This is a genomic window from Niallia sp. 03133 (genome assembly GCF_052663225.1).
Genome location: NZ_JBQTCY010000011.1, coordinates 115343 through 173013, shown reverse-complemented (window position 1 = coordinate 173013; position 57671 = coordinate 115343). Strand labels below are relative to the sequence as shown.

General features: G+C 37.1%; 54 protein-coding genes (2 of these 54 running past the window's edge). 8 read left to right on the top strand and 46 right to left on the bottom strand.

Annotated features, from left to right (window positions below; genetic code table 11):
- From ACTYBU_RS16565 to ACTYBU_RS16550, 4 genes are all read right to left on the bottom strand, one after another.
- Positions 1–530: the 5' portion of a YitT family protein gene (locus ACTYBU_RS16565; RefSeq protein WP_445491416.1), read on the bottom strand. Its footprint begins 103 nt before the window's first position; 530 of the gene's 633 nt are visible here — the first part of the coding sequence; its start codon is at positions 528–530; its stop codon lies beyond the left edge, outside the window.
- Positions 531–553: 23 nt separating this feature from the next.
- Positions 554–1648 carry a histidinol-phosphate transaminase gene (gene hisC / locus ACTYBU_RS16560; protein ID WP_445491415.1) on the bottom strand — a complete coding sequence of 365 codons (1095 nt, stop codon included), beginning with the start codon at positions 1646–1648 and terminating at the stop codon, positions 554–556.
- Positions 1649–2103: 455 nt separating this feature from the next.
- A complete protein-coding gene (locus ACTYBU_RS16555; RefSeq protein WP_445491413.1) occupies positions 2104–2544 on the bottom strand; it encodes an Lrp/AsnC family transcriptional regulator in 441 nt (146 codons plus the stop codon).
- A 45-nt stretch (positions 2545–2589) separates the two neighbouring features.
- Positions 2590–4185, bottom strand: a complete 1596-nt coding sequence (locus ACTYBU_RS16550) for an ATP-binding protein (RefSeq protein WP_445491412.1) — start codon at positions 4183–4185, stop codon at positions 2590–2592.
- Between the two features lie 219 nt (positions 4186–4404).
- Here ACTYBU_RS16550 and ACTYBU_RS16545 point away from each other — a divergent pair, with 219 nt between their 5' ends.
- A complete protein-coding gene (locus tag ACTYBU_RS16545) occupies positions 4405–4665 on the top strand; it encodes a YiaA/YiaB family inner membrane protein (protein ID WP_445491411.1) in 261 nt (86 codons plus the stop codon).
- Between the two features lie 150 nt (positions 4666–4815).
- Here ACTYBU_RS16545 and ACTYBU_RS16540 read toward each other — a convergent pair whose 3' ends face one another.
- The 6 genes from ACTYBU_RS16540 to ACTYBU_RS16515 all read right to left on the bottom strand — a co-directional run bounded on the left by ACTYBU_RS16540 (position 4816) and on the right by ACTYBU_RS16515 (position 11842).
- Positions 4816–6135: an aminotransferase family protein gene (locus ACTYBU_RS16540; protein ID WP_445491409.1), complete on the bottom strand. Its 1320-nt coding sequence runs from the start codon at positions 6133–6135 to the stop codon at positions 4816–4818.
- 14 nt (positions 6136–6149) lie between these two features.
- Entirely contained in the window at positions 6150–7751 is a 1602-nt protein-coding gene (locus ACTYBU_RS16535) for an amidohydrolase (RefSeq protein WP_445491407.1), read from the bottom strand.
- Positions 7752–8122: 371 nt separating this feature from the next.
- Positions 8123–8764 carry a HEAT repeat domain-containing protein gene (locus tag ACTYBU_RS16530; protein ID WP_445491406.1) on the bottom strand — a complete coding sequence of 214 codons (642 nt, stop codon included), beginning with the start codon at positions 8762–8764 and terminating at the stop codon, positions 8123–8125.
- A gap of 105 nt (positions 8765–8869) precedes the next feature.
- Positions 8870–10309 carry an MDR family MFS transporter gene (locus ACTYBU_RS16525; RefSeq protein WP_445491405.1) on the bottom strand — a complete coding sequence of 480 codons (1440 nt, stop codon included), beginning with the start codon at positions 10307–10309 and terminating at the stop codon, positions 8870–8872.
- A gap of 372 nt (positions 10310–10681) precedes the next feature.
- A complete protein-coding gene (locus tag ACTYBU_RS16520; protein WP_445491403.1) occupies positions 10682–11083 on the bottom strand; it encodes a winged helix-turn-helix transcriptional regulator in 402 nt (133 codons plus the stop codon).
- A gap of 96 nt (positions 11084–11179) precedes the next feature.
- Positions 11180–11842, bottom strand: a complete 663-nt coding sequence (locus ACTYBU_RS16515) for an NAD(P)H-dependent oxidoreductase (RefSeq protein WP_445491445.1) — start codon at positions 11840–11842, stop codon at positions 11180–11182.
- A gap of 686 nt (positions 11843–12528) precedes the next feature.
- On the opposite strand from ACTYBU_RS16515, the gene ACTYBU_RS16510 reads away from it, so the two are divergent.
- Complete coding sequence (locus tag ACTYBU_RS16510) at positions 12529–14514, top strand: methyl-accepting chemotaxis protein (RefSeq protein WP_445491401.1); 1986 nt, start codon at positions 12529–12531, stop codon at positions 14512–14514.
- Between the two features lie 129 nt (positions 14515–14643).
- On the opposite strand, the gene ACTYBU_RS16505 is transcribed toward ACTYBU_RS16510, so the two are convergent.
- The 6 genes from ACTYBU_RS16505 to ACTYBU_RS16480 form a co-directional block, all read right to left on the bottom strand.
- On the bottom strand, positions 14644–15933 hold the full coding sequence (locus ACTYBU_RS16505; protein WP_445491400.1) for a DUF4179 domain-containing protein: 1290 nt from the start codon (positions 15931–15933) through the stop codon (positions 14644–14646).
- Positions 15926–16471, bottom strand: a complete 546-nt coding sequence (locus ACTYBU_RS16500; protein ID WP_445491398.1) for an RNA polymerase sigma factor — start codon at positions 16469–16471, stop codon at positions 15926–15928. The genes ACTYBU_RS16505 and ACTYBU_RS16500 overlap by 8 nt, the downstream gene beginning before the upstream one ends.
- A 610-nt stretch (positions 16472–17081) precedes the next feature.
- Positions 17082–17537 carry an SRPBCC family protein gene (locus ACTYBU_RS16495; protein ID WP_445491397.1) on the bottom strand — a complete coding sequence of 152 codons (456 nt, stop codon included), beginning with the start codon at positions 17535–17537 and terminating at the stop codon, positions 17082–17084.
- 85 nt (positions 17538–17622) lie between these two features.
- Positions 17623–20823 carry a DEAD/DEAH box helicase gene (locus ACTYBU_RS16490; RefSeq protein ID WP_445491395.1) on the bottom strand — a complete coding sequence of 1067 codons (3201 nt, stop codon included), beginning with the start codon at positions 20821–20823 and terminating at the stop codon, positions 17623–17625.
- Between the two features lie 219 nt (positions 20824–21042).
- Positions 21043–21993 (bottom strand): TRM11 family SAM-dependent methyltransferase, encoded by a 951-nt coding sequence (locus ACTYBU_RS16485; RefSeq protein WP_445491393.1) that lies wholly within the window; start codon positions 21991–21993, stop codon positions 21043–21045.
- 567 nt (positions 21994–22560) lie between these two features.
- The gene (locus ACTYBU_RS16480; RefSeq protein ID WP_445491391.1) at positions 22561–23520 is read right to left on the bottom strand and encodes a S8 family peptidase; all 960 of its coding nucleotides are present in this window, start codon (positions 23518–23520) and stop codon (positions 22561–22563) included.
- A gap of 294 nt (positions 23521–23814) precedes the next feature.
- On the opposite strand from ACTYBU_RS16480, the gene ACTYBU_RS16475 reads away from it, so the two are divergent.
- Both ACTYBU_RS16475 and ACTYBU_RS16470 read left to right on the top strand, forming a co-directional pair.
- A complete protein-coding gene (locus ACTYBU_RS16475) occupies positions 23815–24357 on the top strand; it encodes a biotin transporter BioY (RefSeq protein ID WP_445491390.1) in 543 nt (180 codons plus the stop codon).
- Positions 24358–24369: 12 nt separating this feature from the next.
- The gene (locus tag ACTYBU_RS16470) at positions 24370–24789 is read left to right on the top strand and encodes a DUF1284 domain-containing protein (RefSeq protein ID WP_445491389.1); all 420 of its coding nucleotides are present in this window, start codon (positions 24370–24372) and stop codon (positions 24787–24789) included.
- A gap of 109 nt (positions 24790–24898) precedes the next feature.
- On the opposite strand, the gene ACTYBU_RS16465 is transcribed toward ACTYBU_RS16470, so the two are convergent.
- Positions 24899–25783 carry a lysostaphin resistance A-like protein gene (locus ACTYBU_RS16465; RefSeq protein WP_445491387.1) on the bottom strand — a complete coding sequence of 295 codons (885 nt, stop codon included), beginning with the start codon at positions 25781–25783 and terminating at the stop codon, positions 24899–24901.
- Positions 25784–25952: 169 nt separating this feature from the next.
- Between ACTYBU_RS16465 and ACTYBU_RS16460 the strand changes: the two genes are divergently transcribed.
- Complete coding sequence (locus ACTYBU_RS16460) at positions 25953–26399, top strand: aminoacyl-tRNA deacylase (RefSeq protein ID WP_445491386.1); 447 nt, start codon at positions 25953–25955, stop codon at positions 26397–26399.
- A gap of 187 nt (positions 26400–26586) precedes the next feature.
- Here the strand turns inward: ACTYBU_RS16460 and ACTYBU_RS16455 are convergent, their stop codons facing one another.
- On the bottom strand, positions 26587–27207 hold the full coding sequence (locus ACTYBU_RS16455; RefSeq protein WP_445491444.1) for an HAD-IA family hydrolase: 621 nt from the start codon (positions 27205–27207) through the stop codon (positions 26587–26589).
- A gap of 233 nt (positions 27208–27440) precedes the next feature.
- Between ACTYBU_RS16455 and ACTYBU_RS16450 the strand changes: the two genes are divergently transcribed.
- Positions 27441–28676: an MFS transporter gene (locus ACTYBU_RS16450; protein WP_445491385.1), complete on the top strand. Its 1236-nt coding sequence runs from the start codon at positions 27441–27443 to the stop codon at positions 28674–28676.
- 17 nt (positions 28677–28693) lie between these two features.
- On the opposite strand, the gene ACTYBU_RS16445 is transcribed toward ACTYBU_RS16450, so the two are convergent.
- The 21 genes from ACTYBU_RS16445 to ACTYBU_RS16345 all read right to left on the bottom strand — a co-directional run bounded on the left by ACTYBU_RS16445 (position 28694) and on the right by ACTYBU_RS16345 (position 50283).
- Positions 28694–29692 carry an LLM class flavin-dependent oxidoreductase gene (locus tag ACTYBU_RS16445; RefSeq protein WP_445491383.1) on the bottom strand — a complete coding sequence of 333 codons (999 nt, stop codon included), beginning with the start codon at positions 29690–29692 and terminating at the stop codon, positions 28694–28696.
- On the bottom strand, positions 29692–29994 hold the full coding sequence (locus ACTYBU_RS16440; RefSeq protein WP_445491382.1) for a DUF3219 family protein: 303 nt from the start codon (positions 29992–29994) through the stop codon (positions 29692–29694). Before ACTYBU_RS16440 ends, ACTYBU_RS16445 begins: the two co-directional genes overlap by 1 nt.
- A 384-nt stretch (positions 29995–30378) precedes the next feature.
- Positions 30379–31695: a hypothetical protein gene (locus ACTYBU_RS16435; RefSeq protein WP_445491380.1), complete on the bottom strand. Its 1317-nt coding sequence runs from the start codon at positions 31693–31695 to the stop codon at positions 30379–30381.
- 30 nt (positions 31696–31725) lie between these two features.
- Positions 31726–32733, bottom strand: coding sequence for an asparaginase (locus tag ACTYBU_RS16430; protein WP_445491379.1), 1008 nt, complete (start codon positions 32731–32733; stop codon positions 31726–31728).
- A gap of 506 nt (positions 32734–33239) precedes the next feature.
- Positions 33240–33407, bottom strand: coding sequence for a YozQ family protein (locus ACTYBU_RS16425; protein WP_445491378.1), 168 nt, complete (start codon positions 33405–33407; stop codon positions 33240–33242).
- Positions 33408–33673: 266 nt separating this feature from the next.
- Positions 33674–34453: an ABC transporter permease gene (locus ACTYBU_RS16420; protein WP_445491442.1), complete on the bottom strand. Its 780-nt coding sequence runs from the start codon at positions 34451–34453 to the stop codon at positions 33674–33676.
- A gap of 8 nt (positions 34454–34461) precedes the next feature.
- Positions 34462–35265 carry an ABC transporter permease gene (locus ACTYBU_RS16415; RefSeq protein WP_445491376.1) on the bottom strand — a complete coding sequence of 268 codons (804 nt, stop codon included), beginning with the start codon at positions 35263–35265 and terminating at the stop codon, positions 34462–34464.
- On the bottom strand, positions 35262–36239 hold the full coding sequence (locus ACTYBU_RS16410) for an ABC transporter ATP-binding protein (protein WP_445491374.1): 978 nt from the start codon (positions 36237–36239) through the stop codon (positions 35262–35264). Before ACTYBU_RS16410 ends, ACTYBU_RS16415 begins: the two co-directional genes overlap by 4 nt.
- Before the next feature lie 632 nt (positions 36240–36871).
- A complete protein-coding gene (locus ACTYBU_RS16405) occupies positions 36872–37798 on the bottom strand; it encodes an LCP family glycopolymer transferase (RefSeq protein ID WP_445491441.1) in 927 nt (308 codons plus the stop codon).
- A gap of 323 nt (positions 37799–38121) precedes the next feature.
- A complete protein-coding gene (locus ACTYBU_RS16400; RefSeq protein WP_445491372.1) occupies positions 38122–39132 on the bottom strand; it encodes a 5-oxoprolinase subunit C family protein in 1011 nt (336 codons plus the stop codon).
- Positions 39129–39884 carry a 5-oxoprolinase subunit PxpB gene (pxpB, locus tag ACTYBU_RS16395; RefSeq protein ID WP_445491370.1) on the bottom strand — a complete coding sequence of 252 codons (756 nt, stop codon included), beginning with the start codon at positions 39882–39884 and terminating at the stop codon, positions 39129–39131. The genes ACTYBU_RS16400 and pxpB overlap by 4 nt, the downstream gene beginning before the upstream one ends.
- A gap of 110 nt (positions 39885–39994) precedes the next feature.
- Entirely contained in the window at positions 39995–40753 is a 759-nt protein-coding gene (locus tag ACTYBU_RS16390) for a LamB/YcsF family protein (RefSeq protein WP_445491368.1), read from the bottom strand.
- Between the two features lie 398 nt (positions 40754–41151).
- Entirely contained in the window at positions 41152–41445 is a 294-nt protein-coding gene (locus ACTYBU_RS16385; protein WP_445491367.1) for a hypothetical protein, read from the bottom strand.
- A 247-nt stretch (positions 41446–41692) separates the two neighbouring features.
- Positions 41693–42874: an IS200/IS605 family element RNA-guided endonuclease TnpB gene (tnpB, locus tag ACTYBU_RS16380; RefSeq protein ID WP_445491366.1), complete on the bottom strand. Its 1182-nt coding sequence runs from the start codon at positions 42872–42874 to the stop codon at positions 41693–41695.
- 214 nt (positions 42875–43088) lie between these two features.
- Complete coding sequence (gene nikE, locus ACTYBU_RS16375) at positions 43089–43919, bottom strand: nickel import ATP-binding protein NikE (RefSeq protein ID WP_445491365.1); 831 nt, start codon at positions 43917–43919, stop codon at positions 43089–43091.
- A 224-nt stretch (positions 43920–44143) separates the two neighbouring features.
- Complete coding sequence (nikD, locus tag ACTYBU_RS16370; protein ID WP_445491363.1) at positions 44144–44965, bottom strand: nickel import ATP-binding protein NikD; 822 nt, start codon at positions 44963–44965, stop codon at positions 44144–44146.
- Positions 44937–45806 carry a nickel ABC transporter permease subunit NikC gene (gene nikC, locus ACTYBU_RS16365; RefSeq protein ID WP_445491361.1) on the bottom strand — a complete coding sequence of 290 codons (870 nt, stop codon included), beginning with the start codon at positions 45804–45806 and terminating at the stop codon, positions 44937–44939. The genes nikD and nikC overlap by 29 nt, the downstream gene beginning before the upstream one ends.
- Positions 45803–46747 (bottom strand): nickel ABC transporter permease subunit NikB, encoded by a 945-nt coding sequence (nikB, locus tag ACTYBU_RS16360; RefSeq protein ID WP_445491359.1) that lies wholly within the window; start codon positions 46745–46747, stop codon positions 45803–45805. The genes nikC and nikB overlap by 4 nt, the downstream gene beginning before the upstream one ends.
- Before the next feature lie 21 nt (positions 46748–46768).
- A complete protein-coding gene (nikA, locus tag ACTYBU_RS16355; protein ID WP_445491357.1) occupies positions 46769–48379 on the bottom strand; it encodes a nickel ABC transporter substrate-binding protein in 1611 nt (536 codons plus the stop codon).
- 388 nt (positions 48380–48767) lie between these two features.
- The gene (locus ACTYBU_RS16350) at positions 48768–49322 is read right to left on the bottom strand and encodes a GNAT family N-acetyltransferase (protein WP_445491439.1); all 555 of its coding nucleotides are present in this window, start codon (positions 49320–49322) and stop codon (positions 48768–48770) included.
- Positions 49323–49446: 124 nt separating this feature from the next.
- Positions 49447–50283 (bottom strand): helix-turn-helix transcriptional regulator, encoded by an 837-nt coding sequence (locus tag ACTYBU_RS16345; RefSeq protein WP_445491355.1) that lies wholly within the window; start codon positions 50281–50283, stop codon positions 49447–49449.
- Between the two features lie 106 nt (positions 50284–50389).
- On the opposite strand from ACTYBU_RS16345, the gene ACTYBU_RS16340 reads away from it, so the two are divergent.
- The gene (locus ACTYBU_RS16340) at positions 50390–51589 is read left to right on the top strand and encodes an MFS transporter (protein WP_445491354.1); all 1200 of its coding nucleotides are present in this window, start codon (positions 50390–50392) and stop codon (positions 51587–51589) included.
- Positions 51586–51987: a carboxymuconolactone decarboxylase family protein gene (locus ACTYBU_RS16335; protein ID WP_445491353.1), complete on the top strand. Its 402-nt coding sequence runs from the start codon at positions 51586–51588 to the stop codon at positions 51985–51987. The genes ACTYBU_RS16340 and ACTYBU_RS16335 overlap by 4 nt, the downstream gene beginning before the upstream one ends.
- Positions 51988–52057: 70 nt before the next feature.
- Here ACTYBU_RS16335 and ACTYBU_RS16330 read toward each other — a convergent pair whose 3' ends face one another.
- The 7 genes from ACTYBU_RS16330 to ACTYBU_RS16300 form a co-directional block, all read right to left on the bottom strand.
- Complete coding sequence (locus tag ACTYBU_RS16330; RefSeq protein ID WP_445491352.1) at positions 52058–52429, bottom strand: MerR family transcriptional regulator; 372 nt, start codon at positions 52427–52429, stop codon at positions 52058–52060.
- 175 nt (positions 52430–52604) lie between these two features.
- Entirely contained in the window at positions 52605–53348 is a 744-nt protein-coding gene (locus ACTYBU_RS16325; protein ID WP_445491351.1) for an SDR family oxidoreductase, read from the bottom strand.
- 396 nt (positions 53349–53744) lie between these two features.
- A complete protein-coding gene (locus ACTYBU_RS16320; RefSeq protein ID WP_445491350.1) occupies positions 53745–54446 on the bottom strand; it encodes an isochorismatase family protein in 702 nt (233 codons plus the stop codon).
- A 12-nt stretch (positions 54447–54458) separates the two neighbouring features.
- Entirely contained in the window at positions 54459–54830 is a 372-nt protein-coding gene (locus ACTYBU_RS16315; RefSeq protein ID WP_445491348.1) for a DsrE family protein, read from the bottom strand.
- A gap of 53 nt (positions 54831–54883) precedes the next feature.
- A complete protein-coding gene (locus tag ACTYBU_RS16310) occupies positions 54884–55639 on the bottom strand; it encodes a maleate cis-trans isomerase family protein (RefSeq protein ID WP_445491347.1) in 756 nt (251 codons plus the stop codon).
- A gap of 230 nt (positions 55640–55869) precedes the next feature.
- Positions 55870–56700 (bottom strand): DUF3891 family protein, encoded by an 831-nt coding sequence (locus ACTYBU_RS16305; RefSeq protein ID WP_445491345.1) that lies wholly within the window; start codon positions 56698–56700, stop codon positions 55870–55872.
- 86 nt (positions 56701–56786) lie between these two features.
- A protein-coding gene (locus ACTYBU_RS16300; protein ID WP_445491344.1) for an FAD-dependent monooxygenase crosses the window boundary here: on the bottom strand, positions 56787–57671 show its 3' portion. Its footprint extends 423 nt past the window's final position; 885 of the gene's 1308 nt are visible here — the last part of the coding sequence; the start codon falls outside the window, past its right edge; it ends in the stop codon at positions 56787–56789.

Below are 57671 nucleotides of genomic sequence, written 5' to 3'. Positions count from 1 at the left end.
CTTGATGTAAAAGCAATCGAAATAATAGAAATAATTCCCTTTACCAATCCCATAAAATATATTCCTGAAATAACAACGATACAATCAAAAACAAAATTTGTTTTACCAGGATTCCATTTACATTTTTTCTGTAAAAATAACGCCAGTATATTGGACCCACCAAGTGATGCTTTATTCAAAAAGAGGATGGATAATCCAAATCCATTTATGATTCCTCCAATAACAGCACCTGCTAATGGTGTAATAGAAAAAGCAGGAAGCAATTGATCTACACTTGTTATCAAGGATAAAGCGGTAACGGCAAAGATAGTTGACACGGTAAATTTCCATCCCATTTGAATAAAAGAAAAGATATAGAAAGGAATATTCACAAGAAAAAACAAATAAGTAAATGGTAAATTAACTATATAAGAAAAACTTAAAGAAAGACCTACCGTTCCTCCGGTAATTAAATGGGAATGCCTTAAAATAAGCACTCCTATACTTAAAACAAAACATCCGAGCAGAATACTTGCTATTTTTTTCATCATCTATTGCTCCTTCTTGACATTCATTAATTTAAAATTATCTTCAATGCTTGGATAAACTCCTCATTTTCTTCCTGGCTTCCAATTGAAACACGAATCGTATCGTCATATCCAAGCAAATGTCCAGAACGAATGATGATTCCTTGTTTTAATAATCCTTCAAAAATTTCTTTTCCAGGCTGATTTAATTTAATCATTAAGAAATTAGCATGTGATGGAAAATACTCTAGTCCCATTTTGCTTAGCTCTGTTTGCAAATATACTTTACCTAATTGATTTTGATTCGCACAATATTTCACAAATGCATCGTCTTCTAAGGATGCGACTGCTGCGGCTTGGGCTAATCGATTCGTATTAAAAGCATCCTTTACTTTGACTAATTCTTCAATAATAGAAGGCTGCATGATTCCATAGCCGATTCTTAAAGATGCTAATCCGTATATTTTCGAAAAAGTACGAAGTATAACTAAATTCGGGTGTGCTTCTAAATATGGAATGGTTTCTAAATATTCTTCATCATTTACATATTCGTAATAGGCTTCATCAATAATCAGTAAAATATGCTTGGGCACTTTACTCATAAATGCTTCCAGTTTGGCTTTTTCAATAATAGTCCCTGTTGGGTTATTAGGATTGCAGATCACAATCATTTTTGTTTTATCTGTTATTGCTTTATACATGGAGTCTAAATCATGAACACCATCTATTAATGGAACTAACACTGGGCTTCCGCCTTCTATTAATACATTGGTTTCATATCGGGGAAATGTAACATCTGGCATAATAACTTCATCATTTTCGGCAATATAGCTTCTTGTTAACAAGCGAATAATTTCATCTGAACCATTTCCGATAATGATATTTTCCTTTTTTGTATCCAGCTTCACAGCTAATTTTTCTGCCAAAGCTGGTGCCATCCCTTCCGGATAATAAGCAGTCTGGTCCATTTCAGCAAGCATTGCTTTCTTTGCTAATTGGGAATAGCCATATGGATTTTCGTTGGAAGCTAATTTTATTATTCTTGTTAACCCAAGCTCTCGCTGCACCTCTTCAATCGGCTTGCCGGCAACATACGCACTAATATTTTTAAGATTTTTTCTTGCTGGTATTTTTGTCGTCATTTTTATTCTCCATTCTTTGATTCAGTTTCTTTCATTAATAATAGAAGATAATTTCGAAATTTTGTATGCAATAATGTACATATTGACTCTAATTTAAATACGATTTGTATAAATAAAAAATCAATTATATACATTTTGTATCAATTGAGTTTCATATATCTCCTTTCCATCTATTTTTATTGGCAAAACGGCAAAAAAGCGGGTCAGCATATTGCTTTGACTCGCTTCAGGCTGTCGACAAACGGTCGCTTTCTTCGTTGTTCGCCTTACTCGGATGCTCATTACCCAACCACGGTAACTCCGCTCCTCCCAAGGCTTCACTCCTCAAAAGACAACCGCTTTCGATCAGCCTGAGGTTTCTGCAAAAATGAGTTTGTCTACACACAGAAGCGAGTCAGCATATTTGCTTTGACTCGCTTTTTTATCAGTTCTATTTAAAGTTACGATCTTTTAATTTATTTTTTCAAAGGTGTGATATTTCGATATTTCACAGCTGAGCGAAGCACAATGGAAGTATTGACGTTTCCATATGGAATGAGTCTGTCAACAAGCATTTGTATTCCTTCCATTCCCCCTACAGCTGCTTTTAAAAAATGAGAAACATAGCCTGTCATACGGTGGCATTCTAATATATCTTCATCGTCTTTTATAAACTGTTCGAACTCCTGCGGCGATGTTTTCAATTCACTCATTTGAATAAACAATAACGTATCTCTTCCAACCTCTTTCGGTGAAATAACAGCAGTGTATCGTTCGATTATTCCCTTTTCTTGCAGGCGAAACAGCCTCTCATAAATACTTGGACGACTTAAAGACAGGTGTTTAGATAAATCACTAATCGTCATTCGCCCATCCTCCTGAAGCAACTTTATCAGCTTCTGATCAATGGTATCCATATAATGCCCTCTTCCCAATTATTGTTGTTTGTTTTGACCATCTCTCTAATGCTCCCTCGGAATGGTAATGCTAACCGTTGTTCCTTTATTAAGTTCACTTTGAATATGGAGCTTTCCTTTATGATGCTTAATTATTTTTTTTATCACCATAAAACCTAGCCCCGTACCCGTTGTCTTGGTCGTATAAAAAGGGGAGCCTAGTTTTTTGATTTGAGTCGGAGCCATTCCCTTTCCGTCATCTTCAATTTGAATGACAGTATTTCTATCCTTATCTAAAAATGTCCGTACAGAAATAACTCCGCCAAATGGAGTAGCTTCCATGCTATTTTTAAACAAATTCATAAATACTTGCTTCAATTGATTTCCATCACAATAATTAATAATTTCCTCATGGTTAAATACTTTTTTAATCACAATATTATTCATATTAGCACTTGCTTTAAACAAAGAGATCGTCTCGTCCAAAATTTGATGTAAATCCTTATATTCATAATTCAACACATGTGGCTTCGAGAGAATGAGAAATTCTCCCACAATAAAGTTAATGCGGTCTAATTCTGACATTATTAATTGATAATGAGACTCGTCTTTAAATTCCTTTTCTAAATATTGAATAAATCCACGAATAGTCGTAAGCGGATTTCGTATTTCATGTGCAACACTTGCTGCCATTTGCCCAACAGCGGTTAATTTCTCTGAATTCAATAATAGTTGTTCTGTCCGTTTTCGCTCCGTAAAATCACGAAACTGCGCAAAGGCTCCCACCAGCATTCCATTTTCTTCAAACATAGGAAAACAATCCAATAAAAATATAAGGGTCTGACCATCTTCTTTGCGAAAGAAGGAAATTTCAATATCTGTATAAGGCTGTTTATTCGTTAAAACATCTTGCAGATATTCTCCAAAATAGTCCAAATGACGAATATTTAAACCAATTACTTCTTCTTTTTTTACCTTAGTTACAAACTCTGCATAAGGGTTAAAACCAATTAGCTTTCCATCCTGGTCCGATATCAAAATGCCGTTTCTTGTTGTATCCATTATCATTTGATTTAATCGGTCTAATTGGTGATTTTGCCTTATTAATGCAATCTCTCTTTCAATAGACTGATTGACAGTGGAGAGAAGTGTTAACAATAATGGATTCGCACTTTTTTTGTCCGTCATGATGGAAATGGTTCCAAGCACCTTTTCCTCATCCCAATCCATTATCGGAACACTATAACAGGCAATACCATGAAGATATTCATGAAAATGCTGGCTGCCGACTATTTCAATTTCTTTTTTATATTTTAAAGTCAACGATATTGCATCAATGCCACAGTTCTCTTCTGTAAAACGAACGCCTTCTACAATACCCATATTTCCAGCTGCTGCTTTACTTCTTTCGTCACCCTGCATTTTTAATAAATATCCTTCTGCATCACATACACTTGCAACAATGGAAATATCTTTTAATGATAATAAAAACTTATCCAAAAAATAAATCACAATTTCTAAAATATCAGCATATTGCTTGTGTTTTCGGTATAATTCCTCACTCGTTAATTTTTCCGAAAATACAGTATATCCGGTTGAAATCAACCCTCTTTGTTTACATTTTGTTTTCAATTCTTCAAAATTAATTACTTCGCCGTTCATATCTTTTTAAACTCCAAAATATTTTTCTTCTTTATGACTGTTTATTATAACACAGAAAGACTAAGATATTTTTAGAACATCCAATATATCCGAAAGAAGATTAATTAAACAAGTAGGATAAATTTTCAATATTTTAACTATTTTTAGATAAATCATGGTATTATTATAGTGTAATATTACATTATTTTAAATTGGTTATCATAAATTTGGAGGGAAATCATGAATAAATACAGACGAAGAAATACACCAGCTTTTACCATATTAGCCTATTTTACTTTTTTCGCTGGAGTGGCACTGTTTTGCATCGGTCTTTATAACGCAGATAGTTTAGAGCTGAATGAAAAAGGATATTACATTGCTGTAATGATATTAGTGGCGGTCGGTGCCATTCTGACACAAAAAGTAACAAGAGATAATGCAGAAGATAATGAAATTTTAGCTGAACAAGAACGAAAATATAATCAATCTAAAGCGGATTAATCAACACTAGTGTTATATCCAGACGACATGAAGGGAGCGGCTCTTTCTTATATGTTCAGAGAAGCGAATGAAAGATGCTATTATCTACATTACATATAATATAGGCGCAGCTTCTCCCCCACCCCTTTCAAAAAAAAAACAGTATTCCGCTTAAAGACCAGCGACTACCGTTTTAATGGACTCATGTAAAATATTTATCATTTTATCTACCTCTTCTTTGGTAATAATTAAAGGCGGAGCTAAGACAACCGTATCACTATCATTATAGGTCACACTACGACAAATCAGCCCATTTTTAGCTGCTTCAGCGACCACTTTAGGTGCTGTCTTTTCGGCGAAACGCTTCTTTGTTTTTACATCGATATATAGTTCAAATCCTCCTAACAAACCAATTGCCCTTATACCTCCAACTTGATTTAGATTTTCTTCCAACTTTTTAAACCCTTTTATGAGTTCTAATCCCATTAATTGGCTGTTTTCCACTAATTTTTCTTTTTCGATAATCTCTAAGTTTTTATTTGCGATATGACAGCCAACAGGATGACCGCTGTATGTAAAACCATGAAATAAAGTTCCGGATGATTTGTCCTTAAACACTTGAAAAACTTCTTCTGAAATAAGGACGCCTCCAAGTGGAAAATATCCGCTTGTAATTCCTTTAGCAAACGTTAAAATATCAGGAACAACATTCCAGTTTTCGACCCCAAACATTTTCCCTGTTCTTCCAAATCCTGTTATCACTTCATCTGCAATCCATAAAATACTATAATGATCACAAACAGCGCGGACTTCTTTTAAATAGTCATCAGGTGGAATGAACATGCCGCCTGCACCCATTACTGGTTCTGCAATAAATGCCGCAATATTTTCAGGTCCTTCTTGTTCGATTGCCTCTTTTAATGCTTCGACGGAATCTGAATCCACATGGATAAAATCTGGTGCGAGGGAATTAGTTACTTGATGAAATTCAGGGATTCCTGTTGCACTTGTAGCTCCTGTTGCAACTCCATGATACGCTTTTTTTCTTGATATAATTTTCTTCCGCTCTGGTTTTCCCTGCAAAATCCAATAATAACGAGCCAATTTAAACGCACTATCATTTGCTTCTGAGCCGCCTGAAGTAAAAAAAACGGTATTAAGACTGCCTGGCGCCATATTGGCAAGCTTTTCAGCAAGAAGGATGGCAGGTTCATGGCTGAAGGTCGAAAAAGTAGAGCTAAAACTTAATTTATTCATTTGCTCCATTGCTGCAATCCCCAATTCTTTTCTGCCGTAGCCAATTGCTACATTCCAAAGAGAGGACATTCCTTCTATATACTCCTTCCCTTCTATATCCTTTACATATATACCATGGCCTTCTTCAAAAATAATGGCAGGACCATATTGCTGCTGCTGCTGAACAGAAGATGTTGGATGAAGAAAGTGTTTTTTATCGAGTGCTTCCAGCTGCTGCTTTTTCTGGTTTGTCATTCTTTTCCCTCCTTTTATTGCTTTGCAGAGTTTCTTCTATAACAAATTTTCCCGCCAATTATCGTCATTTCAATGTTTGCATTTTTTATTTCATTAGGATTGTATGCAAAAAAACCAGCTGGTAATACTGTCATATCCCCTAATTTGCCAATTTCTATTGACCCTTTGTTCGCTTCATCAAAAGAAGCTCTAGCAGCATAAAGAGTATACATTTTTATTGCTTCCTCTAAACTAACCGAGTTTTCCTTCGATAAAATATTTCCATTTGCTGTTTCTCTACAAACTGCCGCATATATTCCAAGCAGCGGCGAACAAGGCGTAATCGGAAAATCAGAACTTCCCGTCGGCAACAGTCCCTCGTCCAGCATCTTTCTTGCGGCAAAAACATTCTCGATCATTGATGGATTCAAGTTTTTCTTATAAACATCGCCGGCTTGATAAACCAATCCAGGCTGTAAAACTGGAATAATATCTAATTCCTTCATTTTCTTGCGCAATGCTTTATTTGTCACCATTGCATGCTCAATCCGATGACGATGGTCTTTGCGCTGATTTCTATTTAATGCTTTTTCATACGTTTTTATTACTTGCTCTACAGCTCGATCACCAATTGCATGAATTGCCACCTGGTAGCCATTTTGATGTGCAGTCAACACTTTAACCTCTAATTCTTCATCCGTAAACATCAGCATGCCATTTTGGTCGGACGAATGATTATATGGCAAAGAAATAGCTGCTGTTTTCCCGCTTATCGTTCCATCCGCAAACAATTTAATTGATCCAATTTTCAAATTATTATTTCCGGATAAAGGGGTCAAACCACTATCTAATGCTTCTTCAAAAAACTTTTCTAAAATCATGGCATATATGCGGATAGGGATTTGGTTCTCTGCCATCATTTCTTTCAGTATATAATACTCTTCCAATGAATCGGAGAAAAAACCAAGACCAGCTTCATGTACACTTGTAATTCCATGTGCTAAGTTATGCTCCATAACTAGTGTTATAGCTTTCTTCATCTGGTCCTTTGTATATGGCGGCATTACTTTTTTTGCAAGATTCATTGCTTCCTCTTTTAATATACCAGTCGGTTCTCCTTTATGATTTCGAACAATCTCACCATTTTTGACTGTAGTCGATTCTGTAATTCGGGCAAGCTTTAATACCGTTTCATTTACAACTGCTGTATGGGCACAATAGCGGGTGATAAAGATTGGATTATTTATTTCTTGGAAGTCAACAGCATTTGGCTCTCTCCCTTCTTTTAAATTTGCTTCATCATAGCCCCAGCCAATGATCCATTCATTTAAATCAGATTCTTTCGCCCTTTGACTAATTACTTGTACCATCTCTTGAATGGAGGATTGGTTGCAATGGACGTATAGCAAATTAAATCCACTATTAAATAAATGCTGATGTGCATCAATGAAACCTGGAAGTACAACCTTTCCTTCTAAGTCAACCACTTCCGTTTCCGAACCTGCCAAATCTACTATTTCTTCATTTGTGCCTAATGCAACGATACGCTCCTTTTTTATCGCAATGGCTTCGTATCTATTTTTCTGCTCATCCATTGCAGCAATCTCCCCATTAAAAAAAATAATATCTGCAGCCATTTACTCGCCTTCTTCCTATTAAAATTAAAAATTACATATGGAGTGAGCGAATTCCTACCAATTCTATGACTTCCATATAAATCCAACAACAGTTCCTATTAGTATACTATATGTTTCTTTTAAAAAAATAATATTTAGTCTTAAAAAAGAAAGAAGAACATGCTATTAGCAGATAGTGTTGAATCTTTCTCTTTAATAAGGAAATAATTGTGCAACTACTATTCAAAAATGTTAAAAACCAACTTGATAGTAATAACAAGTTGGTTTTTATATTTGATAAGTTCTATATTTTCATTAACTTTAAAAGTCATTTAGGACTTTTAAGATTTATTTGCAAATCTCCAACGGCATCCTAAACAATAACGGACCTGTTATTTTCCTTTTTCGGAATCAATAGCTTTTATAAGCTCCTTCACTGCTTTTTTCACAACACCTTTGGTATCATCTTTATATTCTTCTGCTACTCCACGGATTTCTATAGTATGGATATCAGTAGACTGACATATATATAGAAAACCTTTTAATACTCTAGCACGATGTTTTCCATTCCAAACATGCAGAGATTCCTTTAAGTATAGAAAAGCTTCTTGCCCCTCCATCTCCCCTGCTTTTGCGTAATTGCATAATGTTTCAATGGCATAATCTCTTACAATCGTACTTTTATCTGTGTGGATTAAATCCTGCAGCTTTGGCAATAGAGGCGTGATTTTTGATGGGATATATCCAGCAATCAATGCGATCGCATGCATTGCTTCCCAGCGAACTTTTGTTTTTTTATGAGATAGTAATTCAATAAGGAGATCAGAAAAAGGAAGAAGCAATTTTGGCTGTTTTTCTGCTGTCATTGTTAATACTTCTGCACAGTCGCCAGCAAGTGCTGCATTTTTTGAAGCAAGTCCTTCTCCAATAATCGTTAACAAACTAGGGTTTTCCAAACATTCTTGTGCAGCTTTTCGATTGCCTTCTTCCGTTTTTTCGCCTATTTGGGATGATAATTTCATAAGAATTGTCATCTTCTTTCCCTCCTATATGCATAAAGCCGCAATTTCCAAAGAAAAAGCGGCTTCACTATTTCACTTTACCCAATTATCCGAAAGAAATTACCTTCCTTGATAGCATTAAGCTTCGTTTTCTGCTGTATTGCTATCAGGAGACACTGCTTTTTTAACAAATAACGCGATAATAAATGCAAGGACGCATATACTTAATGCAAACCAATAAGCATGATGAACACCATATGTCATCGCATCATCAAAAACCTGCTGTGTTTTCTGACCGTTGTATTCATCTAGAAAATGCTGGCTTCTTCCTGTTAAAATGCTGACAAAAATCGAAACACCCAATGCGCCTGAAATCGGCTGCAAAGTATTGGAAATAGCTGTTCCATGCGGATATAAATGCTTCGGCAACTCATTTAAAGCATTCGTTTGCGATGGCATCATAATAGCTGAAATGGAGAACATCAACAGGATATACACAAGAATAAACGCCCACATCGGTACAGAAGGATTTATTCTGCTGTAGAAAATCATAACACCGATTATAACGAAAGCACCTGGTACCATTAACTTTCTTGGTCCATACTTGTCAAAAAGCATTCCCATAACAGGGGACATTAATCCATTTAAAAGGGCGCCTGGCAAAAGAATCAATCCAGCCATCTTTGCTGTGTACCCTAAAGGACCTTGAAGATACAACGGCATAATAATTTCGGATGCAAACATTGCCATAATAACAATTACAAACATAATGACACCTAATGTGTAGTTTTTATACTTAAAAACTCGAACATCCAATAACGGCTGATCCATCTTTAATTGTCGAAGTACAAATAATAGTAAACTTATTGCTCCGATTAAAATGCAGGTTAAAACCTCAGCAGAGAGTAAACCACTTTTATGTTCTCCCGCACTGCTGAAGCCATAGACTAAGCCGCCAATTCCAATTGTGGATAGAATAATCGACAAAATATCCACCTTAGGTTTTGTAACTTCCCCAACATTTTGCAAATACTTTAATGCAAAAAGAATAGAAAACAATACAAATGGAATGACAGATAAAAATAACCAGCGCCACCCTAAAGTATCTACAATTACTCCCGATAACGTCGGACCAATTGCCGGTGCAAACATAATAACCAACCCAAAAGTACCCATAATTTTGCCGCGGACTTCAGGCGGATACAATAATAGCAATGCATTCATAATAACTGGTATTAATAGCCCTGTTCCAACTGCCTGAATCATTCGGCCCGTTAGAAGCATCGGAAAATTAACTGAACATCCTGCTATTATCGTTCCAATTAAAAATATGGTCATGACCCCAATAAACATATGTCTAGTTGTAAACGATTGAATCAATAGTGCAGACACCGGCATCAATACTCCCATTACCAGCATAAAGCCAGTTGCAAGCCATTGAACAGTAGGTGTATTCACTTGAAAAACATTTTTTAATTCCGTGAGCGCTATATTGAGCAGTGTTTCATTTAAAATCGCAAAAAAAGCACCTATCATAAACGTAATTAATATAGCTTTTGAATTTATTTTCACTTCCATCTTTTCCCTCCACCATCTTCTTCCCTATTTATCCTTCGATTATTTTACGAAGAGACAAGAATCCTTATTTCCGCTTATTTTACCAAACAAAAGTTCGCATTACAATCAACTGGAGAAAAATTTACCAATATCAATCATATATTTATTAATTCCTGTTTTTCAATACAAAAAGCTCAAGTTTATAAAAAGATCAATCTCTTTTCATAACTTTGAGCTTTTGTTCCCTATTGATTATAAAGTAAACTTCCATCAGTGGGGGTTTTCCCTCATCCCCCACTGATGGTTAGTTGCACTTATCGGACCTTTACGGGCGAGTTTCAACACCTTGCTTCCTCAATTTCTGGCTATCTGAGATGGGGGTCTTACTGCCCGTTACGTGTGGGATAAATCAGATATTTTCTGCGCTTCACTTGAATCTTTTTGCTGGTCAAAAATCCCATCTCGATATTTCTCTCCCCAATCTTTCATTTGCTGAATTATCGGGATAAGACTTTTTCCAAAATCAGTTAATGAATATTCTACTTTTGGCGGCACTTGATGATATACTTCCCGATGAACGATGCCATCTTTCTCTAACTCCCTGAGCTGCAATGTCAACATTCGCTGAGTAATATTTGGACTGATTCTTCGAAATTCATTAAAACGTTTTTTCCCATCAATCAGATGATAAAGTATTACCCCTTTCCATTTACCACCGATGATACCTAGAGTCAATTCAACCGGGCAGCCTTCACTTGATAGACAAGTTCCATGAACCTCTTTACGATCATTCAAAATGTAAAGCCTCCAATCTGTCCGTTTCTTCTTACTTTACCATAAACGATGATAATGGAAAATGGATAGACATTTCTATATTGTACAGCTCATTATTTACTCGACCCACTGAATTACTTGGTCTTTTGTTTGTCTTGTTTTATCTCTTGGTTCCTTTACCCGGAAACCAAATGCAACCATGCAAGAAATGCCGAACTGGTCCTTATCCAATAAACCTTCTTCTTCTAACTCCTTTTCTACCTTATCTTTGTCAAACCCTTCAATCGGACATGAGTCGATTCCGATTTGTGCAGCAGCAGTCATCATATTTCCTAATGCAATATATGTTTGTCTGCATCCCCATTCAAACATAGCACGCTCATTTCCAAACAAATCAAAATCTTCTTTTAAAAACTTGTCATACATACTGCCTTTTCCTTTAACAACCTCTTCTGGCAGTTGTTGAACTTTCTCCATCATACGAACAATATGTTCTGAGTCAGCTACCAATTCCTTTGGTGTTCTTGACAAAACAATCACAAAATGGCTGGATGTTGGTAATTGCTTTTGTGCTCCCCAAGAAACAGGCAGCAGTTTTTCTCTTATACGCTGATCTTGCAGGACAATAAATTTCCAAGGTTCAAATCCAAAAGAGCTTGGAGATAATCTTCCCGTTTCTAAAATAAACTCCATATCCTCTTTGCTGATTTTTTTATTTGGATCAAATTCTTTTGTAGCGTGTCTATACATGTATGCATCTAAAATCTCTTCTTTTTTCATTGCCATCAGTAGCACATCCTTTTTTTAATATATTAGCTGAAAATCAACTTAAACAAAGTATACTCCATGGACAACAATTGTATAAGTACGCACATTTTTTATAGGTAGTATCGTTTTTTATACTATCCTTTTATCTTCTTGGCTACCCTGAAAAATAGGGTTCCACAGGTTGAATACACTTCGCTTTGCTCCTGCTTTCTTCTCGTCTGTCCCGCTTTCTAAGCAGGAGTCTTCGTGTATTCAACCTGCTCTGTGCTATAAATAGTGGAAGCTACTTCTTTTCATCCCCCATGGTGCGAATTTTATTAGCATGGAGGTCTCTGTTAAATTTTATTGTTGATTTTTGAATGGTCAGGGAAGCTACTCGCTTTCCGCGGACGAACCGGCAAGCCTTCTCACTCGTACCCGTCAGAGCTGAGGTCTTGCCAGCCCGTTTTTTAAGCTGGAGTCTCGCAGATTCCCTTCCCCAAAACAACATGATCGTTTAACAGAGCCATCTTCTCAAAAAAATGCAACCGCTATCAATTATTAGGCATATGAATTCTTCCCAAAAGTTTTAAATTTATTAGAGAAAAGGACTTTAATTTTTATAAATATTGTCGAAAATAAAATGGATACTATTTTTATGGCTTATCTAAAATATAACCATTCATTCAAGATGCAATAAAACAAAAGGAGAAAAATTAATGGGGAAATTTAAAAAAAGGAAATCTACTGTTCGATTAAGCACCAAACTTTATATGGCATTTGCACTTATTCTTATCGTTCCTACCATTATTGTTGGGCTTTTATCCTATAATAGTGCAGCAAAACAATTAAATGATAGTTTATTAAATAGTGCGAAAGAAAATGTGAAACTATTAAACTCCAATATCAATAATACATTTTCACCTAAATTACACGATGTTAATTATTTTGCAGGAAAAATTACTGCTGATATGTATGGGGATGGAAGTGAATCATCTCCTACCATTACAAAATTCAACCAATATATTGATCTGCATCCTGAAGTCCAGGCAATTTACGTTGGTACCAAGAATGGGAAGACACTTAGCTATCCAAACCTCAATCTTCCTGACGATTATGATCCAAGAGATCGTCCATGGTATCAAGTAGCTGAACAAAAAAAGGGCCAGGTTGTGGTAACCAGCCCTTATAAAGATGCCAGTACAAATGAAATGGTTGTAACTATAACAAAGTTGTTGGAGGATGAATCTGGAGTCATCGCCATTGATATTAGTATTAAAAATTTGGAATCTACAGCAGAAGAAGTGAAGATCGGAACAAACGGCTATGCTTTTTTACTTGATTCTCAGCAAAACTATATTGTAAGTCCAAATGAAAAAGCTGGCTCAAAAGCGAAAGAAGATTTTTTCCAAAAGCTTTATGCAGCTAAATCAGGGAAACTTCATTATATGTTTAAAGGAAATGAAAAAGTAATGTATTTTTCCACCAATGAGCAAACAGGCTGGAAGGTCGGGGGAACGATGTACGTTTCTGAAGTAGAAGATGCTTCTAAGCCTATCATGAAAACGACGATATTGGTGATAGTGGCTTCTATTATTTTAGGAGCTATTATAGTCATTGCGATCGTACTATCCATCGTGAAAAGATTGAAAGTTCTACAAAGCAAAGCAAAAACGATTAGCGCTGGCGATTTAACCGAAACAATTGAAATCCGGGCACAGGATGAAATTGGCAGCCTGGCAGCTTCTTTTCAAGAGATGCAAGCAGGTTTAAGAAATACATTAAAAATGATTGAGCAGCACTCCCTGCAAGTAGGCTCTTCCGCTGAAGAACTGAATGCAAGCTCTTCGCAAACAAGTGAAGCAACAGAACAAGTGGCTGCAGCTATTCAAGATGTTGCAAGCAGTGCGGAAAAACAAACAATAGAATTAGAAAAAAACAATGCTTTCATTGAAAGGATCGCAAAAGGAAGTTCTGCCATCGCAGACAATACACATGAAGTGGCTGAATTAACAAAGAATACAACAAAAATGGCGGAAGATGGAGAAAAAGCTGTTTTAGAAACAGTAGATCAAATGAGTTTAATTCACAATTCTGTATTAGACTCGAATGAGATGATTCGTTCTTTATCCGATCGTTCGAAAGAAATTGGCTCCATATTAGGTGTCATTACTAATATTTCTGAACAAACGAATCTATTGGCACTTAATGCTGCAATTGAAGCAGCAAGAGCTGGTGAAGCAGGCAGGGGATTTGCTATTGTTGCAGATGAAGTAAGGAAGTTAGCGGAACAGTCTCAAGACTCCGCAAAAAAAATCGAACAATTAATTAAAGACATTCATAAAGATACGGAAAATACCGTACAAATGATGTCGACGGTAGTAGACAATGTAAAGGACGGTTTAATTGTTTCAAACGATGCAATCCTAAAATTCACACAAATTTTATCTAGCATGCAAGAAATCTCGCCTAAGATCGAAACGGTTTCTTCTACGATTCAGCAAATGGCCGGTGGCATTCAAGAGGTAGAAGCAACATCAAATACTATATCAGATATTGCCAAAAATAATGCTGCGTCATCAGAAGAAGTTGCTGCTTCGACAGAAGAACAACTGGCATCAATGGAAGAAATTTCGGCATTTGCCCAAACTCTTTCTTCTATGGCCGAGGAATTGCAATATCTAGTAAAACAGTTTAAATTTTAATATATACTTATAATAAAATGCACGGGAAGCTTACTTTCCGTGCATTTTATTATTCCTATTATTTCTATGCCCACTGATGAAAGCTTGAGGTGGGGGTCTTGCTGCCCGTTAAGAGTGGGATAAAGAATACTAATCAATAGGAATTTGTATTTTTTTATTATACTGCTTCATATAGTGAATGCCCCCTATTTCCATGGTATTCGATTCATCTACTGGATCAAACACAAGAGTCCGTTCTTTCATAACTTCCCCATTCTGCTGCTTCACATATTCTACATTCCTTGTTGTCTTTATCGGAATGCTATCATTTTTAGAATCTATTCGTACTTTATCTAGCAGAATAGATTCTTTTGTTGCAATCGTGATTTCTGTGCCATTTAATGTAGTGGATACATTTTTTATCCATAAACTTTCCCCACTTATTTTATATGGTTTCTCTTGAATCGTTTTTAATGGAAAAGTTTCATTAATCTTTTTATAGCCAACAAATTCTTTTACATTTAATTCAAGTGTTTGTAAATCCTTTGAAAGCGCATCAAATTGAATCTCAAATGTTCTGCCACCCATTGGAGACGAATGGGTGCTGCTTCCTATTATCTCTATCGTTTTTCCATTTGCTAATAATTCAATCCCCATTAGGTTTTCATTTAAACGATCAAAGTTTTTCACATTCAATGTCCCTTTTACTACAGTCAAAGTCGGAGACGCAATAATCGAATTAAAGGTAATTGTTCCTTGATCTACCTTCACCTTCTTCTTAATGGATTGTTTTAACTCTGCTTGCATCGCTTTAGCTGGATCGAAGCTAAATGAAATTTTCTCTTCTTTCCCTTGCCCATTTTCAGCATATCTCCAATAGTGAAGAGTAAGTTTTTTTGAGAAGGGGCTTACTGATTCAAAATCGGCTATTCCCTTAAATTCCGTTCTTTCCTTATTAAATATTCCCTCTCCCGAACTATAATTTGAATTCGTTAAAAACCCAGTCAGTTTTGAAAGTGAAAAACTGTCACTGTAATCTTCCTCCAAACCATTGGTATTTGCTAGTGTATAGTATAGGATAGTTCTATTTGTATCTGCCATTATCCCATTTATAGTTAATTTTGTATCATTGTCTAATTGGACCGTTTTTTCGACCCTTTGCCCCATTCCTTCATTATTTAAAGTCTTTAACGTACTAGATGCCACTTCATCAAACCCCATTATTTTCTTCCCATAATATGCAAAGGCATCAAAATTATATCCAACAAATAAAAATAATAGTATGGCAATTACTATAGATTTCCATATGCCTGACGATCGATTTGTTTTATTTTCAACTTGATCCAATGCCTTTCTTAACCGTAATTCCAATTCAGCTGGAGTTTTCAATGCATCAATATGCTTTTTCTCTTCTTTTAATAGCTCTTCCATATTATTCATATATTTTACCTCCATACTGAATTTTCAACTTCTTCAGTCCATGAAAAATTCTTGATTTTACGGTGCCTACGGAAACATTTGTCATGTCAGAGATGGATTGATAATCCAAATCATGAAAGTATTTTAATCTTATTGCCTCTGCCTGGTGTTCATTCAGCGTTGTTAATAATTGTTGAATATCCATTTTTTGATCTTTGTTATGTATGGAATTTATCGTACTAGCATATTCTTTTTCCGATTCTTTGTATTCATTCCATTCTTCTACTAATAACAACTTTTGCTGCGACTTTAATAATGATTTACAGTTATTCACCAAAATGGTTTTACTCCAGCTGTAAAAGGAATTTTCTTTTTTCAGCTGATGGATATTTTCATATAAACAGACAATCATATCTTCCATAACGTCCATTGCATCATGGTTATTTCCCATATATGTATATGCAAGTTTATAATAATCTTCTTTTTGAAGCATAATTAGTTGAAGCAATGCTTCTTTATTGCCTTTTTTTGCTTTCTTCACCAAATTAGCAATTCTCATCGTCTCACCTCTCACCTATAAGAGTATTGTAACCAAGAAAAAGTTCATTTTTTTAACATTTTATTTTCCTTTTATAAATAAGAAAAGCGCAAGCGCCCTTGCTCATCGACAGAATAAGCTGGACTGAATCGAGTGAGATAAAGGAAACACGAAGAACGTAGTGATTCGATGTTGACTTATCGTAGACGAGGTGAGGGAAGCGTTGAAGTTGATAGGGCGCTGGAGCTAGACACTAGTCTAACTTCAAAAATTTTATACTTACTTATTTCTAAATAAAAGGAAAGCTGTCCCATAAGTCGATTAATCCGGCTTATGGGACAGCCTCCCTTTAAAAATATTCAATATACAGTTTTTTTAATTAAAGGCTCTGTTAAACTTGCCTATAGATTTCCGCTTCAGGCGTTCGCTTTCCGCGGGCGGTCCGGGAGCCTCCTCGGCTCTTCTGAGTCTGTGGGGTATCTCTCTGACTCGCTTTTCCCGCAGGAGTCTCACGCCTGGAACGAAAAGCAACGTAGTGCCAAAATCAACAATGAGCTTTAACATAGCCTTGCTTTAAAAGAAATGTGATTCATTAAAAGCACTAAAAAAATGACTCCTCTCTATAAACTTACTAAATATTTTCTGCCAAATACTTCACCTTTGGAAGCACCTTTTTCCAAATCTCTTCCGTTAAATCCCGATATTTTTCTCCATCTGTCATAACAGAAAAATCCCCCTGCTTAATCGCAAGCTCTGTTATCCCTTTATTTTCTTTTAAATAAAAAGTAATGCCATCCTCATCTGTAATAAGAGGTCTTTCCTCCATGCGAACATCAAAAACGGTAAAGCGCAAAAGTTTATTTTCTTCTGCTGCTGTTACATTTCCTTCTACAATTATTTCTCCATCCTGCCCTTTCCAGAATACCGGGCTGCCTAATTCCCATGTGGACTCCAAATAAAAGGAAGGACCTCCGCTTGAAAACTCAAGAGCCCATTGATCAGTATACGGACGATTTGTAAGCACCTTCCAAACATTTGAGACAGGAGCATGTACGACAATTGATTGTTCCACAAATAGTTTTTCCATACATAATACCTCCATTACTTTAAAGTATTAGTTTAAGTATATCAGCCATAGCTGGGATTGGATCATCGCAGCCCTTCCAATATTTTTAATTTCCGCTCAAAATTTCTTTTAGATCTTCTTCTGTTAAAATGTTTACTATCTTCTCTTCTGAATCAAGGATTTCTTCTATTAAATCCCTTTTTTTCGCTTGCAGTTCATTTATTTTTTCTTCGATTGTACCTTTTGCAACCAGTTTAATGACTTGTACTGGATTCTTTTGTCCCATCCTGTGGGCGCGGTCTGCTGCTTGTTCCTCTACTGCTGGATTCCACCATGTATCATACAAAATAACGGTATCAGCAGTCATTAAATTTAAGCCCGTTCCCCCAGCTTTCAAGGAAATAAGGAAAAAATCGCATTCTCCCATATTATAGCGGCGGCACATATCCACTCGCTCTTCTGAAGGAGTCTGACCATCCAAATAAAAGAAAGAAATCCCTTTGGAAGCCAGCTCTCTTCCAATTAACTCTAGCATTTTTGTAAACTGTGAAAAGATCAACACCCTTTTTCCTGCTTGTTTTGCTTCCTCCACCATTGTGATTAACTGGTCAAATTTGGCAGATCTTCCCTTATAGCCGTCCACAAAAAGCACTGGATGGCAGCATATTTGCCGCAAACGAGTCAGTCCTGCCAATATTCTAATTTTATTTTTTCGCAATGTATCTTTATCAAGATGCTTTAAGGTATCATGACGCAGCTTTGCTAAATAAGCACCATATAATTTTTTCTGTTCTGGCAGCAAATCTGTTGACTCCTGCCATTCGATTTTTTTCGGAAGCTCTGAGAGGACATCTTCCTTTATACGACGCAGTAAAAACGGACGAATTCTTTTCGCAATATTTTTTCTTGTTAAATGGCTGTATTCTTTTAATCCAGAAAATAAGGAAGGGAACACTACATGAAAAATAGACCAAAGCTCTTCTGAAGCATTTTCCACAGGTGTCCCAGTTAAGGCAAAACGATAATCTGCCTTGATTTTCCTGACCGTTTTTGCCGTCTGAGTCAGTGGATTTTTAAAATATTGCGCTTCATCAAAAATGACACTATGAAAGGTTTGTTTTTCATACCAATGGCTGTCTTTTCGTAATAGTGGATAAGAAGTAATCACCACATCTACTTCCCTCAACTCCTTTTGCAGCTTCATCCGTTCGTTTTTATTGCCGTCCATAACAACAGCTTGGATTTCAGGTGCAAATTTCAGCCATTCATTCAACCAGTTATACATCAATGATGATGGACAAACAATTAATGCTGGAAGCTTCTCTCTCCTAATAATCTCTAGCTCTGATAAAATAAATGTAATGCTCTGCAAAGTTTTTCCTAGACCCATATCATCTGCAAGAACACCGCCAAACCCGTAATAAGCCAACGTCTTCATCCAATAAAAACCTATCTTTTGATAGTCCATTAGGATTGGTTCTACACTTTTTGGCACGTCAAATGGCATACTGCCTGGCTGCTGCAAGATTGCTGCCAATTCCCGAAAGGACTCGGTCTTCTTCAACAAATGATTATCCTCCAAAAACCCAACAAGTGGAAAACTTTGATGAATCGATAAATCTACACCATGAATAAGGTCCTGTTGCTGAATTTGCGGCGACAGTAAAAACTGCTGTATTTCTTCCATTTCCCTTGTCTCCAAAGAGAGAAGCGATCCATTGCGCATCCGGTAGTATTTTCGTTTTTCTTCTAACGATGTTAAGATATCACGAATTTCTTTTTCTGAAATACCAACCATTTCAAATTTAAATTCCAGCCAGTTGGTACGCTCTTTTTTTACACTTACCTTAATCATCGGCTTGGGATTTTCCCGAAAAATTCTGTTTCTGACTGCGGTAGTAGCATACACTTGAACTAGTTTTTGCAGCTTTGGAAGAATGTGATATAAAAAAGCGTACTCCAATCCTTCATTTTGCAAAATATAACCGCTGTCTGTTTTGGAGAAAGAGCTGTTTTCCATCAATTCTAGGATTTCCCTTTCTTTTTCAACATCCCGCAATAAAAAACCGTTTTCCAGAACCTCTTTCGTTTCCAATGGATTCAAAAGAATTCGACCATAATGAAATTCCAATGCTGCAAGCAAACGGTTGTTTACCCGGTCCAAAAATAATTTAGCCATCAGCTCATCATTTTGAAGTTGCTTCGCTGCTGCACTGCCTACCTCCACCGTTCCCAACTTTTTCAAACCAGGAGCTACTTTTTCCAGGAAAAAATCAACCTGATTTTTTGCAATTGGTATACTATTCGTTCCAGCTTTGTCTAGCATTTCTTGTAAATGTACCAGCCTCTGAAACTCTTGATTTTCCAGCTGGGTTAATCGTCCTTTCGTCAAAACAGATTGGTAAGGAGGCAAAATCGTTATTTTATGAAATCCTGATATATTCAGCTGATAGTTTCTCCCTGTTGTTTCAACAAAATCAAATTGCAATGGAAGCAGTTCAGATGAGACATGGAAACCAGTATAGCAGCATCCGCTATATTCTACAGATGCACTTGGCAGTTTGTTAAAGAATGGAACAAGTCGATCAAAAGAGGACGGCGGAAGCAGAAAGATTTCCCTGTTCAGCGATACTTTTTCTTTTATTTTATCCACAAAAAGCTTTTCATCCTCTATCATAGAAACAAGCTGGCCAATAAATGCATCTATTTCTGTTGGAAAACAATGAAGCTGCTGATCAAATGTAAAAATCGGGGAAAGTTTGTATGACTTTCCTTCTTTTAATTGTCTTAAAAAAGAAGAGATATTCATTACTTTGTCAGATGCAATCTTCATTTCTATTCCAAGCAGCATCTGCTCTCTTTCTTGGCCAATCAATTTACAAGTAAAATCTACTTCAAGTACTTCCCTGTTTTCAAAATGTTTCTGATGACCGCTTGATCGTACAGAAGATGAATCAAATAAATGCAATAAATCTTCTGCTAGTGGATGCTGTTCTGCACTGCCTAATACCGGAATGTTTCCACTTCGTTCGTATTCAAAGACAGAAATCAGCACGGCAGCTATATGCTGACAGTCCCGATCAAAAGAAGCCAGCTTAGGACAGCTGCATTCTGTTTGAATACTCCCATCATCCGCCGTTATAATCGTTACGTGAAAGTTGTCTGCTCCTTTCACGATTGCTGAACACTGATTTTCATGATATTCAAGGAATTCCACTTTATTATTTTGATAAAAAGAATCTCCTCTTTTGAAGGAGACAGTTCCACACATTTCTTTGATGATTTTTTGAGTTAGCTTAATGTTCAAAAAAGGTTCTCCTTCCATTAAAGGTTTCTTTTTCTCTCTTTTTATTTTATCCCACTCTTAACGGGCAGTAAGACCCCCACCTCAAAATGCCGAGAAATCGAGGAAGTTAGGTGGGGGATAACTGCCCGTAAAGATCCGATAAGTGCAACTAACCATCAGTGGGGGATGAGGAAACTCCCCCTCTGATGGAAGTTTACTTTATAAACAAACTATTATACATTACTCACAAACAAGCACATGCCTAATAAACCGGCTTTTTTTGCTTATGCCTCGATCTTTTATCATAAACCCAGCTTTTTGTATAAGTGAATCTATTTCCTCTACTGTAATAATAACAGCTATATCTGCAAAACGTCGTGCAGATTTCAGCATATCTAATTGCACCTCAACAGGAAGGACAGAACAAAGATTATACGGCATATCTATTATAGCAATATCATAATGTTTTTCTATATTCCGCATATCCAATAATGCAACTTCCCCTTTAAGTCCAAAATAGGCAATATTTTCTCTCGCTCCTCCTGTAACAAGTGGATTTTTGTCACTACCTACAATGTCCATTCCCATGGATAAAGCTTCTATTAGTACCGTTCCTATTCCACAGCAAGGATCAATCACTTTCTTTTCTATTGGATTTGGAACTGCGATATTCACTACAGCTCTTGCTACACGAGTGCTAAGTGCAGTGGAATACTGATTAGGCTTCGATTGATGACGCAGCCAAACAGACTCACTTTTGTGATAAGTTCCAAAAATCCAGCCATCCTTTACAGGCATAATAGCAAATAACTGTTGCGGATTCACTAAATTCACGGATCCTAGTAATTGCATGCCTATTTCCCTGGCAATCTTTTTTCTATTTTCATAAGAGATTTCTCCCTTATCGTCTGGGTTTTCCACAAAAATCACTTTAAAAGTGGCATCCTCTATTTGTATTTCCAGCAGCTTGCTCTTTATATCTTCCAAATCTGTTCCTCTATAAATAATATCGATTCTTTCTTTTATAAAAGGACTTCGACTTGGATCGATACATAAAGAACTCTCCAATAATAGGTTTTGTGTCTCCATTCCAAACAAGGATCGCATTTCCAGCCTGCATAATGAAATTTCTTCTTCATGAAAAGCATATGTATATAGATAATTTTCGTATTGTTCATTCTGTTTATTCAATTGTTTCCCGCCTTAAAAGTAAAGAGTTCATTTCTTCATTATAAAGGAAAAGTTTATCATTGCTAGTTTTCCTACTTGCATTTTTCAGAAAATAAATGACAGGATTATCGTCATTGCTAGCTTTCTTATTCATAAGAAAAGCGCAAGCGCCCTTGCTCATCGACAGAATAAGCTGAGGTCCACAGGATGTGGATTACACAAACGTTGCCACAGGAAGTGGCGGTTTTAGTTTGTGTTCCTTAAAGAGATAAAGGAAACACGAAGAACGCAAGCGTCGATGTTGACTACGCAAGCGAGGTGAGGGAAGCGTTGAAGTCGATAGGATGCTGGCCGGCTAAGTACGCAAAAGAGGAAAATCGACTAAATACGCAATCAAGGGAAATCGATTGACTCGCATCCTGCGAGCCTGTGGCAACGCGGGCACTAGTACATCCTGTACGTCGGAGCTAGACACTTGTCAGACTTCAGAAAACTTATACTTTCTTTTCTTTTGAAAAAAACCTGATACATAGCGTCTACTAGCATCAGGTTTATTAAGGATATATTAGTTTAGTTGCTACCCTATGATCAAGTCAAAGAATACTGATTGAATCTTTGTCCAAAAGCTTTCATTAATTCATCTGGTGCTGTTAAATAAAGCAATCCGTTCCCTTCTAGTTTCGGTGTATTTCCGAGTGGTACGGTCCGCTTAATAAGCTGGGCATAAAGCTCTGGCTCAGAAAGGTTCCTCTCAAAAGATGCAGCAGAGATTGACTTAATCAAAGCCAAGGCACCAGAAACATGTGGAGCAGCCATTGATGTACCGCTTAATTTTGCATATTTCCCATTTAAAAAAGTGGACAAAATTTCTTCTCCTGGAGCAACGAGATCCACTTCTCGATTAGAATTGGAAAAATCAGATGAATGTCTTTCCAGGTTAACAGCTCCTACACTTATTACTTCATTATAAAAAGCTGGATATCCTAACTCATCTGTTGAATCTAATCCATCTCCTTCATTCCCAGCAGCACAAACAACCAGAATTTGGCTGGCTACTGCTTTTTTCACAGCTTCATGAAGTTCTGGTACATCTTGAGGTCCGCCAAGACTCATTGAAATAATATCCACTTTTTGTTCAATTGCAAAAAGAATTCCATTTATAATCCACTCATATTGTCCTGATCCTTGTTCATTTAATACTTTTACAATCAGCAAGTTTACTTCAGGAGCAACCCCAACGACTCCTTGTTCATTCTCCACCGCACCAATTGTTCCTGCAACATGAGTACCATGGCCATTATAGTCCATTACTTTTTCTGCAATTCCATTATCATCATCCGTAAAATTTCTTCCGCCAATAATTCGTCCCTGTAAGTCTGGGTGGGTAATATCACAGCCTGTATCTAATATGGCAACCGTTATTCCTTTGCCTTTGGATTGTCTCCACAGCTTGTCCGCTTGAATAAGCTCAATCCCTTTTGGCAATTCATTTATCTCCTCAACAACCTGCTCAACTTGGTAAGGAATGACACGAACTTTCTTTTCCATTACTACCCCTCCTCATAAGATTGCATCAGCAGTTTTGTCTTTGTTGTATGTATATTTTAACAATTTCGACTATTTATGGTAAGAGACTTTCGACTCATTTACAGAACATGTGTTCTTTATTAAAAAGATTGCTACCATTTTTTTCTCATAAACTACAGTTATGGATTCCTTTCCCTTAAGCCTACTATGCACCCATAAAAATTGTTTTATAAGAAAAAAATTTCTTAACTTTTAACATAACTTATGTTAACCTTTCATATGAAATAGTTAACATTTTAAAGTGAGGTAAAAATAATGAAATTAAAAAATTTAATATTATGCAGTTTTTTTGCTGCGATAACAGCTATTTTAGCTCAAATGGAAATTCCATTGCCATACGTTCCGATTAGCGGGCAGACATTAGCTGTTGGATTAACAGCAACTATTTTAGGAAGCAGATATGGAGCAATATCGATGATTTGCTACGCATTGCTTGGTGCGATTGGATTGCCTGTATTCGCTGGAGCCAGTGCTGGGTTCGGCGTATTAATTGGACCAACTGGCGGATATATCTTTGCATTTATTATTGCTGCATTTGCTACTGGCTATATTTTAGAAAAAACAACGTATACGATCCCAATGGCTTTTTTCGCGAACACAGTTGGCATGATCATTACACTCATTATTGGAACCATCCAATTAAAGTTTGTTCTTGATATGAGTTGGACGAAGGCATTAGCTGCTGGTGCGTATCCATTTATCGTTGTTGGTCTTATTAAAGCATTTTTAGCAAGCTGGATTGGCATCCTTGTACGAAATCGCTTAGTATTAGCTAACCTTTTGCCAAAAGTATCATAATTAAAATAACTGATGAAGACAAAAACAGTTCTTCGGGGACATCATTTACTCTGCGTTCATGGATTTCAAGGTATGGGCTATAGTCCTGGTTTTGTGAAAAAAATGCAAGAAGTGGTCACTGCCATTAGAGATGAAAATATTGATTTTCCGATTAAAGTAGTAGAGGGATTGGATGAAACCTGTTTTTATTGTCCACACAGCAGAGAGGGAATCTGCAATGCACCAAAAGCAAATGATTTTGTGCTTGATTTAGATCGAAAAGTAATGAAACATTTAGGAATCGAAAAAGATCAAATCTACCAAAAAAACGAGCTTGTTTCACTTGTTGCCAAAATGGTAAGCCCAGATGATCTGGATTTTTTATGCCAAGGATGCTCCTGGCTTTCCTATGGCATTTGTAAAAAGGGCATTAGCGATTTGCGAAAAGGATAGAATAAAAGACCATTCCTGTTAGTTTTAACAACAAGAATGGTCTTCTTTTTTCCGCTGCTTTATCCCACACTTAACGGGCAGTAAAACCCCTACTGATGAAAGGTTCACATTATACGCTTTCTTTTTTTACTTTTTTTCTGCTTAGCCAATTAAAAATAATCAACGTAATAATAGACCATATAAGCGATATTCCTGGAGAGTCATTTACAACTGTAAATAAACTTGGAATATTGCCTGCAACAGAATCATCGGTTGCTAAAAACCAAAATAGAAACATATTGTTTGCTGCATGTGCACCAATGGATATTTCCAAGCTTCCTGTTTTAATAGAGATATAGGTAAATGCAAAACCTGTTGCAATATAATCTAGACCTACGAGCACAAATGATTTATCCATTTCTGGATTAGCAAAATGCATGGCTCCAAAAATCAGTCCAATAATGATCGAAAGCAAAATTGGCTGTTTTAATCTGCTGCCAATCCATTGAAGAAGGATTCCTCTAAAAAAAAGTTCTTCAGATGTTGTTTGGATGGGCACCAACAATAATGTAACAAAAAATAAAAAGAAGTATTCTTTCAGTCTTACATGATTCCAGCTATAATCAGAAAGATTAAATGGAACATCAATAAGGGTTGTAATAAGCAGCAATCCGCCGAAGACAGCAAATCCCCAAATAATTCTTCCCCAATCAATTTTATTATTTGTCGTAATAAGGGTCGCAAATCTTCTCTTATGTATAAATCTTACCCCAATCCAAATACCGATGATCCAAAAGATATTGACTATATGTGTTAACAATAAATTAAGAGTAGGATCTACACCAACTGGCATGCCTGTATCAAAATCTATATATGTACGATCATTTCTATCAAAAGCGACGATGAGCCCTTCACTTAATCCATATAGCAGGGAGCCAAACACCATAAATGCTATGGCTATAAGGACCGAACTTAAATAACGCTTCCAGTTGTTTTTTCCTTCTGTAACATTCAAATAATTTTTGATTGTTCCTCGCTCCTTTCACTGTTCATAAACAGTATAACGTGGGTTAGTAAGGAAAACCATTTATTCTATCTTAAATTAAGGCAATTACAGAACAATTACAAAAGATAGATACCATTAAAATATACAATCTAGTAAAGTAAAAGGGGAGGTGTATTCATTGGAAAATTTGCTGAGTATTTTATCGAAAAACAGCTATAGGTATGAAATCATTCATCATCAAAAGCCCATTCATTCAGCACAGGAAGGCTCCAACATCTTAGGAATTGCCATTGCCCAGACTGCTCCATCATTGATTCTTAAAACAGATATAGGATTTGTTTATCTTATAGCCTCTGGGACACGTAAAAAGATCTCTTTTGAAAATATTGCAGAATTACTAAACTGCCGCAAAGTAAAATTAGCTTCCTCATCAGAAGTTAAAAAAATCACCGGATTTAATGTAGGCAGTGTCCCAATAATTGGTGTTGATTTGCCTTGTATAATTGATAAAAAACTTTTTCCATATGATTTTATTTACGGAGGCACCGGGAAATCGACATCCACCTTAAAAATCGAACCACAAGCATTAAAAGAGATGAATAACGTAATTGCAGTCTATGATTAACTGCCTTCGTAAACACTATGTAAATTAAAATCTTTTTCAAGAATAAAGGGACATCCTTTTTGAAGTTTGCTGCTTTTCTCACCACTTCATCCCTTTTTCTTGCTGCAACACTCGTTTTTCTCGCCGTCACACCCGTTTTCTTGGCCCTTTCCCCATTATTCATGTCGACAACATTCTTTGATAAATTCTATCTAATAACCTGCAGTATCTCTTCTGGCTTATAAACGGAATAATCTGGGTTTTCTGCCTGAGCAATTTCAGCTGCATCATATCCCCAGCCAACCCAAATTACTTTTACCCCTGCTTTTTTGCATGCTACAATATCGCGGCATTCATCTCCCACATAAATTACTTCCGCCTGCTGAAGGTTGTGCTTTTTTAAAAATTTGTTGATTATTTTATCTTTCCCGAAAATGCGACTTGAACATAATACTTCAGTAATATTGTCCAGTCCATTATGCAACAGAAATTCTCGGATATTTTTCTCCGCATTAGAGGATATAATTGCTGCTCGATAGCCGCTCTTTTCCAGGTCTCTAAGCAGTTCCTTCATTCCATCAAACAATGTAATTTCTGTTATGGATTCTCGATAAACTTTTAAAAATTCAGGCATAAAGAGGGGCAGTTTATGCATAGGAAAGTTCACATGCTTGCTTCTTTCTTTGATGGAAAGTCCTCTCATCAATTCATAATCTTCCACTTTTAACTTCTCGTATTTATATTTTTCCGAAAGTTTATTCCATGCACGTAAAAATGCCTCTTTCGAATCAGCAAGTGTTCCGTCAAAATCAAAAATAATATACTTTATCACGATTACGTCTCCTTTTTACTTAAATCTTCTTTGCTTGATGAAGCCTAATTAAATGCTTCAACTCAATCTTTTGTCCAATTTTCACCTATTAAGAATAGTATAGGAATACCCTCAACTTGTAAATAAAACCTCTTCCTCAAAAAACACTTCCATTTATAAGTAGATTCGATTATTATCTAATTAGATATATATTTAATTAGATAATAATCGAATTAAAAGAGAGGTAGAATATGTTTACTATATTTCAAAAAGAAAAATCGTACCAAAAGCTTTTTTTTGCTGGTATTATTAACGGAATTGGCGATCGATTCAGTCAAGTTGCTTTAATGACATTAATTTTACAAATGACCGGTTCTGGTTTATCTGTCGGTATAACCCTTGCACTTCGAATGCTTCCATATTTAATTTTTGGACCTGTCAGTAGTTCTATTGCCACTAAGCTTTCTAGAAAAAAACTATTAATCTATACGGATCTTTTTCGCGCATGCATTGCCCTTTCTTTTTTGGGGATAAACAGTCCTGAAGATTTGTGGATTATATATGTGGGTTCCTTTTTATTGGCTAGCGGCGAAGCATTATACGCTCCGACAAGAAGCTCGAGCATCCCTTCCATCGTAAAGCAGTCTAGTATTAAGGTCGTGAATTCATGGGAACAGGTTCTTTTAGGATTTGTTCTCATTTTCGGAGCCTTAACTGGCGGCTTTGTTTCGTTATTATTTGGAACGAAAGCATCTTTCTCTGTCAACATTGTTTCTTTTGTAATTACAGCAGGAATCATCCACACTATTCCTACGCTAGAAGCGGTTACTAAAACTGAAAACGCAGGGGATTCCGAGAAAATAATACCACGCAGCCTTTTTTCTCTTGTGCTTTCATCTCCTTTGCTTATTCTGCTTGTATCCAATGATATGGTTGTGCCATTAGCTAATGGCATTGAAAATGTGCTGATCAGTGTTTATGCAGTAGAAACTTTTCATGCAGCCGATTTAGGTGTTGGAATATTATACAGTGTTCTTGGAACAGGATTTATTCTCAGTCCGATTATCACGAAAAAAATAAACGGGAATTATCTTTTGATTGCTTTTGCTTGTTTAATAGCAGAGGGTCTCATTCTATTTGTCGTGAGCCAATCAACGTCTTTTCTGTTCGTAGTGTTCTTATTTGGAATTTTAACTATCTTTGGGGGCGTGTCCAATGCATTGCTCGATACGGTTGTGATGAAATCCATTCCGATAAAGTATCAGGGGATATATTTTGGATTTTCCGCCACCATTGCCAATACCGGATTTGGGCTTTCTATGTTCTTTACAGGAGTACTATTGGAATATGTTCATCCAAGAATGATGGGATGTATTAATGGTGCTTTATACATCTTATTTGGATTGTTCTATTTTATTTGGTCCATAAAATTTTATGTGAAAAGGAAGAAAAAATTCACCTATTTGGGGCAGCAAGGGCCTAAATAAGAAGCCCTTCTTCCCTACTATATGAGCAATTTTTCTGCAATTAATTGATAAGAGTAAATCCGTTCATCAGGATTATGGGCAACCGTTGTAATCATGATTTCGTCCGCTTTATAGTGAGCCTGCATGCTTTCCAGCTTTCCCCTCACCTCTTTTGGATTGCCTATAATCATTTTCTCCTTCATTTTTTCAAGTTTTTCTTTTTGCTGATCATTTAACCCATATTCTTTTGCTTCTTGTTTCGAAGGGACGCCTTGTTCTCCTTTTCCTTCTAATCGCTGCAAAGACCAGATTAAGGAACTTTGTGCTATTTCTTCTGCTTTTTCTGTTGTTTCAGCACAAATAGCGGATACAGTTAAAATAACTTGTGCTTGTTCTCCCTTTTTTTTCGAAATAAAAGCATCTCTATACTGTTGAATGATTTCCGCCCCATCCTTGTCGCTCATAAACTGTCCGAAAGAATAAGCCAACCCTTTGCTCCCTGCCAGCAAGGCACTTTTCTTGCTTGTACCAAGCATCCATAGCATCGGAGAAATTTCCGGCAGTGGAGAAGCGGACAGCTTTGCAAACATATGGTCAGCCGGAAAATCATTTTCAATAAAATGGAGCAGCTCTTCTACTAAATTTGGCATAGCCCATATTTGCTGCAAAAAGTTATCTGTCAACGCATTGCTTGCTTCTGCTGACCCGCCAGGCGCCCGCCCAATTCCAATATCAATACGACCTGGAAATAAGGTTGCTAATGTATTAAATTGTTCCGCTACTTTATATGGCCGATAATAGGGAAGCAAAACTGCTCCTGCTCCAATGCGGATCTTCGTTGTATGCGCTCCAATATAGCTCAGCATGACTTCTGGCGCAGAGCATGCAAGCCCTGACAGATCATGATGCTCTGCAATCCAATAGCGGGTATAGCCAAATGCTTCACCAGCCTGCGCTAACTTCATGGAATATTGCAGTGCCTCTTGTGCCGTTTGATTGGAGGATATAGGCGATTGATCCAGAATGCTCAGCTTCATCACACTTTCCTTCCTTCTTCTTGCTTTATTTCACGAAGACTTACGGTAAACTCTCCCACATTTCCTTTTTTATACAAATCAGTTATGGACGTAGAATATTGATGTATCATTCCTGGAAATAAGAGGTCTTTCTCTGGAACAGAAACATGAAACGTTCCTTTATACAGCAGTGTAGTTATATCATGATAAATTTCGCTTTTCACAGAAAAAACAACAGAAATTTGGTATAAATCATTCATTTTTTCTTGCTGATAACTGTTTACATTAATTGAGGTATTATCTAAGACGATTACTTTCACCATTCAAAGTTCCTCCTTTTTATAAAGTATACACCTATTAAAAGAGCTACCCTGAAAAGTTTGATGTTCTTATGATTAGTCCGCAGCCGGCATACACTTCGCTTTCCATGGGGCGGGCGTCGAGCCTCCTCAGAGCTAGCGCTCCTGTGGGGTCTCGTCTGTCCCGCTAATCCCATAGGAGTCTTCGTGTATGCCTGCTGCTCTGCGCTAAAAAATAGGGATACTGCTTCTTTTCATGTGCCATGGTGCAAGTTTCGTTGCATGAGTGTCTCCCATAAAAAAGAAACACACCATTTAGTATCTTCAAAATTATTGGCACTAAATAAGAATAAGAGAGGCGCTTTCCTTATTTAGAAAGTGCCTCTCCCATTGATATTGAATTTGAATCTAAGATACTTTTTCTCTTTTTTCGATAACCTTTAAGACAAATGCATATATAAAAACAATCAATGTACAGCCGAAAAGAGATGCTGATACCATGCCCAACCCAATTCCGAACCATGGATTAACCGCTGCAGCGAAAATAAAACTGGCAATAAACATCGCAATGGTTAAACAAAAGCTGATAATAACTGGCAAATAAACTTTTTTGGAGTGGACATATTGATAGGTTGTCAGTAATCCAGCTAAAGCAGTGTACAGAATGGCGATGGTTAAACCATTATCGAGTTGATCGATCGTCTTGCTCAGCAAGTGATTAGCAGCAGGCTTTTCTATATCAACAGTTACTGTTTGCAATTTTTCTGTATCTAAATCAAGGATTCTTAATCTAAATTTTGCCGGCTCTGATGACCAATTCGTATTTTCTAAAAATGCCACTTTATTATTATGGTGAAAAAATCTAGGTGATGAAATATTTGAATGAAGTTTTGTCAACTGCTTTGCTTCTCTGTTATTTTCTTCTAATAAAAATAATTCGTATTCATATGGGGAGCTATTTTGTAATTCTGTCGGTACAGCCGTATAAAGCAGTTTATTTCCATTTGCTGAAAATTGATGAGAATAGCTTTCTTTAGGCAATTGTTCCGATATCGCTGTTTCCTTTTCTTTCCTCTCTTCCATCGAATAGGAATAGAACTTCTCTTTCTCTCCATTATAAAAGCTATAAAATACTTCCTTGCCATCTTCTGAAACAGCAAGGGAGCTCATGCTGAAATAATCTTTATTTGTTAATTTTCGGTTATTATTTCCGTTTATTCCAACAGAATATAAATCATATCCTTCTTCTATTTCTCCTTCAGATTTCTTACCATCGGCTAAAGGGGTTGCAACATAATAAATCGTATCATCAATAGACGAGAAAACGGCTTCAGAAATATGCAAATTTTTGGATGCTAGCTTTTTCAAGTCCCTTCCATCACTATTCTCAATATAAAGGGAGTTCACGCCTTCTTCATCTTCTGATAAAAATAGAATTTTTGTGCCATCATAAGAGAATTTTGGATCATGATGTTTTTCTGTTCCTAATTCTGTTAATTTTTTTACATTAGTACCATCTATATTTGCTGAATAGATGGCTTCTTTCCCGTCCATATAATAGGAAAAAACATATTTAGAATCGTCTTCCTCTATATCTACAGTGCTTCCTAGCCCTGTAAAATACTGATAAGGATCATCATTCCGGAATATCCCATACACAATGGATGCGATCAGCAAAACCGCAATGATCCATGTAGATGAAAGAAGAGCCTTCTTATTTTTCAACGTTTATGTACCACCTTTCTGCCTGCTCCTCTATACTTTATTTAAAACAAAATTTGCTTTCACCACACCAATCGTTTCTTTTCTTGCATTTAATACAGGTGCTGTTACATAATTTTTCAAAACGGAAAATATTTGTTCGTCTTCTAGTCCAAGTTGTTTTAACACTTCCATTGAGGCAACATTTACCGCTCTTGTTCCTCCATCCTCCACCTTAATTGCAATGCCAACCCCTTCCTCCACTAACCCAATGCACTGAACGGCTTCTGCTCCAGCTTTTGAAACAATTCGACCATTATATGCTTTCATTAAATCAGTATCAAAACGCCCTGTTCCTCCAACCATTTCTGGATGGGCAATCATGGCTTCACGAATTCGATTAAGAATGATGGCATAATGCTGCTCCACCATTCCATCTGGATGAGCCAGTTTGGCATAACCCAATGCAGCATTTTTTAACGGAAGCTGGTGGACTGGCACTCCACAGCCATCGACACTACGCTGAATTCGATCCTTTGGGTATTCACATATCGCTTCAATGCAAGTAAGTATTCGCTGCTGTACAGGATGCTCTACTTCCCGATAAGATGCAGCATCTTCTTTTTTATGTACTGCTGTTGCCAGCATCCCAGAGTGTTTTCCAGAACAATTGCTGAAAATAGGAGTGACATCTTTCCCTGCCCGAAGAAGCTGCTTGTAACTCTGTAAATCCCATGGAGTATGTGTACCACATTGCAATGCTTCTTCTGTCAGTTCCAGCTTCTCTAAGATTCCTAAGACTGCCTCCCGATGATAGTTCTCTCCACTATGAGAGGCACAGCTTAAAGCAAGATCAGCAGGACGGTAGTCAAACGCATCTGCAGCACCTGTCTCGACTAACGGCACTGCTTGAAAAGGCTTCATCGAAGAACGTGGAAACGTTAACCGCTCCGGATTGCCATAGGAATACAATAGCTTGCCTTCTTTATTTACTACTGCAATATGAAGATTATGCGAGCTTTCCACATATTCTCCTCTGTACACAAGAATCGGCTTCGTCATCGGCTAACACTCCTAATAATATTTTTGTGAATATAAAAAATGCTACATATAGTGAATTTTTACTCTTAATCTATTATACTATCGAACCATGTTTCAATGACCAAAATATTAGTGAAAAGTTAAATAAAGTATGTAATTAGAGAAAATCTCCATATAATAAATACGAAAATGAATGAGTTATTTTGCAAGTTGTTTTCTTAAAGAGGAATAGCTTAGGTTGTTCTCATAAAATGCTTCTTACATCGTATAACGCCAAATTAAAAAGAGGATAACCGCAACTGCTGCCCATATCATTGCTTCTATCTTTTGCTTTTTGTTATTATCCAATAAAACAAACCTCCTCCGCTTTGATTAATTCTTCATCTATTTTATCACAATGACAATAATCCAATTATATAAGCAGTACTGCTTCTTTTTTTGTGAATCCTCTTTACTATTAAATACTCCTCCTTTTTTAAACGAGAAAAATAAGAATGCAGAGAAATCAACGTTTCTCTGCATTCTTATTACTTCTCTTTGTTTTTTTCTTTATCTATGGTTCCTTCTGTTAAACTATCTGATGCTTGCTCATGTGTTTTAGCAAGACCTTCTGAAACTTCATTCTTCTCCTCTTTTTTCTTATCCTCTGCTTTGAATGTTTTACCTGCAGGAGTGTTAGTAGAATTGTGTGGCATGAATAAATTACCTCCATTTTAGTAAAAATATAGGCTTACTAATCATTGTTCCTTCTATATATTAATACCACCATCCATATAGGAAACAAACATGGAAGCATTAGGTAATCGTTTGCCGCAAAAAGAACTCCACGAAATCCACCTGTTCTTACTAGAAGTTAAGATATGGACACAGAAAAAAATAGAAATTCATCTAATAAAACACTTTTTCAGTGCCGTTGGATTTAATTGGTTGTTTTTTATCCCATCACTAGTAATGATCACTATTACGAACCTGTCGACCGGTAATGTCTGACCCCAATATTCCAAATAAGCAAACATGGCAATAGAAAAACAATTCCTCCCAGTGGAATCAGCGTATGTAATAGATCATTTCCTGTACTTTTATTCAGAATATACATCAATGGAAGGTAATTCACCGTGCCAAATGGGATGACAAAGGTAAAGAATCGACTGACCCATTTTTGATAAATACTTAACGGATATTGGGCCATTTCTCTGCCTCCATCGGTAAATATATTAGCCACTTCCAATCCTTGAATCGTCCAAAAGCTAAGGGTTGCAGCAAGGATAAAGATACCCGTAAAAATAAAAACACCACTTACAATCATGAGACAAAGCGTCATTATTTTCATAGCATTCCATTCGACCGAAAGATTTGTTAAAGCCCATATTAAAACAACGACGCTTTGCAGCAGCCTGCCGAATCTCGTAAACTCGAACTTTGAACCAATTACTTGAATAAAAGTGCTTCTTGGCCGAACAAGCAATCGATCAAAATCTCCACCGCGTACCAGATTGGAAAAAGAATCAAATCCTCTTGCAAAACATTCGCTTATGGCAAATGACATATGGATAACTGCAAAACAAAGGGAAACTTCAAAAAAATTCCATCCTTTAATTTGACCAAAACGTTCAAATAAAAAGTATAATCCTGCAAAAACGGAAAATGGCACAAAAAATTGTCCGATGGTTAAAAGCCAAAAAGAAGTTCGATATTGCATTTGAGACTTAAATAAAATAACGAGATACCTAAAGTAAAGCATCAATGCTATCAACCTCCTTGTACAACGATCTTGCGCAGCGCTTTATTTAATAAAACCTTCCCTGCGGCAACGAGTACGACAAGCCATATAATCTGGATAATCAAACCGAATGCTGCTTCTTTGATTGGAATATTCCCAGAATAGACTCGAAAAGGGAAATCTGCTGTCATCCGGAAAGGAAGCATATACGTAATTTTTTGCAGCCATAAAGGCATTAACGGAATGGGAATGACTAAACCAGCAAAAAATTCTCCAATCACCCCAAATGCAAGCAATGATCCTACTGGAGATAAGGTAACAAATACAGAGATGTAAATAAACATAGAAATAGATACTAATAGCAATAAACCTAGCAGCAATACTGCACAAAACAGCAGTAAGGTCTTTCCATTTGGAGGAGCTGTCATCCGATATGGCTGCGGAAGAAAGAAAGCGATAATCAAAATTGGAAGGCATCGAAGCAAAGCACTGGATAGGCGCTGTGCCAAAAGCTTGCTATACCAATATTCATAGATCCCACATGGTCTGCAAAGTTCATAAGCAATATTGCCTGTTGTAATTAAATCAAACAATTCATTGTCTCGAAACCAAAGCATGATAAAAGCTAGGAAAGATTGCTGCAGCCATAAATATGTAACAAGTTCCTTTAATGATATAGGCTGATGAGGCAGGGATTGATCATAAAATGCTTCAAAAATCATGATATAGATAAACCCCCAGAAAAATTGCGTCGCCACTCCTGCCAATGCAGCTGCTCTGTATTGCATTCCATTTGCTAAGCGAAGTTTCAATACAGCATAATAGGCTTTCATATTTGATACTCCTTATATAACTGGACAATAATATCTTCAATTGGCTGTGCAGTAACAGCAACGTCTAATAGGTCAAGTCTATTGGATAAATGAGTGATCACTTCAGAAATCATTGTTTGATCTGTATCAACACTTAAAACCGCTCTTTCTGGAGTCCATGAAAGGAGCGTTGTACCAGCAATTTCAATTGGATTGGCTGTCGGATTATAATCCACTGAGATCGTTTTATGTGATCCAAAGCGTCTTCGTAATTCATTTACTTTTCCATCATATAACAAACTGCCTTTTCCGATTAATAAAACTCTATCTGCCAATGCTTCAATATCAAACATATCATGGGTAGTAAGAATAACCGTAACGTTTTTTTCTTGATTGATGGTCTTGATAAATTGTCGAACGGCAATCTTGGATATGGCATCGAGACCTATGGTAGGTTCATCCAAAAATAAAATTTTCGGACTATGAAGGAGAGAAGCTGCAATCTCACAACGCGTTCTTTGTCCTAAGCTTAATTGCCGAACAGGGGAATGAATAAAATCTTGGAGTTCGAGTGTTTCGATTAATAGATTCAAAGTATCTTTATATTCTTTATGAGGAACATGGTAGATATCGCGAAGAAGTTCAAAAGAATCGAGTACTGGTACATCCCACCACAGTTGGGAACGCTGACCAAAGACTACTCCTATATTTTTCACATAGGAAGCACGGTCTTTCCATGGCGTATACCCCATAATGCTGCATGTTCCTTTGTCTGGAACCAATATGCCGCTCATCACTTTGATGGTTGTGGACTTTCCTGCACCATTTGGACCAATATAGCCAACTATTTCGCCAGGCTGAATCGAAAAAGAAATATCCTTAAGGGCCTCTACTATTGTATACTCACGATAGAATAGTGATTTTGCTGCTTGAAGTATTCCTGTTGAGCGCTTTGCAACCTTAAAGGACTTGCTTAATCCTTCGACTTGTATCAATGGCTTCTCCTCCTAACATAATAAAGTAAACTTCCATCAGTGGGAGTTTTTCCTCATCCCCCACTGATGGTTAGTTGCACTTATCGGACCTTTACGGGCGAGTTTCAACACCTATCTTCCTCGATTCTCGGCATCCCCAAGATGGGGGTCTTACAGCCCGTTAAGCGTGGGATAAAACATTATTTCAAAAGAAAATTATATTATCATCCGCCACCCTGCTTGTCAATCATTTATTTCATTTTTTCAAAATATTCAACTTTTATTTAACCAAATAAAAAAGCACCTTAGTGAGTGCTTCCAATCCACTTAAATTAATTCCTTTGCCGGGTGCTCGTTATCCCGCTCAAATTTAGAAATCTATTTAACTGAGATCAGATCAGTTTATCCTTTATTGCCTATATCAGCCGATACTTAGAGCATCCTCTAAGTAAATTAGAAAAAAGGAAGATACATACTTAATCCAGCCATTTAAAAACCCATTATATTTTATGGTACTAATTGATGATTTTTAAAAAATAAGCAGATGAGATTACCTTTAGATAAACTCTCATCTGCTTTCCTACCTTATTCATTATTCCCCTGCTTTCATATTTTTCGTAATGCAGATTATATGATGATAAAGATAGAAGATTTTAATGTAAATTTAAATTATCACCAATCATCTGATGAACCTTCTCCTTTTCTTCATCAGAAACTACTATAAGTTCTTTGCCGTCTATCCTTGCATTTTCCCCTTTTACTTCATATTGCTCGATATGGTTGCGTGCATTTCTGTAGTTTTTTCCAATACTCATCATATCGTTTAAGGAAATATTCGTTTTAACATTTTCTCCTAAAGCCCCTAATAACTCGTCGTATTTTGTGACGGACGAAAGATTCAATCCTTTATCGATAATGGCAGTTATTACTTTTCGCTGCCTTTCATTTCTTCCAAAATCGCCTTGAGGATCTAACTTTCTCATACGAGCATATCCTAAAGCCTGCGGTCCATCTAACTCAATATTTCCTAATTGATAATGATAGCCTTTTTTATAGTATCCTTCATCCTTCCACTCTATTTCATTATAAAGGCTTATTCCTCCAAGTGCGTCCACCATTCCACTTAATGCCTCCATATTTATCCTTATGTAGTAATTCATTTTTTCTCCAGTAAATGCCTCCACCGTATCAATAGCCATTTTTACTCCCCCCAACGCATATGCGGAGTTGATTCTGTCTATCGATCCATTCCCAACTATTTCTGTTCTTGTGTCTCTTGGAATACTAACCATTTGTAATTTTTCTGTCGAAGGATTCAACGTCATGACAATTAAAGCATCTGACCTGCCAACATCATTTTTCCGTTCATCTACTCCCATCAGCAAAATACTTATTGGCTTTTTATCTTTAATATCTTCTTCTCTTTGTTTTCCAGCCGTTTTACCCTCCCCATCAATAGGTTCATAGATTTTATCAGCCGTTTTTTCTACCTTTGTATATAAATACACAAAATAACTGCCAAATCCGATAATAATAATTCCAATAATGCTAGTAATCGTAAGAAAAATTTTCTTTTTCATTGTTAGCTCACTTTCCATTAGTAATATTATTCCAAAATACCACAAATTTCTTTTTTTGCCTATTTTATTCATTAATTTCCAAAATGTATTTGATGCTTTTTTACAGAATATACTGAATGCTCATTTATATATAAGAAAGGATGGTTGCATAATAACACTTTAATAACATAATGAGAGTGAAATAGATTAGAAGAATAATCTTTTAGCTGCTTTTATGAAGAACCTAAAAATAAAATGCCTGTCCTCTTATGGGGCAGGCATCAGGATAAATAGGGAATCAAAAGGTCCCCTATCCTAGCATAGAATGAACCTTCTGCATTATTCTAATTAGATCTATTCCGAGAACAAATTGCAGCCTCCAACGCCTTTAGTTCCTTTTCTCTTTCTACATATAATTGCTCTGCTTCTTCCAGTGTAATGCTGGAAAAGTATATTTCCTCGCCTGGCTTTGTTTGCGCAATTAAAGGTAAATCTACGGTTGCAACCTGACCAATTTTCGGATAGCCGCCTGTTGTTTGTCGATCTGCTAATAAAATGATTGGATTGCCATCAGACGGTATTTGAATGGTACCATGCGTAACTGCCTCTGAAACCATTTCTACCTGTTCTTTCAGCTCAATTGCCGGCCCTGCCATTCTGTATCCCATTCGATCTGATTGGCTTGAAACCTTAAAGGAATGCGAAAAGAAGTCAACTAGACTTGATTGTTTAAATAAATCAAATTGGCCTCCATTCATTACTCTAATAACAGGAGCTTTTTGAACAAACAAAAACTCCTTTCGATTAACAAACCAGCCTGTCATCGCAAAAGAAGCTCCTTTTTGCTTTAACTTTAGTTGATGAAATAATTTCGTTGATTTTTCAGACATATCTCCACAACCTAACTGGTCTCCAGTATTTAAAGACCTGCCATTATACCCGCCGATGCCTGCAAGCAGGTAGGTGCTTTTGCTATTCATCACATCTGAAATTTTATAGCCGCCTGCAACAGCTAAATATGCTCTACATCCTTCCATACACTGTCCGAAGTTAAGAATACTTCCTTTCGCAATATAAATTGGCCTCCAAGCTGAAACTGGCTTTCCATTTATAGAAGGAGATAAATCTCCCCCTGTAATGGCAATTAAACAATCCTCATGGAATGTTAAAGAAGGGCCTATCAAGGTAATTTCCATGACCGCTTCCTTCTCATCATTTCCTACAAGAAGATTAGCGATCCTTAATGAAAGTGCGTCCATCGCCCCACTCACAATAACGCCATGCTGTTGAAAGCCATATCTTCCTAAATCTTGAATACTCGTGAGCAAGCCTGGACGATTTACTGATATAGTCATTCATGCATCCCCCTATTACGTTCCTCTAAGTACTCTTCCTGGGAAATAGATCGAAATGTCACTCGATCACCTGCATGAAGAAGACTTGGGGGGGTTTCATTTGGCAAAAATAATGGAGTCGGCGATTGGCCAATCAGCTGCCAGCCTCCCGGAGTAGACAAAGGGTAGACGCCTGTCTGTTTACCCGCTATGCCTACAGAACCTGCTGGTATAGATGTACGTGGAGTGAATCTTCTTGGAGTGGCTATTTTTTCTGACATTCCCCCCATAAAGGGAAACCCTGGAGCAAAACCAATCATATAAACAAGGTATTCACCAGTAGAATGAATTTCAATCACTTCATCTGCTGTAATGCCGTTATGGTCCGCGACATGCTGTAAATCCGGTCCATAATCTCCCCCATAGCAAACAGGAATTTCAATGGTACGGTGTATTGCATCTTCTGTATCTTTTAGATGCTTTAATTCTTCTTCGATAATGAGACGCACCATTTGAAAAGGGGAGCTTACTTTCAATGTATCTTTATATAAGGTATAAATTATTATTGGATCATAATAGAGTGTAATATTTGTAAATGATGGAACATACTCAATAAAACCTTTTCTCACATTTTGTTCAAGATGTCTTTTTACCTTCATCACTTTCTGATGCACTTCAAGACTCATTTCTTTCCCTAAATGAATCACAACAGCGGAATCGCCAAGTGCTGTTAATTGTATAGTTGATTGTTTATATTTACTTACTTGTGACATGAAATCCCCTCTATCATAAAAAATAGCATTTTCATCTTTCCTTATTTTTTAAAAGTACACCTAGTTTTTCATCCATGAAAAAGCATGTATGTTTTTAAGGCAAGCTACAGCTATTTAAATGCTTTTATGCTTATGGAAGCAGCTTCAAGAGTGTTTTTGATCGACTGCGCAAATGAAAGAGCATTCTCCCCATCTCCGTGAATACAAACTGTATCAGCTTTTAAAGAAATATCTACCCCTTGCTGTGACATGACCTTCCCTTCTTTCACTATACGCACTACTTGTGCAATCGCATGTTCCTTCGAATAAATCAGTGCATCCGGCTGATTTCTAGCTGTTAAAGTTCCATCCTGCTGATACGTCCGGTCTGCAAATATTTCATGTGCAGTCTGCAGGCCAATTTTTTCTCCTGAACGAACAAGCTCACTTCCAGATAAACCGTACAACACCAGCCCAGGATCTACTTTATAAACAGCTTCCGCAATTGCCTCTGACAGCTCTTTGTTTTTTGCCGCCATATTATATAAAGCACCATGTGGCTTTACATGCTGCATTCTTGCTCCCTCTGATTTAGTAAAACCGTAGAGGGCCCCAATTTGATAAACAACCATTTCATAAGCTTCCTGCGCCGTAACATTCATATTTCGACGCCCAAAGCCAATTAAATCCGGCAATCCAGGATGGGCTCCAATAGCCACCCCATTTTGAAGTGCAAGCTTGACAGTTTTTCTCATAACACTAGGATCTCCCGCATGAAAGCCGCAGGCAATATTTGCTGAAGTGACAAAGGAGAGAATCTCTTCGTCCATTCCTATTTTATAAGCTCCAAAACTTTCTCCTAAGTCACAATTTATATCTATTTGAAACATATGTATCCTCCAGTTTGCCGAATCATATAAAGTAAACTTCTATCAGTGGGGTTTTTCCTCACCCCCCACTGATGGTTAGTTGCACTTATCGGACCTTTACGGGCCACGGTGTGGATCACACAAACGAAGACATAAGGAAGTGGCGACCTTCGTTTGTTTACCTCCCTTGGACCTTTACGGGCTGGTATCCCCCACCTAGCTTCCCCGATTTCTCCGTATCTTGAGGTAGGGGATTTACTGCCCGTTAAGAGCGGGATAAATTTTCAGAAAAAAATACTTAATTCTTTTATACCGAATTTTGTTAGACAAATCCAGTGTTTCCACTCCTCTTCATTGTTTATATAACAAAACATCGGCTCACCCTGTTGGTAACAGGAGGAGCCGATGCAACCTGGACATTAGATTTTCCACTTATTTATTATTCTGCTTATATATTCCCATATGATTCCGACAGAGCAGATATAAAAGAAAATAATTAAAATCCAGCCTGTAGGATCAACCGGAAGGATAGAAGCAATATAAAACAACGGAATGATGAAAAAAAGAATATCTTTTAAATAAGTTGTAATTATTTTAGGAGATAACTTCCAAGTAACTAATGATTTGAAAAGTCCAAAAAGAAAATCAAGCAGCATAAAACCTAAAACAGCCCAAATCGCATAATACATCCACATGCCTAAAATGTGAACCATCTCCTTTCTGCCTATTTGTAATTCATCCTATGCCACATGCTGCTTTTTGGACTGTAAAATATAGTAAAAAACCTTAAAATAAAAAATTTTTTTCAACACAGCTTTTCCTAGCTTTATAGATTGACCGGACTTCACCTTGCTAAATAATTCTCTTTACAACTTGAACAACTCACCACTTAACAACCTTTACGGTCTGTTTGAAGTGGGAGATTCCTAAGAACACCAGTGTGTATCCACTAGTTATGGATTAGGCGATCCCCGTAGTTCCTACGGTTAGAAGCCTTATCGCTTCCTTTTTAATATTTATACTTGCGTTATGGTCACGATCATGGGGAGTATGGCATGCTGGACATTTCCATTCACGCAGTCCGAGATTTTTCACCTCTTTGTGTTGATAGCCACAACTAGAACACCGTTGACTGGAAGGAAAGTGCTTGGCAACAGTCACCACTTGTTTCCCGTACCATTTTGCCTTATATTCAATCATTTTTTTGAATAGTGACCATGATCCTTCACTGATGGCTTTCGCAAGATGATGATTTTTTACCATATTCGATACCGACAAATTTTCCATCCCAATGATATCGTGGTTTTTGATTATTTCGGTGGAAATTTTGTCTAAGTAATCTTTTCTTCTGTTTGCTATTTTTTCATGGATACGGGCAACTTTCTTTTTGGCCTTATTCCAATTGGCACCGCCTATCGTTCGTCTACTCATAATTCGCTGTGCTTTTGCTAGCTTTACTTCCATGGAGCGAAAAAACTTCGGATTAACGTAGCGTGTTCTATCAGACAAAATCGCAAAATCTTTTATTCCTATATCCACACCAACAGTCGAGTTTGTTTTGGGGAAGGGGGTTATTTCTACCTCCGTAGTGATCGATACAAAATAGTTACTAGAGGGATTTCGTCTAATGGTGGCACTTAAAATCTGACCTTTGACTTCACGGCTTTTCGCAAAACGAACAAGACCAAGTTTCGGTAACTTCATTTTATTCTTTTCCACCACTACAATGTTTCCATTTGTGTGTTTGGTCGTGTAAGACTGAACAGGATTCTTCTTCGATTTAAATCTTGGTTGTTTCGTTTGCTTTTTGTAGAAACGACCATAAGCATCCGCTAAGTTTTCCACCGATTTTTGCAAAGCAATACTATCCACTTCCTTCAAAAAAGAGTACTGCTTCTTTAATGCAGGAAGTGATTTTACTGTTTCGTATTTGTTTAAGTAGTTGCCTTTCCAATTGTTTATCGGGAGCTGACCATGTTGAACCATTTCTTCGCAGTCATGCCAGTAAGCATCTTTTTCTTTTTGCTTCCCCAGAAAAAAGTTAAACACAAATCTAGAACAGCCAATGGTTTTATCTATCCGTTCCGTCTGCTTTTTATTGGGATATAAGCGAAATTTATAGGCTTTTTTACTAGCATGCATATCACCCTTCCAACAAGAACGTTTGTTTCTATTTTACCATACAAAGGAAAGTTTTGGCTAACGCCAACCGACATTCATCTCCCACCTACTCATTGGGCTTTACCCTCCAAATTCCTTGAGGTGGGAGTCTTCTGTCGGGAAATGATAAAAATGCTTGTATCTAATTCTATATCCGGATTCAAAGATATAGAGGTATATACAAGCATTGAATAATCTAAAGGATCTCTTCTCCATTCGGTTTTTGCAAAAGAGAACGGTACCTGGGATGCTCTGGTAAAATGGATGATATTAAAGTTTTCACAGCAGGATGAGCAGAATGTAAAAATTCCGTTTTATTATTGCATTGCTCGACTACTTCCCCATTTTCCATAACAGCCATAGAATCGGAAATAGAATAGGCTGCTTTGATGTCATGTGTTATAAAAAGGTATGAGAGACCGTATACCGATTTCAACTCCCTTAATAAACTTAAAATATTCGTTTGGTTTACCATATCCAAACTGCTTACAGCCTCGTCCAATACGATTAACTTCGGCTTTAAAGCTATGGCTCTCGCTATATTGATTCTTTGCAGCTGTCCTCCACTAAATTGATGAGGATACTTCCCCATATCCTCCCTATTCAGACCAACTCTTTCCAACAATTGTTCAATTGTTTGTTCTTGTTCATTCACGGACATTCTTTCGTAGTTTTGCAATGGTTCACCGATAATTTGTTCGACTGTCATTTTGGGATTGACTGCTGAATAACAATCTTGAAACACAACTTGAAGATCTCTGCGAAGTTGTTTACGAGTATTTCGATCTGTAGAATATAAATCATGTCCTTTAAAAAGCACCTGACCCTTTTGGGGCTTTTCTAATCCAAGAATCACTTTACCAAGCGTGCTTTTTCCCGCTCCACTCATCCCTAGAAGACCAAGGCACTCCCCTTCTCCAATAGAAAGTGAAACATTTGATAGCACCTTTTCTCTTTGATTCTTCTTTCCAAATAGATGGTGGGAACCATAAGCATAGGTTACATCCTTTACTTGCAATAAACTCAATACTCTCCCCGCTCCTTTATTAATAGTATCGCAATAATGGTGTTGCTAATGTCATATGGAGGTAGCATCGTTTTCCTCCTTGAATAAAGTAAACTTCCATCAGTGGGGGTTTTTCCTCATCCCCCACTGATGGTTAGTTGCACTTATCGGATCTTTACGGGCGAGTTTCAACACCTAGCTTCCTCGATTTCTCGGCATCCCCGAGGTGGGGGTCTTACAGCCCGTTAAGAGTGGGATAAATGAAAGGCAGCATTTGCTTTTAGCAATTTTTTTGTATATTCATGCTTTGGATGATCAAACAATTGGTAAACTTCCGCTTTTTCCACTATTCTTCCGTTCTTCATAACTGCAACATCATCAGCCAATTCTGCAATTACACCGAGATCATGCGATATTAATAGAATAGACGCACCGTATTTTGCACGAATGGAATTCAACAGCCGCAAAACTTGTAATTGATTATCTACATCCAGTGCAGTTGTTGGCTCATCTGCAATGATGATGGATGGTTGTAAGCATAAAGAAATAGCAATCATCACCCTCTGCAGCATCCCGCCGCTTAATTGAAATGGATATCTTCGCATCAGGTCTGAAGGATTTGGTAAATTTAGATCCTCCATAGAGTCGATGGCAAGCTCCCATGCCTGCTTTTTTGTCAAAGGAGTATGCGTGCGAATGGTTTCCATAAAATGACTGCCAATGGTGTGGACAGGAGTAAAAGCGTTCATTGGATTTTGCATAATAAATGCCATTTCTTTCCCACGAATTTTCCTCCTCTCATCAGCTCCCAGCTCATTTAATTCTCTTCCGTGTAATTTGATGCTTCCTTCTACACTCATTGTTTTATGGTCAAAAAGCTGCAGAAGAGACAAACAAGTAATGGTTTTACCACTACCGCTTTCTCCTACAATACCAAGTATACGCCCATGCTTAAGCTCAAAATCAACGCCTTGCACTAATGGAACTAACCCATCTACAGTCCTTGCGTTTACACGTAAACCACTTACTTGCAAAACATTAGGTTGTTTCTCTATCAATCGACTCATTCCTTTTATAAAAACTTCTTTGTACACCAAATCGTTCTGACAAAGCTTCTCCTAAAACATTGAACGTGATAACAACAATCATAATCATTGCACCTGGATATAGCATTAATTCCGGGTTGCTTCTTATATAGGATTTTCCTTCATGAATCATTGCTCCCCACTCTGGAGTAGGCGGCTGAATGCCTAATCCAAGAAATGATAGAGCAGAGATATCCATGATTGCCCATCCCATTTCAAGCGTTCCCATTACAACAATTGGAGGCAATGCATTTGGAATAAGATGGTTCCTTATTATTTTCCAATGTGAGGTTCCACTTATTTTCGCTGCTGCAACGAAGTTCCTTTCCTTTAAACTCATCACAATTCCACGAAACATCCGAGCATAATACACCCACTGTACCAGCATCATTGCTATAATCACTTGTGTTAGACCAGGGCCGAAAACTCCTACAAATCCAAGGATAAGCACAAGATTAGGAAATGCCATTACGCCTTCGCAAAATCTCATCAGTAGCATATCTATCCATCCGCCTCTATATCCAGCAATAGTTCCAACTAGTAAACCAATTCCTAACGAAGAGATAAATATTAACGATGCAAATCCTAATGAAATACGAGCACCGTAAAGAAGGCGGGACAAATTACATCTTCCTAAATTATCTGTCCCTAAAGGATATTCAAGGGAAGGTGGATGCAATTTAAGCGCCAAGTTCACTTGAACTGGATCATGAGGAGAAATCCATGGTGCCAATATAGTCAGTATAAAAAGAACGAATAAAGTAATCGAGCATACAATAATAGCCTTTTGACTCCTAAAGATACCCTTAAAACTCACAATCATTGGTCCGCTCCTCCTTTCCTTGAAATCCTGGGGTCCATATACATTTGCACTAAATCTACAATCAAATTGCATAAAATAAACATACAAACTGCAAGAAACACATAACATTGGATGACTGGTATATCCCGATTAAAAATTGCCTCAATAAAATAGCGCCCAAACCCTGGCCAGGAAAAAACGGATTCCACAATAATCGTTCCGGTAAGCAATTTACCAAAATTCATCCCAATTCCTATAATTAATGGTGAAATAGCAATTTTCAATACATGTTTCGTCATAATGACATTCTCTTTTATCCCTCTTGTTCTTGCATATAATACATAAGGCTGCAGCAAATTTTCTAACACACTAATTCGAAGCAGTCGCGTATAAATGGCTATCAGCGGCAACGCTAATGTAAATGCTGGAAGAATAAGATGCTGCCATGTTCCTATTCCTTCCACAGGAAGCAGATCGAGTTTGACAGAAAAAACAACAATCAACAGATATCCAAGCCAAAACTGCGGAATAGAAGCACCAAAAAAAGCAAGCATTCGACTGAACTGATCAATTGCACTATTTTTCTTCATTGCAGCCAAGAATCCTAGTGGCACACTGATGCATATAGCAAGAAAAATGCTGCTAACAGCTAGTTGAATGGTTGCAGGCATTCGGTACATCACCTCTTGCCAAACCGGCACATTTGTAAGATAAGATATGCCAAAATCTAGTTGGCATATCTTTATTAGAGATTGAATATATTGAACAAGCAGTGGTTGATGCAAACCAAACTCTTGTCTTTTTTGATCCAAAATCTCGTCAGTCGGCTGAATATGGGCGGCAGCCAAGTACGCTTCAGCAGGATCGACAGGTGATAGGTGAATCATTAAAAACGTGAGAAGGGTTGCAAAGAGAAAAATAGGGATAATAGTGAGAATTCTTTTCATAATAAAGCTGCCCATGATTATTCCTCCTGCTGTTTACTATTCCATGCTAATACTTGAGAATGGATGTTCATCACGATTGGCTGGGAATGTAAAACTGTTCACATCTTTTTGATACACAGCCGTTTTCTTAATATAGGAAATTGGTACAATAGCCCCCTGCTCTTGTAATGTCTTCAAAATGGAGCTATAAAGCTCTTGTCGCTTTTTCTCATCGGTGGACCTTAGTACATCATGTATTTGCTGATTTAGCTCTTGTTTCACCGGCAAGTTCGCAATTGCTTCTGAGAATCCAAATCCTTCCTTCGAAACAACATGTACAAAAGTATGTGGATCATATGGTGCACCATAATTACTGAAAAAGTTCAAATCAAAGTTATTTTCTTTGAATCTTTTTATTTGAACCGTTAATTCAACACCAGTAATATTCAGCTTGACGCCGATTGTTCCCCATTCTGCTTGAAGCGTTTCGGCCATTGCTTTTTGAATTGGATCCGACTTCTCATACATTAATTCCAGCTCAAGCTTTTTACCATCTTTCACACGAATCGTTTGTCCAGATCGCAGCTCCCAACCTGCATCTTCTAAATAAGCCTTCGCTTTTTTTATATCGTAATCAATAGGATTAGCATCAATATCAGTATATGGGAAATTTTCAGGTAAAATATTGTCCGCCTTTTCTTCTAATCTCGAAGTGACTCCGTCTACCATTGCTTGTTTGTTAAAACCATGTTGTAGTGCTAATCGGACTCTTACGTCAGAAAGTTGGTTTTTTGTAGTATTCATAACTAACTGTCTTGTTGCAACCGGTTCGGAAACGCTGGTTTCATACTTTTCTGAATTTTGCAATTGTTTAAAAGCATCAAGGCTAATGGCGCCTTCCCCATAAATTAAATCCAAATCTCCTTTTTCAAAGGCAAGTACTCTTGTCTCAGCATCTGGAATAATTTTAACTACTATTTTGTTTACTTTTGAACTTTCTCCCCAATAATTTGGATTACGAGTGAATATCACATATTCATCTTTTTTATAATCCTCCAACATCCAAGGTCCTGTTCCAATTGGTTTTTCCACTCCTTTTGATGTATCACCGTCTTTAGGAAATCCCGCTTCTCCTAAAAAACGCACTGGACGGACAACCGCAAGTTCCTGCAGCGTTGGATAATATGGCTCTTTTAACGTGATTTTGAATGTGTAATCGTCCAATACCTCCGTTTTGTCAATAACAGTGATTAATCTTAACCAGCTATGCAAGGCTGAATTTTTCATGATTGCATCAAAATTCTTTTTGACAATATCTGCATTAAAGAGACTTCCATCCGAAAACTTTACATTTTGGCGGAGACTAAAAGTGTACTCCTTCCCATCCTCGGATATATTCCATGATTTAGCTAAAGCAGGTTGAAGTTCTCCACCCTCTTTATAACGGATCAACGGTTCATACATCATTGATTGAGCAATCATTTGTGAAGGATTGTAAACATGTGGATTCAGCTCTCCGATATCCCGCGGCCAAGATAATGTGAGTACATTTTTTTCTTTCTTAGATGTCTGCTTGTTTTCCTGTGGTGTACAACCTAAAAGGGAAATGGATAAAAGCAGAATCATAGCTAAGATCAATACTATAAATTTCCATTTTTTCTTAAACATTGGTTAGTAATTCCTCCCTAAAGCAATTGATAACAATTATCATTATCGATAATAGATAGAAATAAACCTCCTGTCAATGGTTATTTATGTAACATTAACAGGAGGTTTATTAATCCAAAGGAAGCAATCCTATATCAACATAATCTAAAAGGGACAGGAAGAATAGAGAAGAAAAAAGATTAATAGATCCATAAAGTGAACCTTCCATCAGTGGGGGTTTTGTTCATCCCCCACTGATGGTTAGTTGAACTTATCGGATCTTTACGGGCAGTTATCCCCCACCTAGCTTCCTGATTCGATTTCTCGGCATCCCCGAGGTGGGGGTTTTACTGCCCGTTAAGTGTGGGATAAATCCAATATTGATTATCTAAGAATTTCTTCGCAGCAATCAATATCCTTCCCACTCTTCTCTTAGAATTCCCATTCGAATAGAATCATAATATATCCCATTATGCAATCTGCATTTTCTTAAACGACCCTCCAGCTGCATCCCTAACTTTTCAGCTACCCGCATCATTCTTCTGTTGCCAGACCATGTAGTCAAGCCTATTCTAACCAGAGATAAGTTAGTAAATAAATATGCCATCCATATATTTAAAGATTCTGTTCCATAACCGCCACTCCAATAGGCAGAATCATAAATGACAATCCCGATTTCCAGCCAATTAGACGGCTTATGCTCCCAATAGCAGCTAACGGTTCCGATAATTTTTTTATCCACCTCAACGATTAGTCTCGATTCGATATCATTTTGCTGAAACTGATAAATCATCTGATTTTTATAAGCTTCATATTCTATTCGTTTCAAGGGAAAATAAGGGGCATCCCATTCTTTCCATTCTGGTTTTTCTTCACCATAGATCAGTTGCCATAATAAAGGCAAATCATTCGTATGAATGCTTCGCAGAATGACATTCTTTCCTTTTAAAACGGTATTTCTAATCACTATATCCCCCCTTCTCCCACTTGTTCGCCTGTTAACCTCCATCCATAATTTATTGATTAGAATAATTTATCGAAATAATTCATCGCGATATTTCCAATAAATTCTTGGTATTTACCCTCGATTATTTCTGTAACAACTGCTTTATTTTCCCATTTGTTTCTTTCTCTTGGCTAGGTTGATATATTGTTAATTTCAGTTCAGGAGAATCATATACTTGGAGCGTAATATGATTCAAAATCAATTCACCTACTATTGGATGGATAATTGTTTTTTTCCCAAATGGATTGCCTAATACTTCATGTTTAGACCACCACTCACGAAACTCTGGACTTTTCTCTGTCAGCTCTTGAATGATTTCCTTAAACCATTCATCTCCAACAAAACGTGCATATGCTAGCCGAAATTGAGCAATCAGCCGCTGTGCATGATCCTCCCAATTAAGAAATAGTGCTTTATATTCTTTCGATGTAAAACAGCGGTAGACGGCATTGCGATCTCGATCATTCATTAAATGAAAATCTCCAAACACTCTTGATGCCGCCTCATTCCAGTTGACAATATTCAGTTTTTCATCTGTCACATAGGTGGGGCAGAATTCTAACTCATTCAATAAATTGTTTACAGCATTCGTTACATTTTCTACAAGCGGCTTTCCCATCTTAGGCAGCAAAGGCTGATTGGCCAATAAAAATAGATGCTCTTTTTCCTCTTCACTTAACCGGAAAACACGTGAAATAGCCTCTAATACATCAGGGGATACTTTGATATCCCGCCCCTGCTCCAACCATGTATACCAAGTGATCCCAATTCCTGCAATTTGCGATAATTCTTCTCGGCGCAATCCCTTTATTTTCCTGCGGGGCCCGATTGGCAGGCCGAATTCTTTAGGAGATAAACGAGCTCTCCTTGTTTTTAAAAAATCCCCTAATTCTTTTCTTCTTTCCTTATCACCTAACATTGAGATCTCTCCCCTTATTAGTGGTAGTTTTAATAATAGGATCATTACACTCCTATTCCTATTATAACTTCTTTACTATTCTTATAGTTAAAGGAGGTGAAAAATAATGGGAAATTTACCTGTACTTACAAAAAAATTAATTTTCATTCTTGCTGCAGCATGTGGTTTTACAGTAGCGAATGTTTATTTAAATCAAACCCTATTAGTCAGCATGGCAAATACCTTTGCTGTTTCTGCAGCGAGTATAGGAATCGTCGCAACACTAACTCAAGCTGGCTATGCCTTGGGGAACCTTTTTATAGTACCATTAGGCGACATATTAGAACGTAAAAAATTGATCTTGACTTTATTATCTATTGTATCCATTTTGCTAGCTTCGGCAGCTTTATCCATGAATGTCCTGTGGTTGATTGGAGTAAATCTTCTGCTGGGATTTGCCACAATTATTCCTCAAATTATTGTACCTCTTGCCGTACATCTAGCTTCAGAAAACAATAGAGGAAAGGTGTTGGGAAATGTCACCATTGGGTTAGTGTGCGGGATTTTTGGGGCGAGAATTATCAGCGGGTTTGCCGATTCACATTTTGGATGGAGATCGATGTATTGGATTTCTTTTGCTGGAACGATACTTCTATTTTTTTTACTTTTATTATTTCTTCCAACGAGTAAAGGGAACAAGACGGTATCATATAAAAAACTGCTTGCCTCTTTGGGACCTTTATTCTTAAAGGAAAAAGTACTGCAAAAAGCATGTCTTAGTCAAGGAATGATGTTTGGAGCGTTTAGTGTGTTTTGGACCACACTAGTATTTTTCTTAAGTAGTCCACCTTATTCATATGGTAGCAAAATGGCCGGAATCATTGGTTTAGTTGGAATTGCAGGAGCATTTGCCGCACCTATTATTGGAAGAATTATTGATCAAAAAGGATCTGGATTCGCTACAGCATTATGTATGTCCTTTTCGCTTCTCGCGTATATCATTTTGGCAACGCTTGGACACTGGCTGCCAGGATTAATTGTTGGCGCCTTGCTTATTACGGTTGGAACGCAGGCTAATCAAGTCGCTTGCCAAGCGAGTATTTTCCAGCTATCTCCTGAACAAAGAAACAGACTAAATGGCTTATACATGGTATCCACCTTCTTAGGCGGTGCCTTAGGCTCGTACTTAGGTGTCTTTGCTTGGAGCAGATGGCATTGGTTTGGCGTATGTTCGGTCGGAATGATCATGATAGGGATTGCTTTTACCTCCTTAATCAAATTATCTAAACAAAAAACAATTGTCGAGAAAGGAAGTTTTGTGAGATGAATACAGACAATTATCAAAAAGGGTTAGAAATACTAGCACAAATTGACCCTGACAATTACAAAAATATAGTGGAATCTTTTCAACATTCCGTATCCCCTGATTTAGGAACATTAGCTGTTGAATTTAATTACGGTCAAATCTTTTCCAGACCAGGTTTAGATTTAAAATCCCGTCTTTTGGCAACCGTTTCTGGCCTGACTGCTTTAGGAAATACTGAGCAATTGAAGTTTTATATTAATGGAGCGCTGAATGTTGGATGGACAGAAGAAGAAATTTTAGAAGCAATGCTGCAGATGATTATTTATGCAGGTTTTCCAGTCGCGTTAAATACGATATTAACTGTAGCTGCAGAAGTTTTTTCTGCTAGACAAAAAATTGAAGGTTCCTGTTTACGGTAGGGTTTAGGATTAATTAAACAGAGAGAGCTGCTTCTTTATGGCAGCTCTCTTTTTATTAGAATAAATCTATTTATTCAGCCTGCTCAGCCAAGTAATTTTTGTACCAAGTGATTTTATCATTTATCTTTTTTTGATAAGCCATTATCTGTTCAACTTGAGATTCTACTTTTTCTTTTTGTTTTTGGAGCATGTCTATTCGTGGGTCAATCGTTTTATCCCCTTGCCTTTCGAGTCTCACGAATTCTTTTAAATCAGAAATAGTCATGCCCGTTGCTCTGAGGCAGCATATAAATTGAAGGATTTCTATTTCTCTCGTTTCATACATGCGAACCCCGCTTTCATTACGTTTAACTTCTGGAAGAATGCCTTCTTTTTCATAGTAGCGCAAAGTATGAATGGATAACCCAATTTGCTCGGAAACCTGCCCAATCGTAAAACTCATACAATCCCTCCTCTATTTTTATTCTCTATAAATCGATTATTCTTTTTTTATCCTAATACTTCCTTCTGACAATACGTTTTTTTTCTTTTCATTTTTTTATTTTCTCAAAGAATGGATTTACATTTTATTTTAAAAAATAATGACTCACCTAAAAAGATGAGCCAAATCTTTGGTTTTATATTTCTTGTTTTGTCGGTCTTACGATTATTTCATTAATCGCTGTATTTTCCGGTTGTGAAATAGCATAGAGGATGGATTGAGCAATGGCTTCTGCAGGCAATGCAATTTGTGCTGCATAAGCCTCTAAGCTTTTCCTTACTTCTGCATTTGTAACTGTATCAAGCAGCTCTGTTTCTACTGTTCCCGGGCAAATAATGGTAGTGCGAATATTGTTCTCTGCTTCTTCTTGACGCAAGCCATCCGTAATAGCCCGGACAGCAAATTTTGTTCCAGAATAAACGGCCCAAGTTTTTCTTACTAAATGTCCTGTTACGGAGGAAACATCAATGATATGTCCTTGTTTCCGCTCTCTCATAAATGGAAGAACTGCAGCAATACCATAAAGCACCCCTTTTATATTGACATCAATCATTTGTTCCCATTCTGCTACCTTCTTTTCGTGTAAATAAGAAAGTGGCATGGTACCTGCATTGTTTATTAACACATCAATTTGACCAAACGTGTCGATAGTAAAACGGGCAAGCTCCTCCATTTCCTTATGAGAAGCAACATTTGTAACTTTATACACAGCAGTGTTGCTTTGTTTATCTAGAGTAGATGTAAGATTCTTTAAACGCTCCTCTCTTCTTGCTGCTAGAACAATCTTTGCACCATTATAAGCTAGCAATTTTGCTGCGGCTTCTCCAATACCACTTGACGCTCCTGTGATAACAACAACTTTTCCTTCCACGTTTAACAAATCCAACCATCCCTTTCTGTACTAAAGATATGTTTCTCAGTATAGTACCTAGAGTGTTCTCTAGGTCAAGGGATTAATATAAAGTGAACCTTCCATCAGTGGGGGTTTTACTGCCCGTTAAGTGTGGGATAAATTGCCCGAATTTCCTACCAAAAACGAACATCTATAATTCAAGTCTAGTTCGAAATTAATACAAAAAACCCAACTGAACATCAATTGAATGTTTCAGCTGGGTTTTTGTAAAACGGAATTTAACTATATTTTTATCAAAAAACTTATTTTTTTCTTCTGTTTTAACGCCTTACCCAGATGTTTTGTCATGAATGGCAATGCTGGTCATCGAGTGACAAAGTAAAGGTTTAGGAATAGCCTGTAAAATGGCAGCTTGAAATTTATTTATACTTTAAGAGCTTTGCTAGTAATCTCTTTTATTACTTTTTCTACTGGTCGAACATCAGCATATTTCTGCTGCATATCAAAAAGATTAATAGCATGGGAAGCAATGCCTCTGTCGAATGAACATTCCTCTGGGACTACAACCTTATAATTATAGGAAAAGGCGTCAATGACTGATGCACGTACGCAGCCGCTTGTTGTACACCCTGTAATGATCAGCGTATCTATTTGTTTTGCAGTAAGATAGGAAGCCAATGGCGTTCCGAAAAATGCACTTGGTTTCTTTTTGGAAATAACTACCTCTCCATATTGAGGCTTAAGCTCTTCTACTACTTTGGCTCCTTTTTCCCCTTCCAATAATGCTGGATGGTCAAAGATGTTTCCTTTGATGGAAACACGATCATTAGGGAATGTTTTGCTTCCTTCAATAATCGTATAAAAAATTGGCAGTTCCGCTTTTCTCGCTGCGTCTAATAATTCTTTAATATGTCCAATAGCCTGCCAGCTGCTTTCACCACAGCTTGTTGGATATTGTTGAATCGAATCTTCAATATTCTCTGGAAAATCTCCGGTAAATCCATACTGAACATCTACAATTAAAAGGGCAGTTTTTTCACCAATGCCCATCTCACTTCCAAGTCCAGCTTTTTGGTAGACTTTTTTATCCCGTTCATCTAAATAATCATCCCAAATTCGTTTCATAGCCACCTCTCCTTATCCGTATGTAATGACACGATCATGATCAACTGTTAATTGAACAAATACATTTGGAGGGATAAGCTCGACTTGTTTTCCTTCCAGGATTTCATTTGTTACGCCTCTTGCTCCACAGGAAATTCGGGATAAATAAATAGTCCCCTTTCCTTCAATAATCTGGTTAAAGGATTCTCTAAGTGTTGTAACACCTTCTCCAATTCCAATGACGCTGTCCAATACCTCATCCTTCATAAGAGAAACAGCACTTCCTGCTAGAAACATCGAAACACTATGTCCTTCTTCAACTGCTGTTTTTGCAATAAGAAATGCTCGATCTGCTTGGGTTGGCGCTTCTGGGCCATGTGTTAAATGAATAAGTATTTTTGCCATCTTCACTTCTCCTATTCTATATTGTTTTGATTATATATTTTATAGTTGCCGTGTTAGAAACCTCTCGAAAGAAGATATCCAGCATTAGGTACAACCGGCTTTAGATTTAATTTTTTTAGAATTTGATAAACGGTTGATGTTGCAGCTGAAAGAACTGGCAGTTCCATTGTGTCTTGCACTTTTTGAATGGCAGGCAAGGATTGCATTTGTACACATGCTGACAATACAACGGCATCTGCTCTGCTTGTATCCAAGTCCTTCACAATAGTAGTCAAGTTTAGTGGATCTAGTCTGCCAACAGCTAAATTATCGGAAACTTCTAGACTAATAGAGTCTGTTACTTCAATGCCTGTCGATTCGATATAATCAATCACTAAATTAGTTAATGGCTTCATATATGGTGTAATGATCGCTACTTTTTTTGCTTCCAGCGCATTTATTCCTTCAATCAACGCGCCAGCACTGCTGATGACTGGAACAGGCGAGCCATTTTCTTTTGCCACTTTAGACAATCTTTCTTCCGAAATACAATGATAGCCAGGTCCTTGGGACATAATCGCTACAAGACAGGCATATGCCAATGCATCACATCGTGCATCTGACAGCTCTAATGCACAGCGGTCACTGTCTGTATCCATCTTTGCCAGTTCTTCTTTAGTTACATGCATCATGCGCATGCGGCTGGAATGAAAAGTAAACGATTCATCTGGTTCTATTTGCATACGTGCTTGCAGCATTGCTGGAATTTCCTTTTCCATCGTAGTATTAGAGCTTGGTACAATAAGACCCATTCGATATTCTTTTTTCATTATTTATCCTTTCTATCCTTACTTAATTGGAATATTCAAATTTTCAACTAGGAGATGACACTCTGTTGTTCCGCTGATCCTTTTATCCCACTCTTAACGGGCAGTAAGACCCCCACCTCGGGGATGCTGAGAAATCGAAGAAGCTAGGTGTTGAAACTCGCCCGTAAAGGTCCGATAAGTTCAACTAACCATCAGTGGGGGATGAAGATAACCCCGACTGATGGAAAGGTTCACTTTATTAGCTCCTTATTTTTAGGAACAAATTTCCACGTAATAAATTCCATTTCTGCTTCTTCCATTACTTTGTATACGTCTGCATGCGATTCATATCGAGCATCTGGAATTTTACGGAAGCGAACCGTTGTTTCAACAGGCGTTTTAAAAGGAAAAGGATCCAACACAATCGTTCCATCCCCTTGCCCCTGAACGGTAATCATTTCTCCTTCACTGTTTATTGATTTGCGAACAGGGCCAATCGTAATTTCTTCCTTTGTATCAAGTTTATGCATGGATACATATTGAGAAAGTCTATCCATCAACTGAACTAATTCGTAATTCAGCCATAATTGATCCTCAAACTTACTTTTCGGCATGGATCTGTTCCACAATTGCATCTTAAGATCAACCCATTCCTTCTGCTTGTTGACGATAGTATCGTCTATAAAAGAAGCCAATTCCTCAGGGATGTTAAAAGTAAAGGAGGGGTCATACCCAAAACGGCTTGTATAAAGCCCCATCCAATGCATCCCAACTAAAAGTCCTGCATATGGATCTTCTTCTTTCACTTTTTCATAACCTTTTCCATAGAAGTCGACATGCTGCAATAAATTAACTTTTAAAAAGGGAACTGGCTGGCAAGTATCTGGATTAAACAATACTTTTGCATCAGAATCGATCCAGCCGATATCATGCTTTTCTACCGCCAGACAAAAAGAGTCAAAGTGCTCAGGACTATCAAACTGTTCATTTCCCCAATGCCTTGCCACTTCTCCTGCCTGTATGGAATGGTCATATTGATTGACAATATACAAAAATCCATCATTATGCTTTGTAATAAACATCTTATTCTCTCCTTTCTTTTATTAATTAACAATACTAGAGCATTTTAAGGTGCATCTTGTTCGCTTTTCCAAATTACAAGTTTCCATTAAACAACACTATGCTCTGTCGTGCTTTTTTCTGTTGCTTCGTCGCTGAATACAAAAGAATCATCAATATCAATGGGCTGATCTCTTGTAAATAATTTCTGATAAAAGGAGGTAACGTCTGGCATTTTTGTGGCAATGTTGAATATTAACGGTGCCAAGTCTTTTTTAAGAGGCTCCCTCGTTAAGAATTTTTCTAACGTTAATTGAATGCTTTGAATCATTTTCACTTCTTCTTTGCGTCTTTTTTGAACTTGCTTCAATGTTTCCAAGGATAAATCTCCTTTTTTATATCCTTTATAAATCACATCTGCAGCCACTACTGCCGTACCCATAGCCAGCGTGCTGCCTACCGCTCCCCAAGGGGTGACACAATGAGCAGCATCGCCAATCAATAAACAGCCATCTTTTGCCCAATCATGGACATATCTCATTTTGCATAAAAGCAGTACAAAGGATTTAAAATCTGTCAATGGTGCGACATATGGTTCCAAAAATGGCAAATCAGCAATTATTTTCTCTTTAAATGGTTCTATACCGCCCTTCTTGATTTTTTGAAATTCCCCTTTCGTAAGAGAAATCCCGCATTGAATGTAATTATCCAGCTTAGGCAAAAATAGATAATTGTAATTTTTCTGAAAATAAAAATGGTAGATATTATAATCCCAGGATTCAGGCTTTTTAAAAGAAAACCATAAAAGATCGTTATCATGATAATCTAGATCCAGTTCAAAACCAGCCAGTTTTTCTATGGTTGAATTTCTCCCGTCAACCCCAACCGTTACACTCGATTTTATTGTCAACTCTCCCTCAAATACGGAATCTTTTAAGAAGTTAATCTGTTCACCTGATTTTGCTAGAGCATATACGCCTGTAATTTTATCTTC

Coding starts and splice junctions, on each gene's coding strand:
- ACTYBU_RS16480 (WP_445491391.1), bottom strand. CDS start 23,520: ATGGAAAAGAAAGTTCGTGTCATTCCTTACCAAGTTGAGCAGGTTGTT.
- ACTYBU_RS16495 (WP_445491397.1), bottom strand. CDS start 17,537: ATGGAAAAACTATTTGTGGAACAATCAATTGTCGTACATGCTCCTGTC.
- nikD (WP_445491363.1), bottom strand. CDS start 44,965: ATGAGTCGATTGATAGAGAAACAACCTAATGTTTTGCAAGTAAGTGGT.
- ACTYBU_RS16415 (WP_445491376.1), bottom strand. CDS start 35,265: ATGAAAGCCTATTATGCTGTATTGAAACTTCGCTTAGCAAATGGAATG.
- ACTYBU_RS16535 (WP_445491407.1), bottom strand. CDS start 7,751: ATGGCTGCAGATATTATTTTTTTTAATGGGGAGATTGCTGCAATGGAT.
- ACTYBU_RS16400 (WP_445491372.1), bottom strand. CDS start 39,132: ATGACTATATCAGTAAATCGTCCAGGCTTGCTCACGAGTATTCAAGAT.
- hisC (WP_445491415.1), bottom strand. CDS start 1,648: ATGACGACAAAAATACCAGCAAGAAAAAATCTTAAAAATATTAGTGCG.
- ACTYBU_RS16525 (WP_445491405.1), bottom strand. CDS start 10,309: ATGGAAGTGAAAATAAATTCAAAAGCTATATTAATTACGTTTATGATA.
- ACTYBU_RS16340 (WP_445491354.1), top strand. CDS start 50,390: ATGGGAAATTTACCTGTACTTACAAAAAAATTAATTTTCATTCTTGCT.
- ACTYBU_RS16550 (WP_445491412.1), bottom strand. CDS start 4,185: ATGAACGGCGAAGTAATTAATTTTGAAGAATTGAAAACAAAATGTAAA.
- tnpB (WP_445491366.1), bottom strand. CDS start 42,874: ATGCATGCTAGTAAAAAAGCCTATAAATTTCGCTTATATCCCAATAAA.
- ACTYBU_RS16390 (WP_445491368.1), bottom strand. CDS start 40,753: ATGTTTCAAATAGATATAAATTGTGACTTAGGAGAAAGTTTTGGAGCT.
- nikB (WP_445491359.1), bottom strand. CDS start 46,747: ATGGGCAGCTTTATTATGAAAAGAATTCTCACTATTATCCCTATTTTT.
- ACTYBU_RS16475 (WP_445491390.1), top strand. CDS start 23,815: ATGAAATTAAAAAATTTAATATTATGCAGTTTTTTTGCTGCGATAACA.
- ACTYBU_RS16545 (WP_445491411.1), top strand. CDS start 4,405: ATGAATAAATACAGACGAAGAAATACACCAGCTTTTACCATATTAGCC.
- ACTYBU_RS16405 (WP_445491441.1), bottom strand. CDS start 37,798: ATGAAAAAGAAAATTTTTCTTACGATTACTAGCATTATTGGAATTATT.
- ACTYBU_RS16470 (WP_445491389.1), top strand. CDS start 24,370: ATGAAGACAAAAACAGTTCTTCGGGGACATCATTTACTCTGCGTTCAT.
- ACTYBU_RS16425 (WP_445491378.1), bottom strand. CDS start 33,407: ATGCCACACAATTCTACTAACACTCCTGCAGGTAAAACATTCAAAGCA.
- ACTYBU_RS16335 (WP_445491353.1), top strand. CDS start 51,586: ATGAATACAGACAATTATCAAAAAGGGTTAGAAATACTAGCACAAATT.
- ACTYBU_RS16310 (WP_445491347.1), bottom strand. CDS start 55,639: ATGAAAAAAGAATATCGAATGGGTCTTATTGTACCAAGCTCTAATACT.
- ACTYBU_RS16385 (WP_445491367.1), bottom strand. CDS start 41,445: ATGGTTCACATTTTAGGCATGTGGATGTATTATGCGATTTGGGCTGTT.
- ACTYBU_RS16345 (WP_445491355.1), bottom strand. CDS start 50,283: ATGTTAGGTGATAAGGAAAGAAGAAAAGAATTAGGGGATTTTTTAAAA.
- ACTYBU_RS16440 (WP_445491382.1), bottom strand. CDS start 29,994: ATGGTGAAAGTAATCGTCTTAGATAATACCTCAATTAATGTAAACAGT.
- ACTYBU_RS16445 (WP_445491383.1), bottom strand. CDS start 29,692: ATGAAGCTGAGCATTCTGGATCAATCGCCTATATCCTCCAATCAAACG.
- ACTYBU_RS16555 (WP_445491413.1), bottom strand. CDS start 2,544: ATGGATACCATTGATCAGAAGCTGATAAAGTTGCTTCAGGAGGATGGG.
- ACTYBU_RS16305 (WP_445491345.1), bottom strand. CDS start 56,700: ATGTTTATTACAAAGCATAATGATGGATTTTTGTATATTGTCAATCAA.
- ACTYBU_RS16320 (WP_445491350.1), bottom strand. CDS start 54,446: ATGAAACGAATTTGGGATGATTATTTAGATGAACGGGATAAAAAAGTC.
- ACTYBU_RS16540 (WP_445491409.1), bottom strand. CDS start 6,135: ATGACAAACCAGAAAAAGCAGCAGCTGGAAGCACTCGATAAAAAACAC.
- ACTYBU_RS16510 (WP_445491401.1), top strand. CDS start 12,529: ATGGGGAAATTTAAAAAAAGGAAATCTACTGTTCGATTAAGCACCAAA.
- ACTYBU_RS16315 (WP_445491348.1), bottom strand. CDS start 54,830: ATGGCAAAAATACTTATTCATTTAACACATGGCCCAGAAGCGCCAACC.
- ACTYBU_RS16450 (WP_445491385.1), top strand. CDS start 27,441: ATGTTTACTATATTTCAAAAAGAAAAATCGTACCAAAAGCTTTTTTTT.
- ACTYBU_RS16500 (WP_445491398.1), bottom strand. CDS start 16,471: ATGAGAATTGCTAATTTGGTGAAGAAAGCAAAAAAAGGCAATAAAGAA.
- nikC (WP_445491361.1), bottom strand. CDS start 45,806: ATGATTGTGAGTTTTAAGGGTATCTTTAGGAGTCAAAAGGCTATTATT.
- ACTYBU_RS16515 (WP_445491445.1), bottom strand. CDS start 11,842: ATGAAAAAAGAAGAGATTTTAGATGCATACATGTATAGACACGCTACA.
- pxpB (WP_445491370.1), bottom strand. CDS start 39,884: ATGTCACAAGTAAGTAAATATAAACAATCAACTATACAATTAACAGCA.
- ACTYBU_RS16530 (WP_445491406.1), bottom strand. CDS start 8,764: ATGACAATTCTTATGAAATTATCATCCCAAATAGGCGAAAAAACGGAA.
- ACTYBU_RS16430 (WP_445491379.1), bottom strand. CDS start 32,733: ATGACGAAGCCGATTCTTGTGTACAGAGGAGAATATGTGGAAAGCTCG.
- nikA (WP_445491357.1), bottom strand. CDS start 48,379: ATGTTTAAGAAAAAATGGAAATTTATAGTATTGATCTTAGCTATGATT.
- ACTYBU_RS16420 (WP_445491442.1), bottom strand. CDS start 34,453: ATGCTTTACTTTAGGTATCTCGTTATTTTATTTAAGTCTCAAATGCAA.
- ACTYBU_RS16330 (WP_445491352.1), bottom strand. CDS start 52,429: ATGAGTTTTACGATTGGGCAGGTTTCCGAGCAAATTGGGTTATCCATT.
- ACTYBU_RS16505 (WP_445491400.1), bottom strand. CDS start 15,933: ATGAATAATATGGAAGAGCTATTAAAAGAAGAGAAAAAGCATATTGAT.